This window comes from Rhizobium sp. SL42 (genome assembly GCF_021729845.1).
Classification (GTDB): domain Bacteria; phylum Pseudomonadota; class Alphaproteobacteria; order Rhizobiales; family Rhizobiaceae; genus Allorhizobium.
The window spans coordinates 2,417,107-2,474,777 of sequence record NZ_CP063397.1 but is presented as its reverse complement, the minus strand read 5'-3'; the positions used below and the strand labels follow the sequence as shown (position 1 = coordinate 2,474,777).

The following is a 57,671-nucleotide window of genomic DNA, read 5'->3' as shown; positions in this document are numbered from 1 at the left end:
TGATCGCGAGCCAGGCACCGAGGGCAAGCACCGCGGACTGAAGCGCCAACCGGAAGATCTTCGACGTAGTGGAAAAGCTGCTGGTCGCATCGCCCGTGCGCTGCTGTTGCATCAGATACTCCGCATTCGCCTTTCGCCAGCGGGCGGTATAGGCGCCGCGCATACCCATGGACTGCAAGGCCTCGGCATTGCGCCGCCCAGCCTCGAGAAACTCTGCCCGGGCCGCTGAAAACTGCGCAATGCGCCGCATTGGATCACGCAAGAGAAACTCGCTGGTGATCGTGAGCACAATCAGGACCGCCGCGCCGGCAATCGCGAGCCAGCCCAGAAGCGGATGGAAGAGGAAGAGGATGCCGACATAAAGCGGCAGCCAGGGTATGTCGCAGATGGCAATAGGACCCGGCCCGCCCATGAACTGCCGGATCTGTTCAAGATCCCGGATCGGCTGCGAGACGGCCTCCTTGCGCGACATCCTGAGCGGCAGAACCATCACGGAGCGGAAGGTCGCGTCGCCGAGATCCTCCTCGATCCGCTGCCCGACGCGCGTCAGGATCCGGGATCGCAGAAGTTCAAGAATGCCGAGGACAGGTAAAGCCCCACCGCCAGCAGTGAAAGCGCCACCAGAGTTGGCACGCTCCGGCTCGTCAGCACCCGGTCATAGACCTGCATCATGAACAAGGGTCCGGTCAGCATCAGCACATTTGTTACAGCGCTCACCGCCGCGACCGTAAGCAACGTCGACTGCACTTGCTTGAGAGCAGCGGCGACCAACGGCCGCCGCTGTAAGATGTTGGAATTGCTGCTCGTCATTCAGATCATGCCACGAACCGGAAATCGTCCTGATGCAGCGATGTAACCTCGACATACTTCAGAGTGATGCTGTTGTGAGGATCAAAGCTGATCACCGTATCGCTGCCGACTTGTGAGGCAGAAGCAAGAACTGCCTCAAAGTCGGTGAATAGCCCGTCAGCGAACTCGATCACGTCGTCCGACGAAACTCCGGCCTGGAAATCAGTTACAGCATCAACGCCGAAATCCGGTCGGAAAACGATCGTGTCATTGCCGGAACCAGTGCCTATGATATCGTTGCCCAGGCCACCATCGATCACATCATCGCCGTCGGCACCGAAGATGACATCCGCACCGGTCTCTCCGTCAATGACATCGGCACTGCTGAAGCCTTCGATCACGTCGTCGCCTTCTGTAGAGATTGCGTTGAGAACATGCGCCTTAATGTCGCTCGTCGACCAGATCACGCCATCAGCAAACAAGATGGTGTCGATACCAGCTTGGTCGCCCTCTGCAAAAGCCCCCACAATAACGATGGATCCACCGTCATTCACGCTGATGTCGCTTTCTGGAATCTGAAGCCGGAGATCCGCACCAAGACGCTCCACACCTACCTCGGTAGAGTTGACATCTTGGAGGATCAATTGATCGGCCGCCCCTGCTGCAGAATCCTCGATGATTCGGTCGTTTCCGTCCCCTCTCAGGTAGACATAGGTGTCGTCACCGACGGAGCCCCTGAGCTCATCGTCGCCACCCCCACCCTCAATGATGTCGTTTCCATCACCACTGGTCAGCACATTATTCACTGTGTTGCCGGTTAGAATAGCAGCAGCGGAACCATTGTACGTCAACCGCTCAATTCCGGTCATCCCGGCGATAGAGTAACTGGCGACCGATGTAAGTATAGTGTCAAGCCCGTATGATTCAGCCTCGTTGACGATCACACCCTGATCTCCGATCAGGTATGTGTCATCTCCCGCTCCGCCGACCAGCATGTGACCAGCAGTTGCCGAAGCGAGAATATCATCGAACGCGGTCCCGACCACCCGCTCGATACTGGTCAGGCTGTCGCCAAAAGCATGACCTCCCGAGTGGCTGTTCTCCGTTAGGTTGACGCTCACACCCTCTGTCGAGTTTGAATAGTCAATTGTATCGAGGCCAGAACCACCGTTAAAAGTGTTACCGCTCGAATTGCCGACGAACGTGTCGTCGAAGGCGGAACCGAGATAACCCTCGATGCTGTCGAAGACGTCTCCGGCTGCATCCCCAAGGTGGGTGCCCGAGTGCAGGTTGACGGTCACGGCGCTAGTGGCGTTGGCATAGCTTGCCGTATCGAGACCGCTTCCACCAATCAGAATGTCGGCGCCCGCGCCGCCAACCAGTCGGTCGTTCCCTCCACCGCCGATGATTGTGTTGTTGCCCACATTGCCAGTCAACACGGCATTGGCCGTGCCGTTATAAGTCAGTTTCTCAACATTGCTGAAGCCCGCCATGGAGTAATTCGCAACTGAGGTGCGAATTTCGTCAGTCCCGCCGCCGGCAGATTCGACAATCGACACCCCGCTGCCGCCGATCACATAGATGTCGTCACCTGCTCCACCCGTCAGAACATGACCGGAGGTTGAGGACGCCAACGTGTCGCCAAAGGAAGTGCCGATCACCCGCTCAACACTGATGAGATTGTCACCTTCGGCAAAGCCGCCTGAGTGGATGTTGGTGGTGAGATCGATTGCGACGGACGACGACGACAGGGAATAATTCGCTGTGTCGCTGCCGGCAGTGCCATTGATCAGATCTGCCCCTGCCGAAAGCAAAAACGTATCATTGTGGTTGGAGCCGATGAACGCCTCGATGCCGTCGAACACATCACCCGCCGCATCACCGGTGTGGATGCCGGTAACCAGATTGATTGTCACGGCTGCTGCGGCAGTCGTGTAGCTCGCGGCGTCGGAACCGGCTCCGCCGACGAGTTGGTCGGCGCCTGCTCCACCGATCAACACGTCGTTGCCGCTGCTGCCAGTCAGGAAGTTGGCTCCGATATTGCCTGTCAGGCTCGCGTCCGCGGTCCCCGTATACTGCAGGCGTTCTATGGCGGTATTGCTCCCAATCGAATATGTCGAGAGCGTTGTCCGGATCTCGTCGTCGCCTTGTCCAGCAAGTTCTTCCACAACCACGTCGGCATGATTGATCAGATAGGTGTCATTCCCCGCCCCGCCTTTCAGGTGATTGCCGGCGGCGCCGCTGACAAAGGAATCGTCCAGCGCCGTGCCGATCACCTTCTCCACGCTGATGATGGTGTCGCCCTCTGCATCTCCACCCGAACCCAGCCCGCCGCTGAGATAAATTGAAATCGCCGCCGAAGACCCGGAATAATCTGCCGTATCAAAACCGTCGCCGCCGTCTAGGCTGTCCGCTCCGGCTCCTCCCACAAGAACGTCGTTGCCAGCGCCGCCCATCAGGCTGTCCTGGAAAGCGCCACCCGCAAGCAGGTTGTTCCCGGAATTTCCGGTAATCGCGAACGAACCGGCCCCCGTGAATACCACGTTCTCGATATGGTCTTGCAGCGTGTAGGCAGAGAGCGACACTCGAACGGTGTCGACACCCTCGTCGAGTTCCTCATCGATGACCACGTTTTCAACGTCCACCACGTAGATATCGTCGCCTGTACCGCCGCGAAGAACCATGCCTGTAGCCGCGATAAAACTGTCCGCGAAGCTGGAGCCCTCGATGATCTCGATTCCATTGAAGCTGTCGCCTTCAGCGTCGCCGCCCGAATGCACGTTCGAGATGAGGTTGATGTTCACGCCTGCTGCGGACGTGCCATAGGAAAGCGTGTCGATACCTGTGCCACCAGCGATGACGTCAGCGCCGACTCCTCCATCGATCCAGTCGTCGCCTGCATTCCCGTTGATGATATCGGCACCCACCAGGCCGGAAATCCGGTTTGAACCTGCGTCTCCGCTCAAGCTGTCGTTGAACGAGGAACCGACGAGGTTCTCGATACTGTTGAGGATATCGCCCTGGGCATGTCCCCCGATGGCCGTGGCTGCCAAAAGATCCACATTTACAGCCGCGTTCGAATTGAAATAGCTCGATGTGTCCGATCCGTCGCCACCATAGATCATGTCGGCACCGCCGCCGCCGATAAAGGTATCGTTGCCTTGGTATCCATAAAGCGTGTCGGCACCGTTCTGTGAGGTGATCACATTGGACAAACTGTTTCCGTTGCCCTGAAAATTCGTCCCCCCGGTATAGGTCAGGTTCTCAAGGTTGGCGCCGAGCGTGTAAGTCGTGAGTGTCGTCCTGACCTCATCCGTTCCAGCGCTAAGCGCCTCCGTTATGGTCACGCCGGCACCACCGATGACATAGATGTCGTCTCCGAGGCCACCAGCAAGCGTGTGTCCCGAAACCGACGTGGAAAGCGTGTCATCAAATGAGGAGCCAATGATCCGTTCGAGATCGATGAAACGATCGCCTTGAGCATCGCCGCCGGTCCCCGTGGTCGTCACCCCGGCAGCACCGAGGCTGACTGTCACGGCCGCCGTAGACGTCGAGTAGTCGACAGTGTCGACACCGCTATCACCGTCGAACAAGACCACTTCAGCACCGCTGACGAAGGTATCCGCCGCCGTTGATCCGATGTAGCCTTCTATCGACACAAAGGTATCGTTGACCGCCTCGCCCGTATGCACACCGGTCTTGAGGTTGACCGTGACTGCGGCAGAACCGGCATAGCTTGCGTAGTCGAAGCCCGCCCCGCCATCAAGGGCATCGGCTCCGATGCCGCCGATGAGGATGTCGTCCCCCGCTCCGCCGATCAATTGATCGTCGCCCGCTCCCCCAGACATGGTCTGGTTCCCGCCGCCGCCATTGATCACGTTGTTGGCACCATTGCCGGTGAGGCTGGCTGTCGTCCCCCCGGTATAGGACAGGTTCTCAAGGTTGGCGCCGAGCGTGTAAGTCGTGAGTGTCGTCCTGACCTCATCCGTTCCAGCGCTAAGCGCCTCCGTTATGGTCACGCCGGCACCACCGATGACATAGATGTCGTCTCCGAGGCCACCAGCAAGCGTGTGTCCCGAAACCGACGTGGAAAGCGTGTCATCAAATGAGGAGCCAATGATCCGTTCGAGATCGATGAAACGATCGCCTTGAGCATCGCCGCCGGTCCCCGTGGTCGTCACCCCGGCAGCACCGAGGCTGACTGTCACGGCCGCCGTAGACGTCGAGTAGTCGACAGTGTCGACACCGCTATCACCGTCGAACAAGACCACTTCAGCACCGCTGACGAAGGTATCCGCCGCCGTTGATCCGATGTAGCCTTCTATCGACACAAAGGTATCGTTGACCGCCTCGCCCGTATGCACACCGGTCTTGAGGTTGACCGTGACTGCGGCAGAACCGGCATAGCTTGCGTAGTCGAAGCCCGCCCCGCCATCAAGGGCATCGGCTCCGATGCCGCCGATGAGGATGTCGTCCCCCGCTCCGCCGATCAATTGATCGTCGCCCGCTCCCCCAGACATGGTCTGGTTCCCGCCGCCGCCATTGATCACGTTGTTGGCACCATTGCCGGTGAGGCTGGCTGTCGTCCCCCCGGTATAGGACAGGTTCTCAAGGTTGGCGCCGAGCGTGTAAGTCGTGAGTGTCGTCCTGACCTCATCCGTTCCAGCGCTAAGCGCCTCCGTTATGGTCACGCCGGCACCACCGATGACATAGATGTCGTCTCCGAGGCCACCAGCAAGCGTGTGTCCCGAAACCGACGTGGAAAGCGTGTCATCAAATGAGGAGCCAATGATCCGTTCGAGATCGATGAAACGATCGCCTTGAGCATCGCCGCCGGTCCCCGTGGTCGTCACCCCGGCAGCACCGAGGCTGACTGTCACGGCCGCCGTAGACGTCGAGTAGTCGACAGTGTCGACACCGCTATCACCGTCGAACAAGACCACTTCAGCACCGCTGACGAAGGTATCCGCCGCCGTTGATCCGATGTAGCCTTCTATCGACACAAAGGTATCGTTGACCGCCTCGCCCGTATGCACACCGGTCTTGAGGTTGACCGTGACTGCGGCAGAACCGGCATAGCTTGCGTAGTCGAAGCCCGCCCCGCCATCAAGGGCATCGGCTCCGATGCCGCCGATGAGGATGTCGTCCCCCGCTCCGCCGATCAATTGATCGTCGCCCGCTCCCCCAGACATGGTCTGGTTCCCGCCGCCGCCATTGATCACGTTGTTGGCACCATTGCCGGTGAGGCTGGCTGTCGTCCCCCCGGTATAGGACAGGTTCTCAAGGTTGGCGCCGAGCGTGTAAGTCGTGAGTGTCGTCCTGACCTCATCCGTTCCAGCGCTAAGCGCCTCCGTTATGGTCACGCCGGCACCACCGATGACATAGATGTCGTCTCCGAGGCCACCAGCAAGCGTGTGTCCCGAAACCGACGTGGAAAGCGTGTCATCAAATGAGGAGCCAATGATCCGTTCGAGATCGATGAAACGATCGCCTTGAGCATCGCCGCCGGTCCCCGTGGTCGTCACCCCGGCAGCACCGAGGCTGACTGTCACGGCCGCCGTAGACGTCGAGTAGTCGACAGTGTCGACACCGCTATCACCGTCGAACAAGACCACTTCAGCACCGCTGACGAAGGTATCGGCTTGGTTAGATCCGATGAAACCTTCAATTGAAATGAAGGTATCATTGACGGCGTCGCCGGTATGAACCCCGGTCTTCAGGTTGATCGTAACTGCGGCAGAACCGTTGTAGCCTGCGTAATCGAGGCCGGCACCGCCATCAAGAAGATCGGCCCCTGCGCCGCCCGTAAGTACGTCATCGCCGACACCTGCGCGCAGCTCATCATCCCCAGCCCCTCCAAGAAGGTTCTGGTTTCCGACCCCACTCACGATGACGTTGTTTCCGCTGTTCCCTGTCAGGGTAACATTTCCCGTGCCGACATGGGTGAGGTTTTCGAGGTTGGCGCCGAGCGTATAAGATGCAAGCACCCGAACCTCGTCCATACCGGCATCCTCTCCCTCGACGATTGCAACATTCGTTGAGCCGTTGACGATGTAAGTATCGTCACCGCGTCCCCCCTCTAATGTATGCCCAGTGACTGAAGACGATAGCGTATCATCGAAATCGGAACCAATAACGCGCTCTACATCAAGATACTGATCGCCCTCGGCATCACCGCCAGCGCCGGTTGTAGTATGGCCCTCGAAGTCGAGCGTAACAGCGACGGCAGAAACGGAACTGGAGTAGTCGACTGTATCCACTCCCTGGCCACCATCGAAGAACATGGCCTCATCGCCGCTGACTAAGGTGTCTGCGCGAAACGAGCCGATGATGCCTTCAATTGAAATCAGGGTGTCACCGAGAGCTGCACCGGTATGAACGCCGCTCTTTAAATTTATGGTAATGGCATAAGCACCGTCATAGTTTACTCGGTCGGCCCCCTCGCCTCCGTCGAGAATATCAGCACCGTTTCCGCCGATCAGAATGTCGTCACCCGCGCCGGCAATAAGATGGTCGTCGCCACCTCCCCCGTTGAGCGTATCGTTGCCGGCAAGGCCGTAGAGTTCGTCCAGGTCGGAGGTTCCGGTGAGGTTGTCATTGCCCGAGGTGCCAGTGAAAACGGCCATAGGCCCTATTCCTTTTTTTGAGATGCGCTGGTGAATTACAAAATGACTGTAACTTGTAGTTCGGGTGACTTACCCGGGCAGTGATTTCGTTTGACGAGTGCAAAGCCCCCAGGTGCTATGCTGGGTTTATCGCACTTGCGTCCGCAGACACCGCTCGCCTCCGCTAACGATCGATTTTGCTGAATATCAGCTTGCCCTTTGGATGCGCAAATCTCAACTATAAAAGTAACCATTGAGTATTTAGCAACTTTAGATTGCCCTAAAACTACATCTGTTTTCATTCCCGCTGTAAATACTTCGAAGCGGAGCGCGAATCGCCTCAGTGTTGGTACGAGTTCGTCGGGATCGAAGCCCTCGGGGGGATTGGCATAGATACGCACGAGCGCACCGAAGATCGAAGCACCGTGTGTGAGTGGTTCACCCTTACATGCCTCAGCCATGCAGGTCAGAGCAGCCGAAACGACTGCGTCACCATGTCTGCGAAGCGCGGTGGCAAGCCGAACGCACGCTTGCGGCGCCACAGGAATGGTCAACACTGCGGCTCAAGCGCGACGAACAGGACATTCTGGCCGACGCTGCTCATGTTCTCAGATTTTGCGACAACGAGGGAGAGACTAAAACGCCGATCAAGTCGGAGCAGTTTCTCATTCCCCGCCGTCACGACGACCGTGCCGACGACCTTTGGACGGTCTGGAACGTGGTGCAGGAAAACGCGATCAAGGGTGGATTACGTGGCGCCGGCCGCGACGGTCTCGGCAGGCCGCGCCGCGTCAAGTCGCGCGCCGTGAATGGCTTCGATCAGGATATCAAGCTCAACAAGGCGCTATGGCTACTCGGCGAGCGAATGGCTGCCCTGAAATCCTGAGCAGGATCGCAAGAGCGTCGCCGTGTCTGGCGGCGCGCTCCCATGTCATCGATGGCGATGGTAATCGAAAAGGCTGCGGAAGACTGCCTGTCTCGCGCCGTGTCGAACGGCGAAAAACAGGCGCAAGGGGTTGCCCTGGCACCATTCCCTTGGCACTCCCCTTCCCTCCTCCGGCAGCGGCTGCGCAATGCGCGGGCGCAGTCGGTCCCGCTTCTCCTTCGGGCCACGATGTTGAAGCTCCTGCGGCTGCCCTTCGTCCGCGCCTTTCGCGACGAGAACTCCCGAAATCCCGGTCTTCGGCCGGCGCTATGCTGATTTCTCCAATGAAAGAACACAAGGAAAAAACGGCTTGTTTTCGTAGCTTTCCCTGGGTTCGGTTCTACTTTGAGCGGCGTTTCGGCCGGTCGGCAAAATCTTCCCCGTTCGAAGGACAGCGTGTACCGTCCTTCGGTCTTGAACCATTCTCCAATCCGTGCCCCTGATGCCGTTTCCTTTCCGGCTTCGGTCACATAGTGGCGTTCGGTTCCCGGTTTCCCATTCTCCGATAAGAGCTCAGCCCAGACCTGCCGGGCTAGCTAAGAAATCATCGGGACAGCCGGGATATCGTTGCCGACGCACCCTCATCACTATTGACGCCGCGCCGCTCGTAAGGGCGCTGGTCACGCAGGATCTGGAAGGTGATCGTCAAAAGCTTGCGCGCGATCGCGACGCGCGCCTTGTTGGTTCCATTCAACTTCAGATGTTCATTTGTCGCACGAAGCTGCAACTCGGAAGCGACTGCCGGTGCAACGGCCTCAACGAAGGCCCAGCGCAGCCACTTGTTGCCCTGCTTGATAATCTTCCCATGAAAGGTCTTGCCACCGCTCGAATAGGTCGAGGGAACAAGCCCGGCATAGGCGGCTAGCTTCTTCGGATTCCGGAAGCGGTCGATGTCGTCAATCTCGGCATCGATCAGCCGGGCGAAGAATTCCCCGATGCCAGGGATGGTCTTCAACAGCTTTACATTGCCGTTGGTCTTCGTCATCGCCTTGATCGTGGCTTCGGCCTGCTTGATCCTCTCGTAAATATCCTGTTTCATGGCAAAGCCGCGCCTTTTGAAGGGTTGAACCTGCGAAGCTCTTTCTTTCTAAAAGCCGCGCCTGAACCCTTGGCCAGCGCCGAGCGTCCAATAAAAAGCCCGCGTGCGCGGGCGGATTGGATGATCGACCGTAAGAACGGGGCTCCAAAGCCTCACCGCCCAAGGGCGGGGCGTTCCGACAACACGGGAGGCGAGACCAGCGTAGCGGCTCGCCGAATGGAGTGGGCCGGAGGAACTGAGGCTATTGGGACAAGCCCCGGTCGTCGGTGTAAGCTGGATAAAAAGGGTTCCGCGCGCGGGCTCCGTGCGCAGAAAAAATGGCGGCTGAGCATCAGACGCCGCCGCACTCCTGCCAGGGATCGTCACCCGCATGGGCCGAAACCGCAAACGGGTTCGGTGGAGGCCGCGCCCCCAGCACGGGCGGAATAGAGCCCGGCGCAGCCACCGGACGCGGGCAGCATTAACTGTTAACCATCAGGGATAGCCGCCCATCCCGCCGTTACACCGAGCACCGCTCTGGGAAATCCTTAATGAATGTAGATTTCGTGCGCAATGTATGCCGCGATGACAATGAATGATACCGCAGCCACGATCATGCCGGCGACAAGGTTGGAAATCGTGATGGTCGCCGGTTTTGTCGACCACGGAACCGGAATACAGATGAATACCGGGCGAGACATGTCAAATCCTTTCGGCTGGTTTGAACGCTGCCAAGGTAACTGATTAATTTTGAACGAGAAATTGGATATTTTGGAGGGACAGAATACTAGAGCCGCGGCTTCGAACGGGAAGTTCGTACAGAATGTATCAAGTTCCTGATTCAACAAATTGCATAATAGATTGTCGAACCCGGTGCGTGTAAGTTCTTCAAATGCCGCCACCGCAACGTAAAGGTGAGACATGAATGGACTCGGGCCTTCCGAGCAAGAGCATCGCGAGACAGAGCGTTCGTCCATTGCTCTTGCCATCGCGTCCGCTCAACTCACCGCCGAGATAGCGAGAACTTACCGCGTGGTGTTCGAGGAAGTCGTCCGTCCCGTTTTCGCCAACGAAATGAGATCGGATATCAAATTCAAAGGTGCTTACAACAGATTACGCACTCGAACGTCGCAAGATTGCTTGACGGTTATCTGGAAGGAATCGGAATTCGTTCCTAGAGACGTGCTTGACTCCATGGGCCTCACGAAACATTTCACCAAATCTCCCCTGACGAAGAATGGCTTGGGAACGCTTTACTGCCGTCAGGCTGGCCTGTCCGATCCAGACGAGGTGAAGGCGATGCAAACCAATATTAACCGCATTTGTGATTCCGCCGCGCTTTTTGGTCTGATCGCATTCAGCAACAAGAATGGAAACCGGCGACCGCTTTCCGGCACCTCACGCCTGCATGACGTGATGATGAAAGTTCATATCGAAAATGTTCGGCTCATCGAATCCGTCGCGAGCGAGCGTCGCACCCCTCTGAGGGAGGCAGCAAAATGACGATCAAGAGAACGCGTAGATTTTATCACAGAAAACTGATTGCGTACTCTAGTGATGACCACTACGACGCCGACATTTTCCCGTCTCTTTTCTCCGAGGGGCGGCTGCCAGACGCGCAAATGTGGCGAGCGCTCTGCGATGAGGTTTTCAAAACAGACGTGTCAACCCATTCCACGCCGGACGCTGGCAGTGATCGGCATTTCCAGCTGATAGAGGGTGGATTGAGCCATTCTGCGTCGTTCGGTACAGCGACTGTTGTTCGCCAATCCGAGGGATTTGAGGAAAGCCGTCCTCTCGGTCCTCAGACATCATCTGGCAGTGCAGCTCCACGACTAGTCATATTGCCTCCGGCCATTCGTTCTGGTCTCGCCAAGACGAATTTGATGATCACTTCCTTGATTGAGGATATTACGATTGAACTATGCGCCTTAACAGGCGTTGTCGTCGTCGCACCGTACACCGCCAAGATGATTGCCACCAAACCCGAGGTTCGTGCCACTTTCCTGGAGAACCACTCCATCGCATATGTTTTGGATTCGAGGATTGTTCAAACGGACGGCGATTTGGCGCTGTTCACGCAGTTGATCTTCAGAGAGAAAAGCGAAATTCTTTGGGCCGCAACTTACAGCCTTAATCAGCACGATCTTCCCGATCGTAAGCGGTTGATTTCGCGGCGAATAGTGCAGTCGATTGCGAAAGGAATCGAACACAGTCAGTCCATAAGTCCCAATTTGGACATCAGTGCTGACGCCTATAACCATTACCTCCTTGCTAAGCGCTGGCTTAATGGTTCCTCGTTGCCTGATGTAAGGAGGGCTCGAAAGGCGGCAAGAGCGGCTTTGTCGACAGATCCTCATTTTGCTCCAGCGTTGTGTTTGCTGGCTCGGACATTTCACAAGGAGTGGTTGCTAACCGCAGGTGGTGACATCGAACTCCTGAAGTTAGCCGAGTCCACCGCATCGAAGGCGCTCGCACTGGGAAACAATCTGTCAGGTGGGTATAGGGAGCTTGGAATCGCGCAAATGCTTCGCGGCGCCTTTGACGACGGTCTACATGCATTTGAACTCGCAGAGGACAATGGTCCCCACTACGCTGACGTTATCGCCGATCATGCAGCGGCGTTGGTCCAATTGTCGCAGCCGACGATCGCGCTCGAAAAGATGGAAAAAGCATTCAATTTAAATCCTCTGAGCCCGGACTCTTACATGCTGACCGCAGCCGAGGCCAATTTTGCCTTAAGACGATTTGACAGCGCGCTAGCTTGCATCGACGGGATGTCCTACCCGGCGCGAGCAGATAGGCTCGCCGCTGCAAGCTGGGCCTTTTTGGATCGCCGTGATCGCGCGGACATTTTTGTCAATCGAGCCCGAAGGACCGAGCCCGGCGTTGATGTTAATTATTGGCCTTCTGCGGTGGAGCATAAAGAGCGATGGCACCGCGAACTGTTCGTCGAGGGATTTCGTAGAGCTGGCCTCTGACTATCAGCTGTCCCAAAAGGCGAGTCGTGTTTTGGTTGGCGGCGATGCCATCTAAACCTTCTTGTCACGTTTGGTTAGGTCGATTCCGATCACGGTAATGTCGTCGATTCCCGGATAGTGCGGCGACAGGTCAACCCATTTCTGTTGAAGAGCCGCGATCAAACCGTCGAAGTCTACGCGGCCAAGCCCGCCGGGAAGGTCCCAATTTGCCTGCTTGCCCCTTTGAACCAAGACAAAAATGCCCCGGTTTGATCTGTTGTCTTGTTGATTTCCACTGAGAGCTGACCCGGCGTTGGAGTGAACCCCTCGGGCTGGACCACGAGGCGCTTCAAACTAAGCCGCCTGCTGGGCGAGTTGGGTTTCAAATTCTGCTGGCGACATGTAGCCAAGGGCCGAGTGCAACCGTTTGGCATTGTAGACTTCTTCGATGAACCTGGGCAATCGCTCGGCGACGTCCGCGAAGGTTTCGTAGCCGGCAGGATAGATGTCTTCTACTTTCAGGGTCTTCATAAAGCTCTCTGCCTGCGCATTATGGTACGGGTTACCGACGGCGCTCATGGAACCCTGCAGGCCGGCGGCATCGAGCGCTCGTCGAAAGGTCTCACTTGCGTATTGGCATCCGCGGTCCGTGTGGTGAATGCAGCCAGGCGGAGGCTTTCTGTTCTCGATGGCCGAATGTAGTGCGGCCAGCGCCAGCGGCGTATCCAGTCGTTTCGACAGGCCATAGCCGACGACTTTCCGGCTGCAAGCGTCGAGAATGACGGCAAGATAGCAGAAGCCGACGGCGATGCGGATGTTAAGTGAAGTCTGCCACCCAGACCATATCGGGTCGCGCCGGGATCACGTTGCGATAGAGGTTTGGGTAGATCGGCGAACCGTGGTTGCTATCCGTCGTGCGAACATACCGCTTGCGAGGCTTGATCCCGAGGCCATTGGCACGCATGACGCGGGCGACCCGCTTGTGATTGACGAGGTGGCCTCTTCGCTGAAGCTCATGCGTGACGCGTCGGTATCCATAGCAAGGCAGCTCGTCCTGGATGTCCTCGATGATTGCAACGAGCTCGCTGTCGCCGAGATTCAAAGCCTTTGTCGTCGATCGGTAATAGTAAGTGCTCCTCGGGAGATCGGTCACTTTACACCCCCGTCGGATAGAACAGGCCGGGGACCGGTGATGATGGAGGACTTCCCGCTGTCGCCGGCGATCGGCTGACGCGGAGTTTTTTTAACCAGGTCCAGCTCCATTGTGAGCTGGCCGACCTTACGTTCCAGCGCCGCAATGTGGGCCTCGTATTCAGCAATAACGCTGGCCTCAGCCTCCTCGTCGTTCAGTTCGCCGCGATCGAACTGCGTCAGCCATAGCTGGATGAGGTTAGCCGAAACGCCGTACGTGCGCTGTGCGTCCCGCCGTCCGATGACGCCGTTCCGAATATCCTGGCAAAGCTGCAATTTGAACGGCGTCGAATGCCGTCGATATGGACCTCGGGACTTCATGAGCCTTCTCCGATTGAGGCCCGCAGAGTGTATCAGTTTTTCCAGGTCTCGTGGTCCAGCCCGAGGGGTTCACTCCACGTTTCCACCGAGAATTGACCCGCCTTTAGGTATCGTTCGTGTTGTTGGTCGGGGTCAAGTTCCTGCGTTTCTCCTTTGCTGTTTTGGGATGATGAGCCGAGCTGTTCTTGAAGCGGAAGCTGTCGTTTCCGGTTTCGAGGATGTGGCAGTGGTGGGTGAGCCTGTCGAGCAGCGCGGTGGTCATCTTTGCGTCGCCGAAGACGCTTGCCCATTCACTGAAGCTGAGGTTGGTGGTGATGATGACGCTGGTGCGCTCATAAAGTCTGCTGAGCAGATGGAAGAGTAGCGCCCCGCCTGAAGCGCTGAATGGCAGGTATCCCAGCTCGTCGAGAATGACGAGATCGGAGTGAACGAGCCGATTGGCAATCTGTCCCGACTTGCCTTGCGCCTTCTCTTGCTCGAGCGCGTTGACCAGTTCGACCGTCGAGAAGAACCTCACTCGCTTGTGGTGATGCTCAATGGCCTGAACGCCGAGCGCGGTGGCAATGTGCGTCTTGCCCGTGCCAGGTCCGCCGACCAGGACGATGTTGTTGGCATCATCGAGGAAGTCGCAGCGATGGAGTTGCTGCACGAGCGCCTCGTTGATCTCGCTGCTGGTAAAGTCGAAGCCGTTCAGGTCACGGTAGGCTGGAAAGCGTGCTGTCTTGAGCTGATAGGCCGTTGATCGAACCTCGCGCTCCGCCGTCTCTGCCTTGAGAAGCTGCGACAGGATCGGAAGGGCAGCCTCGAATGCGGGTGATCCCTGCTCGGTAAGCTCTCCGACTGCCTGAGCCATGCCATGCATCTTCAACTGCCGCAGCATGATGACGATCGCGCCGCTTGCTGGATTATGACGCATGGCGAGCCTCCGTCTTTCTCAAGGTGTCGTATCGTTCAACATTGGCCTTGGGTTCATTGGTGAGCGTCAGTGCCTGAGGGGCATCGAGGGTCGGCGGCGTGAAGGATTTGCCGTCAACGAGCCGATGCAGCAGGTTCAGCACATGCGTCTTGGTCGGAACGCCAGACTTCAGCGCCATGTCGACGGCAGACAGCACTGCCCGTTCGTCGTGCTGAAGCACGAGGGCCAGGATATCGACCATCTCTCGATCACCACCGGGCTTCTTGAGCAGGTATTGCTGTAAGGTCCGGAATGCATCGGGAAGCTCGATGAACGGTGCGCCGTTACGAAGAGCACCGGGCTTACGCTGCACCACCGCCAGATAGTGACGCCAGTCGTAGATGGTCTGACCCGGCCGATCATGGGACCGATCGATGACGCGGCGGTGCTCGCAGACGATCTGGCCTTCTGCGGCGACCACGACACGATCCGGATAGACCCGGAGGCTCACCGGTCGATTGGCGAAGGATGCCGGAACGCTGTAGCGATTGCGCTCCAGATGCACGAGGCAGGTGGGCGTGACCCGCTTCGTATATTCGACGAACCCGTCGAACGGCCTCGAGAGCGCCATGAGAGCTGGGACTTCCTCGGCCCAGATATCGGCAATAGTGCCACGCAACTGACCGTGGGGTGTCTTAGCCCAGAACTCCTTGCAACGCTCCTCAAGCCAATCGTTTAGGGCCTCCAGTGATGGAAAGCGCGGGATCGGTTGAAAGAAGCGATGACGCGCATCCTGCACGTTCTTCTCGACCTGTCCCTTCTCCCACCCGGAAGCCGGATTGCAGAACTCGGGCTCGAACACATAATGGCTGGCCATCGCCATGAAGCGGACGTTGACGTCGCGCTCCTTGCCACGACCGACCTTGTCGATCGCCGTGCGCATGTTGTCGTAGATGCCGCGACCAGGAATGCCACCGAAGACACGGAAGGCATGGTTATGAGCATCGAACAGCATCTCATGCGTCTGCAGGAGGTATGCCCGGACAATGAAGGCCCTGGAGTAACTCAGCTTCGTGTGGGCGATCTGCAGCTTGGTGCGCTCATTGCCGATGATCGCCCAATCTTCCGACCAGTCGAACTGGAAGGCCTCGCCTGGTTCGAACGCCAGGGGCACAAATGTCCCGCGGCCCGTCGTCTGCAATTCCCTCTGACGATCATCGCGCCATTCCCGCGCAAATGCCGCCACACGATTGTAGGACCCCTCATAGCCGAGGCTGACAAGATCAGCGTGGAGCTGCTTCATCGTCCGCTTCTGCTTGCGGCTCTTCTTCGACTCCGTCTTCAGCCAGGCCGATAGCCGATCTGCGAACGGATCAAGTTTGCTCGGCCTCTCCGGCACGTTGAACTTCGGCTCCACGCCGCCGGCTCGCAGATATTTGCGGATGGTGTTCCGGGATAAGCCGGTCCTGCGGCAAATCTCCCGGATCGATAGATGCTCTCGAAAATGCCAGCGTCGGATTACGCTTAGTAACGCCATGTCGATCACTCCAGAGCCCCCGCTGAAAACATGCGAGGGACGGTTGAAACATGGGTCAATTCTCAATGGAAATATCTGGCTGCGCCGGGTCAGCTCTCAGTGGAAATCAACAAACGGGTCCTTGTGCAACTCGTTCTTCACCAGCGCCGCCAACCCGTCATGGCCCTTGCGGAAATCCACGGGCTTGGTCGCCACCATGATCCGTACGCGGTTCGACGGAAAGATCATGTCGCTGCCGCCAAGGCGCGAGCGATGGCAGCGATCCGGCTTGCAGATGCGCCTTCCTCCAGACGAATGGTGACAGGACCTACGACAATCTCGGCGCGAGAAGCGACCTTGACGGCCAGCGGCTCCGGCGCTGGAGTATCGACAACGATGGCCGCAAACTCGACCGCGTCTTCCGGCTCTGGCAGCACCAGCTTGCCCTGCCGAGCCAACGTCCGCCACGATGACAGGTGGTTGGCCTTCAGCCCGTAGCGTTCGGCCACTTCATTCACAGTTGCGCCTGGTCGCAAGCTCTCCGACACGATCCGTGCCTCGACCTCATCAGGCCATTGGCGATGCGCCTCACGCCTGCTTCGTCGCGTTGTGAGAACCTCCAACGTACTCTCCATGGAGAAACTCCTTGTCGCTCTTCCATGGAATGTCGATCACAGATCAGGCAGGGGCTGCCAATGTGGTGGCAGAACATCGGTTACCAAGGTGAGGAGACAACAGCGCTTACACCGATCTGCCCCTCTGGCGAAGAGAGGGGGGAAACCGTCCAGACCAAAAGTGTCCGGGGTGGTGCGGGCGCAGGCGAATGCCGAGCCACGGCCCGGATGCTTTTGCCCGAAGGGCTTGGTCTTGACGGAGGACGGGGCTGCAAGCCCCCAAACAGACAGCAGAAAGATGGCAGGGCTCAGAATGAGCCGTGCTCAGCAAACGAGCCGCAAAAGCGGCCCGTGAAACGCAAGGGATGGAAGCCGAATGGCCGAGACTATGGGCTCGGTTCACGACAGCCCGGTCCGCCGGATGCGTTTCGTTACCGGAAGCACACCATTCTGGGCAGTTTATCCCACCTTATGTCATGGTAGACCCGACGCAACTCATCTCTACCTTTGAAACGATTCGAACCAGAGGCGAGCTTCATCGAGAGCATAAGCTCTTGCTGCAGCTATGCTTTTTGCGCGCAGCGCTCACTCTTCAGTCATCGCCCGTGCAAGCTGGTCCGATAGTGGCTTCAACAGAAAAGACATAGCGGTCCGATCGCCTGTCTTGACGAAGACCTCGACCGGCATGCCCGACAGCAGGGTTAGGTTTCCAAGCTTGGCCATCTCCTTGGTCGGGATCCTAGCCCGGATCGAATACCAAGCTTCACCTGTCTGCGGATTGCTGACCAGATCCGCCGCCACCGTTTCCACCTCGGCAACGAGTTCGGGGGTTGTCCGCTGGTTGAACGACGAAAAACGTAAAACTGCATTTTGTCCGGGATATACCTGATCAATATCGGCCGGCTGGATACGAGCTTCTACGACAAGAGTGTCATTGACCGGCACGATCATCATGACCGTCTCTCCGGGGCCGACAACCCCACCGATGGTATGCAGCGCCAACTCATGCACCACCCCGGCTTGAGGAGAGCGGATCTCCACCCGTTTAAGCTCGTCTTTGGCCGTAATCTGCTGCTCTTCGAGTTCCGCCAGCTTGTTGTCGACATCCCTCAGCTCGGTGACGATCTCCGTCTGGCGATCCTGATCCAGTTGGAGGATCTGCAATTCCGTCTCTGTGATGCGCATGCCAGCACGGGCAATCTCGGCGATCACCTGTCCTCGCTCGCCGTCGAGTTGTGCCTTTAACCGCTCCAGTTCCGCGAGCCGGTTAAACTGAATCAGCTGCTGGCCGCTCAGGCTTCGCACACGCACGAGCTCTTGCTCGACCCACGAAAGTTCCTGCTTTTTGGCCGCAAGCCGTACCTGCAACCCTTCCGTCTCCTGGCCGATTTGGTTGATGCGCTGCCTCAGCTGACTTTGCTGGCTTTTGAGCGTTTCGCGCCTCGCTGCAAAGAGGGCTTCCTCGGCACGAACATTAATCACTGCGTCATCGCCCGAATTGGTCCAGGCCTCATTCGGGGCCATCGCGTCGAGCCCGTCTCGCTCCGCCACCAGCCTGAACCGCCGCGCCGTCAGTTGGTCAATTTGCTTGGTGACGATGGCAAGATTGGCGCGCGTGATCGTGTCATCCATTCGGACCAGCAGGTCACCGACCTCGACGCGCTTTCCGTTGCGGACGAAAATCTCACCGACGATGCCGCCGGCCTGATGCTGGATCTTTTTCACGTTGCCATCCACCACCAAGACGCCGTGACCGATTACGGCGCCGGAGAGCTTTGCTGTTGCTGCCCAGCCGCCGAAGCCAATGACGAGGATCAAAATCGTGCCGAAGGCCAGGACTGAGTAGTTGCGGATCGACCTTGCAATCGGTGTCACAGTTTCTCTGCTGGTCATTTCTCCGCCACCGCCCGCATCGTTGTTTTCCGCAAGACCTCGTCCCGCGGCCCGAATGTGACCATCGCGCCTTGCGCCACGACCAGAACCTGATCGACCGCTGCCAGCGCACTCGGTCGATGCGCGATCACAATCACGATCGAGCCAGCCTCCCTGAGTGCCAGCATGGCATTTGTCAGCGCTGTCTCGCCCTCCGCATCGAGGCTGGCATTGGGCTCGTCCAGCACGATGAGGAACGGTTTGCCGAAGAGCGCTCGCGCAAGACCAACCCTCTGCCGCTGGCCAGCCGAAAGGATCGCGCCACTCACGCCAATCCGAGTGTCATAGCCGTCCGGCATTGACAGGATCAACTCGTGAACTCCGGCAAGCTTGGCTGCCTCGATAATTTGGTCTGGCCGCGCATTTGAGGAGAAACGGGATATATTTTCGGCAATCGTCCCGTCGAACAGCTCGACGCCCTGTGGCAAGTATCCAATGCAGGGCCCGAGGGCCTCTGGATCCCATTGATCGAGTTCGGCTCCGTCCAGACGCACGCTGCCTCTTGCAGGCGACCAGATGCCGACCAGCGCCCGCGCAAGCGAGGATTTGCCCGAGCCGCTCGGCCCGATGATACCGACACCCTGCCCCGCGCTCACACTGAAGCTGATGTCGCGGATGATTGGCGTATTTGCGCCAGGTGACACCACGGTCAGTCCGGCGACACTGAAGGACGTCTCCGGTTTGGGTAGCGCCATGCGCGGAACATCTTCCCGGAACTGCTCCAACAGCTTGTACAGACGGTCGCGCGCCTGCCTCGCATTCACGAAACCACGCCACTGGCCGATGGCTTGTTCGATCGGGGCCAAAGCCCGTGCGGTCAGTATTGAGGATGCGATCATCGCGCCCGGAGAGGCCATCTGGTTGATCGCGAGCCAAGCGCCGAGCGCAAGAACGGCGGATTGAAGCGCCAGCCGGAAGATCTTCGACGTAGTCGAGAAGCTACTGGTCGCATCGCCTGTCCGTTGCTGTTCGGTCAGATACTCCGCATTCGCTTCACGCCAGCGGGCGGTGTAGGCCCCCCGCATGCCCATCGCCTGCAGCGCCTCGGCATTGCGCCGTCCTGCTTCCAGGAATTCCGCCCGAGCTGCCGAAAACTGAGCGATACGCCGCATCGGATCGCGCAAAAGGATCTCACTTGCAGTTGTAAGCGTGATCAGGAACACCGCTCCGGCAATGGCGAGCCAGCCCAGAAGCGGATGGAAGAGGAAGAGTATCCCAACGTAAAGCGGCAACCAGGGCATGTCGCAGATGGCAACCGGCCCCGGCCCGCCCATGAATTGCCGGATCTGTTCCAGGTCCCGGATCGGCTGCGAGACGGCCTCCTTACGCGACATCCTGAGCGGCAGAACCATCACCGCTCGGAACGTCGCGTCACCGAGATCCTCCTCGATCCGCTGCCCAACGCGCGTCAGGATCCGGGAGCGCAGGAGCTCCAGCACGCCAAGAAACAGGTATAGACCGACCGCCAGCAGCGAAAGTGCCACCAATGTTGGCACGCTCCGGCTCGCTAGCACCCGATCATAGACCTGCATCATGAACAGTGGACCAGTTAGCATGAGCACATTGGTCACTGCGCTGATGGCCGCGATCGTCATGAAAGTCGATCGCACTTGCCGAAGAGCAGCGGCGACGAGAGGACGCCGCTGCTCAGTGTTCACAGAATTTATCGCCATTCACATCAAGCCACAAACCGGAAGTCGTCCTGGTGTAGCGATGTCAGGGCCACATTTTTCAGGGTGATGGTGTTCGCGGCATCATAGGTAATCAGTGTGTCACTGCCGACCTGAGCAGCGGCAGCCAGAACCGCTTCGAAATCGGCAAAGAGGCTATTGTCGAATTCGAAGACATCCACCGATCCCGCTCCCACTTGGAAGTCGGTGATCGTGTCTATCCCGAAGTTGGGCTTGAAAACGATGATGTCATTGCCGGCCCCCGTCGTAATTGTGTCATTGCCAAGGCCAGCCAATATGGTGTCAGCCCCAGATGTGCCGATGATTGTATCGTTTCCATCGGTGCCAGCAATGAAATCAACATTCGAAATCATGGTGTTTCGATCCCAAGTGGTTCCATCCGAGAATACGACCTTGTCGACACCCTCCCCGCGATTGTCGATGAGGCTAGACTTCAGGAGCACGGACCCCGCATCGCCAGCTCCAGGGCTACTTTCGGCAACGACTATCGTCACATCGTTACCGTTACGAAACAGGGTCACACCAGACGGATTGATGTCGCTGAACACCAGCCTGTCGTTATCGCCATTCCAGCTCTGTTCCGTGATCGTGTCATTGCCATCGCCACGCGCATAGACGAAGGTGTCGTTGCCTTCACCGCCATTCATCACATCGTCGCCGGCTCCGCCAGTGATGGTCTCATTGGCGTTGAAACCAACGATCGTGTCACTGCCCGCAGTCTGGCGCGTTTCGATCGCTTTCGCGCGGATCGTCGCGGCGTTCCAGGTGGTGCCATCCGCAAAGACGATACCATCCACACCCTGACCACGGTTGTCGGCGAGCGTGCCGACCAACTTGATCGACCCACCGTCACCAGCACCCGGGCTACTTTCAGCGATCGAAATCGTCAGATCCGTACCGGTATAGGAAAGGCTGACCTCAGACGGGTTGATGTCGCTGAACACCAGCCTGTCGTTATCGCCATTCCAGCTCTGTTCCGTGATCGTGTCATTGCCGTCACCACGCGCATAGACGAAGGTGTCGTTGCCTTCACCGCCATTCATCACATCGTCGCCGGCTCCGCCGGTGATGGTCTCATTGGCGTTGAAACCAACGATCGTGTCACTGCCCGCAGTCTGGCGCGTTTCGATCGCTTTCGCGCGGATCGTCGCGGCGTTCCAGGTGGTGCCATCCGCAAAGACGATACCATCCACACCCTGACCACGGTTGTCGGCGAGCGTGCCGACCAACTTGATCGACCCACCGTCACCAGCACCCGGGCTACTTTCAGCGATCGAAATCGTCAGATCCGTACCGGTATAGGAAAGGCTGACCTCAGACGGGTTGATGTCGCTGAACACCAGCCTGTCGTTATCGCCATTCCAGCTCTGTTCCGTGATCGTGTCATTGCCGTCACCACGCGCATAGACGAAGGTGTCGTTGCCTTCACCGCCATTCATCACATCGTCGCCGGCTCCGCCGGTGATGGTCTCATTGGCGTTGAAACCAACGATCGTGTCACTGCCCGCAGTCTGGCGCGTTTCGATCGCTTTCGCGCGGATCGTCGCGGCGTTCCAGGTGGTGCCATCCGCAAAGACGATACCATCCACACCCTGACCACGGTTGTCGGCGAGCGTGCCGACCAACTTGATCGACCCACCGTCACCAGCACCCGGGCTACTTTCAGCGATCGAAATCGTCAGATCCGTACCGGTATAGGAAAGGCTGACCTCAGACGGGTTGATGTCGCTGAACACCAGCCTGTCGTTATCGCCATTCCAGCTCTGTTCCGTGATCGTGTCATTGCCGTCACCACGCGCATAGACGAAGGTGTCGTTGCCTTCACCGCCATTCATCACATCGTCGCCGGCTCCGCCGGTGATGGTCTCATTGGCGTTGAAACCAACGATCGTGTCACTGCCCGCAGTCTGGCGCGTTTCGATCGCTTTCGCGCGGATCGTCGCGGCGTTCCAGGTGGTGCCATCCGCAAAGACGATACCATCCACACCCTGACCACGGTTGTCGGCGAGCGTGCCGACCAACTTGATCGACCCACCGTCACCAGCACCCGGGCTGCTTTCAGCGATCGAAATCGTCAGATCCGTACCGGTATAGGAAAGGCTGACCTCAGACGGGTTGATGTCGCTGAACACCAGCCTGTCGTTATCGCCATTCCAGCTCTGTTCCGTGATCGTGTCATTGCCGTCACCACGCGCATAGACGAAGGTGTCGTTGCCTTCACCGCCATTCATCACATCGTCGCCGGCTCCGCCGGTGATGGTCTCATTGGCGTTGAAACCAACGATCGTGTCACTGCCCGCAGTCTGGCGCGTTTCGATCGCTTTCGCGCGGATCGTCGCGGCGTTCCAGGTGGTGCCATCCGCAAAGACGATACCATCCACACCCTGACCACGGTTGTCGGCGAGCGTGCCGACCAACTTGATCGACCCACCGTCACCAGCACCCGGGCTGCTTTCAGCGATCGAAATCGTCAGATCCGTACCGGTATAGGAAAGGCTGACCTCAGACGGGTTGATGTCGCTGAACACCAGCCTGTCGTTATCGCCATTCCAGCTCTGTTCCGTGATCGTGTCATTGCCGTCACCACGCGCATAGACGAAGGTGTCGTTGCCTTCACCGCCATTCATCACATCGTCGCCGGCTCCGCCGTCAATGATGTCGGCAGAACTCGTTCCCATCAATGTATCGTGACCTGCCGTACCGACGGACACCGGCACTGAAGCTTCGGCGATCTGAGCACGGCTCCAGATAGTTCCGTCAGAGAAGTGTATCTGCTCGATCCCCCAATTCGCGGTGGTCGAATAGAGCTGTTCATCAAGAGTTATGACGTGGCCTGTGCTGATGACCATGATCTTTACGTGGGTTCCGGAACGACTGAAGGTGACATCTCCCACATTGAGATCGATCAGCTTCACAACATCAATGTCAGTGGTGGAACCGGACTCGTCATCGATAAAATCGCTGCCATCCCCGGAAGCGTAGACGTAGGTGTCGCTGCCCGCGCCGCTATTGAACCGATCATCACCGAGGCCGCCGACGAACACATCGTCGCCGCTGGTTCCCGCGATGGTGTCATTGCCACTGGTGCCGTAGACGACGGCCTTGCCCTGCAGGTATATGTCAAGACTCCAGTCGTTTCCACCCAGAACCGTGCCATCAGCAAAGGTAATGCGCTCGATCCCGCCAGCCTGGTTGAACTGGTTCTTTAGAGTAATCGTCTCGCTGTTCTGCAAGATGCGGATAACAACGTCGTTCATGTTGCTGCTCGGACGCTCAAACCTGATATCCGAGAGGTTCAAGTCCGCGAGCGCCAGTGTGTCAACGTCGGTGCCCGACGTCACCTCCGTGATGACGTCATTGCCGTCTCCCAGTCGATATACGTAAGTATCACTGCCAGCCAGCCCGTTGAGGCTATCGTTTCCAAGGCCAGCTCGAATTTCCGCATCGGACACAGACGTGCCATTGATGACATCGTTGCCGTCAGAGCCGCCGACAAATGCAATGTTCGCAATCAAATCTGCACGTGTCCAGATGGTTCCGTCCGCGAAGACGATCTGCTCAACTCCAACGGCGTTAGAGCCCGACAAACCCTGGCTGATTACTATGGACCCAGCCTCGTTAGGAACGTCTGCAGAGAAGATGAGTCTTACGTCATCGCCGTTTCGGCTAAGCACAAGCTCGTCTGAATTGATGTCTGTCAGCAACAATTTGTCATTACTTCCCCAAAGTATACCAGTTTCGTCAATGACGTCATGGCCACCTCCGCGACTGTAGCGATAGGTATCGTTCCCAGCAAACCCGAGGAAGGTTTCATTGGCAGCCGTGCTCGTCAGCAACCGTTCACGCAAGTCCTGAGGTGTCCAAACCGTCCCATCGTCAAACACAATCTGCTCAACGCCAACGTCGTTGTTATTGTGGAGGCCACTGATGATCTTGATCGAGCCCCCGTCCCCTGCGCCGACGACGCTGTCCGCAAACTCCAAGGTAACGTCATTGCCATTGCGGAGAAGAGTCACAGCCTCAACAGCAACTCCGGAAACGCGGATCACGTCAGCGTTGCCCCAGAGTATCCCCGTTTCTTCCACCACGTCGTGACCATCGCCACGATCGTAGACATAGGTGTCATTGCCGCCACCGCCGACGAGACGATCGTTGCCCCCCAAGCCTCTAAGCAGGTTGGAGACCCCCGTTCCATTAATTGTATCATCCTGCTCGGTGCCCGCGCCGTCGATCAATTGTGCTAACAGGGAAGCAGGTGTCCAAACAACGCCGTCCGAGAACAGGATCTTCTCTATACCTGCGTCATGAGCATTGTTGATCGCACTTCGAATCAGAATGGATCCCGCATCTCCCGCACCGGAGGCACTTTCCGCGATATTCAGCGTTACATCGCTACCATTCCGAGACAGGCTGACCGCGGTCGAAGCAACGTCGACCATTATCAATGTGTCATTATTGCCTCGCAAGATGCCGGTTTCGTCAATAACATCGTGTCCGCCACCACGGGCGTATCTGTAGGTGTCACTGCCCGCAAAACCGACGAATGTTTCGTTTGCCGATGTGCTTGTGAGTATCCGATCTCGCAGAGTTTCGGGTGTCCAAACTGTGCCATCGTCGAAAAGGATCTGTTCGACTCCGGCATCGTTGTGATTGTGCAGCCCACTAACAATCTTCACTGATCCGTGGTCACCTGCGCCGGTCGCTGATTCTGCAATCACCAGTGTCACATCGTTTCCATCGCGAATGACAGAAACTGCGTGTGGATCGATACCCTTGAGCAGCAGGCGGTCGGACGTTCCCCACAGAATGCCTGTATCAGCGATGATATCGTGACCGTCACCGCGCTCATACTCATACGTGTCGTTAAATTTGGTCGATACGAGAGTTTCATTTGCGGCCGAACTTGCGTGCGTGGTGATTGCAGCAAACACATCATCCTGCGTCAGCACTGTGCCGTCCGCAAATCTGAATTCCTCGATCCTGAACCAGGTGTACGAAAACTGATCAACGATCCTAAGCTCATCAATGCCATTGGAATGGCTAATGACAAGGACATTGTCATCGTTGCTGAAACTCAGGTCAGAGAGCGCAATTCCGGAGCCGAACTGGACTACGTCAAACTGGTCATGCCCGACATACCCCTTTCCATCGATGATGGTATCTTTCCCATACCCAATGTCGAATATGTAAGTGTCGCTACCCTGAGAACCGATCAGAACATCGTCGCCTTCACGCCCGTCCAGTATCTCACCATATTGGGAACCGGTGATCTCATCTGAGCCGGAAGTTCCAATCAGCGGGAGAGTGATTGGCGCAAAGTCTTCAAAAGTGAGAACGGTCCCATCAGAGAATTCGAACAAGTCGACCGCCACCCAGGGATCTGTACCGATCGGTGGCCGGTCAAATTGGTTCTGCAGGGTGATCGTCTCCTGGGTATCGTTGATCGTGAAGATCAGATCATACGATGTTCGGGATACTGTAAGATCGGAAAGCACCAGGTCTTTGAAGATCAACCTGTCTTGATTTGGGGCGAGGACGCTCACGCCCAAGGCTTCGATGATCCTATCATGCCCGTATCCACGTCCGAATAGATACGTATCGCTGTCTCCCCCACCTTCAAGAATATCGTTGCCTGCTCCACCATCGAGAGTGTCGGCGATCGAGAAGCCGTAGATGTGATCATCGCCTTCTGTAGCCTGAGCAGCCAACACGATCTCAGCGACGTCCTGATGCGTTAGGATCCTTCCAGAGCCATCAGAGAACACAAACTCCTCGATACGGTCGAAGAAAATTGCGCCAAATACACCCGTTTCGACATACGCGTACTGGTCCTTTAGGATCAGGCTGTCCTCGGCTCCGCGCACAGTGATAAGGACGGAATCGCTTCCTTCGACCTTAGAAAAGTCGAGATCGGCGAGGGAGATGTCGGACCTGAAGAACACCTTGTCCGAGGTTCCGGAAAGGAAATTCGTCATATTATCTTCTATAACGTCGTGCCCGTAACCACGTCCGAACACGTAGGTGTCGGACTCGTTTCCACCCGAAAGGAAGTCATTTCCCTTGCCGGCATCCAGAACGTCCTCGCGATTCATGCCGTAGAGCTGGTCGTCTCCGTCTGTGGAGTAGGCCCGGAGTACCAAGTTCGCCAGTTGGTCATGCGATAGGCTGGAGCCGTTATCGAAAGTGATCAGTTCGATGCGGTTTTGATACCAAGTGCCGTAGATACCAGTGTATGTCGCGCTGAACTGTCCGAGAATCTTCACTTCATCCGCGGGCGAATCTTTGAAACGGATCGAAAGATCATTCGACGCGCCATCACGGACAAAGATCAGGTCGTCAAGCCGGATGCCATCGAGAAACTGCAACATGTCCTGATCGTTGCGAAATGCATTGTTCTCAAGGTCATCGATGACGTCTTTTCCATCTCCGCGTCCTATGCGGTAAATGTCTGTGTCACCGGCGCCCTGCAGAACATCGTCTCCGCCACCGCCCTGTAGAACATCCACATCGGCTGTGCCAACGATGGTGGTCGATGCATCATCGATCTTCGAAACCTGCTCCGCGATGTCGACCTTGTTCCACAAGGTACCGTCAGCGAAGATGATCTGGTTCACTCCGTAGTCAAAAGAGGCGTCGGAGATGGTCGCGCCCGGCCAGCGCCCTTCAAATTGATTCGTAATGCGGATCGAGGAGCCGGTAACTTTGTCAGTCAGGATGAGATCAATGCCATCTCTCGTGGCTTCAACATCTTCCACATTGTGGCCAGAAAAGCGGATCGTATCGACATCGGAACCAAGTGCGCCATCATTGTCATAGATCGTGACGGCGCCGAAGTTGCGACCGATCACGTAACTGTCGGCGCCCGCCCCGCCCGATGCCAAGGTCTCGCCTCCATCGATGATGAAGAGGTCAATGTCAGAGGTCCCAGTCAGCTCGCCCGCGCCGGACACGATAATGTCCTGTGGCACACCGAAAGCCTGCGCGAACTGCTCAATGGTAACGCCACCAGCAGCCTGCTCCACCGAATGCAGCATATTCTGGACCAGGAACGAATAGCTCACCTGCTTGGCAGAACTGCCTCTTGAATAGTCGGCCAGGAACACATCGAAGAAGGGCTTCCATCCCTGCAATTGAGCAAACGCATTGCCCCCAGTTTCAGCGTCATTCAATACGCTATCGAATACGTCCGACAGCTGATGTCCATCTGCGCTCCGGAACTGGTCTTTCGCGGCGTCATAGACGATGCTGTCAAAGTGATGCGACAGCGGGCCGCTTTGAACGGCAAGCCTGACCGCAAAGAGATTGAGCGTCCCTTCCATTTTGGACAGAAACTCATTGACCGCGCTGTAACCACCGCTGGCCGAATCCGGCTTCACAAAGAAGGGCTGGAGAGACTCTCCGATTAGACGCTCATAGAAGGCGAAGTCCTCAGCCGCGATACCACTGAAGCCGAAACCAGTAGGCAGGCTGTGGTCCGCCGCGCTATTGAGCGCACTCGACCAGGATGAACTGCCCTGATAATAGATCCGGACATAGCCGTCCTGTGACGCATACTGCAGATATCCAACCGTCTTTCCGCTCGCGTCGACTGTCGACCCGGTTGTCACACTGACCGCACCATCTTCAGCCAGCGAGCCGATCAATGCAGAAAGATCCGTCCGCTCGTCGATCCCTGCGCCATATGACCCGCCTAAGGAAACAATCACCCCCGAAGCGAAGGCAAACCGAGCGGCTGGGCTAGTTTCGTTCGCAAAGGTCCCAAAAGCTTGGCCGGACCGGGAGAAACCCCAGACGTAATCTACGACCTTGCCGGATGCGTCCTTGACGACAACCAGGTCTTCATAGGCATTCTGGGATACGACCCCCGTTGTCACCTGCCCATTGACCTTAACGGGGGATCCTTCCGCCCAGGCGCGCAGGATCGGCTTGATCTCGTCACGCAGGGTCGCAAGGTCGTTCGAAGACAGACTGTCCAGTGTCGTGCGGACCGTGGTCTCGCTCGCAGGTCGCAGGCTCATGGCTTCATGCAGAGAGACGAGCGTTCCATAGCCCTTGAGGTTCGCCAGATCGAGAACTGAACTCGAGATCGCAATCGGTTGACCGACATAGGTCGTATTCTGGTTTTCAACCTTGAACGAGACATCCGCCACAGTCCTCACGGTCCCGTCGGAAAGTGTGTAGCTTGAGACGCGATCGATCGTATTGCCTGCCACTACCTGACCGCTGGCGCCCTGGCCTTGCCCAGGGATGGCGATAGACGCGATCCCCCATTCGCTCACCGACTTGAGTTCTCCGAGATCGGTAGCATGGTTCTCGTTGCGATCCTGCCAGACCATCAGCCTGTCGAAACGGTCATTCGCATCGACATCACCGTCACCGTCGAAATCCGCGAGCCCGTTATCGCTTGCGTCGATCACGCCGTCCGCGTTTCCATCGAGAGCCGATAGAGCTCCAAATCCAGTCACGCCACCACCGCCGAACATTTCGGCGGCACTGTTGATCTTTCCATCACCATTGATGTCGCGGACAAGGATACCGTCGTCCTTGCCGACGAAGCCGGTCGCCTCCGCATAAAGATCATTATCGGTGTCGAAGCGCGCCTTGGAGTGATCGAGCGAAGTGAGCTCGACCCCATCGCCATCCAGGTCCAGAACCAGCGGATCGGTATTGCCGAAACTGGCTTCACCCGTAATGGTCTTCATGTAGTAGCCAAGAAGCTCGAACAGCCCGGCACCGACAAACGACACGGTGCCCTTCTCGTCACCTGTCAGGTCGAGTAACCTCGAAGACGTGATCGTGTATTCGATGAGGCTGATATTACCCGCACCCGTAGCCCAGCTGGTTCCCGCGCCATAAGTCGCAGCCCAGTTCAGCACGTACATTTCGGCGGCCTTACTCTGCGGCACGCCATTCTCATCGATATAGGTGACCCGCCAGAAGGCATTGGAAATGACCAGTTCCCCGGAATCGTTCAGACCGTAGGAAGTTCCGTAAGCGCCCCATGCTCGGGCATCCTCGGACACTGAGTTCCGCATGCCGCCGTAAAGCGTGATGACGCCAGCCAGCGTGATCCGGTCATCATCGCTGAGGTCGGTGATCGCTACGCCGTCTGACAACCAGATCTTGTCGTCACCCGCACCCGTTTCGATGATCGACCCGAACTCTGCGTTGATCAGTACGTCGTCGTGATCCGTGAGCTTGATCCTGTCTGCCCCAACGATCTGAAGTGCATCATTGTGACCAAGCGCGCCCTTGGCCGCATAGTCCGCGACGGTCAACAGTTCGTCGCCCCAGCCGGCCCACTGGAACACACCTTCAAGTGAACTGACCTGCTGCCGATCGGATGTGACACCGTTGAGATAATTGATGCCATGCGTCAGGCCGGAGTAATCGGCTACATCGACCTTGGTGGTAAATGCATCGGGCGCAAGCACCTCGCCATCAGGCAATTCGCTTTCGATACGACTCGACTTCCCCATATCGATCAGAATGGCTGCTTTAAGCGCTGCATCAGTGACAAGGATTTCATCTGGCCGATCCGAGAGCTCAACCTTCTCGATTCCGATCAGATGGTCCGTACCTGCCTTGCCGCTTCCGAGGTCGGCAACGGTCAACTTGATGGCTTCGGAGCCCCCGAGAGTTGTCGTTTCAACGTTGGTTACGCGCAGGCCTTGCTGCTGTAGATGGTTCTCGTCTTGAGGCGTTTCGGGATCGTCTACCGCAAGATTATCCACGGTATAGCGGACGACATCCGTCTCATTGCCATTTAGAAGCCACTGAAGGAAATTGGTAAGAAGGCCGGTGTATTGGCTGCTACCGATATAGACGTCGTCCTCGTTCTGACGCCCGTCCGTTTCGCTGCGTTCCGTAACGGAGTCGACAAACAGGTCCGAACCGTCTCCTCCCAGGAGAAGGTCGCGCCCCAGCCGCCCGTAGATCACGTCGCCGCCGTCAGACCCCGCAATCATGTTATTCTGACTGCTGCCATGGATGATGTCTGCAGCATCACCGGCGACATAGAGGCCGGTATGAGTTGCGTCATAACCGGAAGCACCTTCCGGCAGGGTCAGATTAATCGGGCCCTGCGCCAGATTGAACTCAACCGAGCCGATGGCCTTCGTCACAGAGAACGTGGCACCCTCGACACCGTACAGTATCTCCATCGCTTCTCGAATCGTGTTCGCATTGAGATCGGAGCTGGCCTGATCAAGCAGGTCTTCCACGAGCGTCCCGAGCCCGAGGATCTCGATGTCAGGGGCGCCGGCTGCAACTCCCAACTTCCACAGATCCTGGTTGACGGAAAGCTTCAGGACGACCGCAGAAGACGCGGTGTGGGTCAACTTGCCGTCGACGTCGCTGAGGGCGATCACCCCTTCCAGTGGATCGAAGGGCTGATCCTCGCCCTGATAGGCGCGATAGTTGATCCCCCTGCTCGCCATCAAGCCGGCGAATTGCACGACGGCTTGCAAGAGGCCTGCCATCGAATCCTCAAGCGCTTCCGAAACCTTGTCGGCCGATACGAGGCTGCCGAGTTCATCTGCATCACCGAACAAAGCTCGGATGGCTGTATTCCCGAATACATAACCGTAATCCGCGTCTGCTTCATGCGAGCCACTATCGAGAGCCGAGTAGGCAATTGCGGACATCAACTTCGCGTATGCATCATATCGGCCTGTTGGCCCAGCCCCCAGAAAACCGCCAGCGGCCGCTACGTCGTTGCTAAGAATTGCGTCCCATACCAATGTCCCGACAGTTCGCCATTCAGCATGTGGAGGAGGAGCGTCTGTACCCTTACCGTCCGCATACATAAGGATGGCCAACATGGATTGGCTGTGAAGGATGTTCACTGGATCCCTAAAGAAGCCGGCAGAGCTTGAGATGTACTCTACGTCAGTGCTTTGCAGCACTCGATTTGCTGCGAGAAACTCTCCAAAAACAGCGTAGGCGTGAAGCTTTTCCCCGATCTCGGGCGCAGTTGGAGCCAGCCCGTTGTAAAAAATGCTGCCGAGGAGGCCTCCCCCAAGAGAGCCAAGATAAGCATGATAGGCGGACAACTCGAACGCCATGTTATCAAAAATGTAACCCTGCTGGCCATAGATCGACGCAATAAAGCCAGCCAATCCGCCACCAGAAGAATGGCCGGTAACGATCACATTGGCTGCCGAAGGATCGGACTGCTGAGTTCCACTAACAGACTGGAAAAACTCTGCCGCCAAAACGGCTTGAGTCGTAAGTGGATCACCTAGACCGGTAAGATAGGCATTCCAAATTTCTCCTCCGATACTTGGGTTGTCGTCCCAAGGCGTATTCAACAAGACGTCCGTGCCCCGATAGGAGATGACCGTTACACCATTCCAGTCATAGGCGACAGCATAGAAGCCGGCGGCAACGCCCTCGGAGCCCGCCTGTAAATCGCTTTGACTAGACAGCGTAGCAAACCCGATACGCTCCCCTTCACCCCCCAAACCGGCTATGCCTTCATTATACCCTCGGTTGTACGAGTCCATGGCAAGGATGGCCATGAAGAGATCTTGAGTCATAGTCATCTGCTCTTCTCCGTGTCGAAGGCCCCCGAGGCCAATGAGTTGGCAAAAGGATTGTTTGTTTTGATCGTGCCGAAACGCTGTCCATCGAAACGTTTGCTGTAGTAGGCGTGTAGCCAAGGCAAAAGTGACTTTACCCTCCCCTCAGTCACCGGCTCATCGGTGATCCACATAGTGATGGAATGGAGCAGGTAGCCGGCGCCGAATGCGGCCGAGAGATCGCTGGGATTAACGCGGCGCACTGAAGCCGGGTCGTTGATGTCTTCAAAGGTAACCAGCAGCGGATAGTGCTTACGCGGCACGTCGCGGGACTGGCCGGTGCTCGCCACCATCTGGTCGAGATAGGGAAACATCTCTTTCTTCAGCATTGCCTTTCCCTCCAGTTCTGGGAAAAAGGCGGTATAGGCCGTCCATTCGGTATAGCCCTGCAGCAGCGCGAAGAGATAGCGGCCCTCGCCAAGGTCGACGGCTACAGCCTCGCCAGAGACGCCGCCGCGCTGCATGCCGGCAGCATCGCCAACACCCGTCCATTTCGGCGGAAACTCGATCCGCGCCGATGTGACCGAACTGCCGGACTTAAGCCCCTCGGGCGTCATGACCGACACCGTCAGCTTCTGATGCCATTGCCATTCCGGCAAATCGAAGAGCAGATCGCAACCGGAAAGGCCCATGGCCAGCACCGCCATAATTAGAATTCGCATCGGGTCACCCAAAGCGCCAGGTCAGTTAATGGTCGGAGACGAATTCACTTCAGAGCTTTGTGCACCCGCAGAGACAAGCTGCTTCAGCACCTCACGATCCACCAGCTGCGCAACTAGCGGATGAATGCTGACCTGCTCACTCTTCGCGACATGATTGAAACTCTTCAGCACCATCGTTGCCATTTCCCGCGTCGGCGCGATCACATCAAGCAGCCAGACCTTCTCACCGCTCTTCCACTCCGACGGCTTCAGGCGGACCGGGAAGACTCCCGCCTTGATCTGCTCCTTGAGTTTGGCTTCAACCTCTTCCGAGACACTGGCCCAGATCGCAATCGCTGCAGGCGCCAGGGCCGACTTGGGATCCGAATCACTGGAAGGCTTAGGGGATGCGATGGCAATGCAGTCACGGGCTAGCGGATCAATGACCAGATGGGCCAGATCAGCAAGGGACTGATGTCGGTAGCGAGGCACCGAACTCATGGCGAGCACAACCTGACCAAAAGAGGAATGGATCGCAGTCTTGATCCCGGCGATCTTTTCCAACGCTTCAGATGAAATCTCCGTCTTTGCGACCGGCTCGCCAGGTACGTCGGACATAATCACTCCCTGAAAAATCGCAGATAAAAGGCTGGCGCGAACAAAGCCGCCAGTGCAACCACAACGAGGATGATCAAGGGGGCTTCCGCTGTCAAGCTATCGCCAATCCTCGGCCGAACGAACTGTGACATCCGCCATGGCAGTAGGCGTGTTGGATCCTTTCCCCGCGCTGGGCCATTGCGAACACTAGGACCGCGACGTCAATAATGACCTACCATAAGCGGTCCGGTTCAGACGGCCAGTGCGAGTGCGATCACCCGTTCATCGCTCAACACCAAATAGATCGGCCAAGAGCCGCAATCCCCGCGTTTTAATCAAGCCGTCCCCAAAACGAAAAGCCTGCCGCGGGAGGAGGAGGTGCGGCAGTCTTACCGAAAAGAACCGAAGAACGGGTTGGGAAGAGGAGTGCCGCTGCTGCGACAGACGCGCCCTGGGTGGAGGAGTGGGCTGAGGCTTTGGACGGTGCAAGCGCATGCCCGCCTCGCCTCTATGGGAGGGCTAAAGTGCGCCGGAGCGCAACGTGTCGATAGTACTTCGGTTCATCACCACAATATGTCGTCACCATCGATATATCCTCGGGACATGTCGTCCAAACGAGGATTGATCGACACGAGACTTCGCCCTAATCTGCAATACAACAGCCTTCCGCCTCTACCTCCAAAGGCTGACATGGTGACCAAGACCATCCTGAAAGCCTGCATCGCCGCCAGGGCATCGGCCGCGGAGCTCCGGGTGCGGGACAGCTCATTCCCAATCAGTCGGTCCTCATAAACTCCAGCGCTCCCAAATTCACGAAGATCGGGTGCATCCAGATATAGCTGTCCTACCATCGAGGCTCCGTGCATCTGGAAAACACTCTCGGCCGGATCAATCCCCATCATTGTATCCGTCGTCATGCCTGCCGTCCTTCCCTTCGAGTAGATTGAACGCAACCATCTTCAAGCAAGAACTGTCGACTGGGCAGGGCGGCAAGCACTCTGCCTCTCTTCATATGTGTCGCCCCTGGCATTCCCAACGTTAAAGTAAGCCGCTACCTCTGGTTGATCTGAAGGAAAAATTCTCCTTCTCCGAGGTGAAGCAGGGAGGGGGATTGCAATGACTTTCAGGCGCTTGGCCTTAGCCGTAGCTACAGCCGCTATTCTCTCCGGCTGCCAGCTGCGCGGCGAGCGGGACGGTTGAGATTTATTGGACAGTGCATGCGTGCCTATGCCCCGGCCTGCGAGCGCGCGGTTCTGCCATGCGCAGGTGGCGTCTCAGGGAGCAAGGGGAAAGACCCCTTGGCGTCCCCCACGATTGGCAAGGCTTAGCCGCAGCCGACCAGGGCAAAGCGAGCGAAGCTCTCCTTGTGTTCATTGGAGAGTGCGGGATCATGACCTGGGAAGAACTCTGAGCCAGTCGTGTAGAGAAGAACGCAAAATAATTCTACACCCACGGGGATTCGCCCGCCGCAAAGTTCAAGTATTCTTACGCCGTTGCCCCCTGTTTCCGCCGCACGATCTGCGATCAAATGCGCGACGGACCGACATGGCACGATGGACTACGCTGGAGGTCGCTGACATGCCCGCGAATTCGCATTCAAATCCGCCGGTCGCCGGCCCAGTCTTTGCCCGGAGCGGAATGGTCCGCTCATGGGCGAGGATCGTGTTGTGGCAAAGCGGAAAGGGACAGCGGCAAACAGCGTGCGGGTCGTTCTCGCACCCGATGACGACATGCCGGTCTACGACCCGTCAAAGCCCGATCCTCGCATCAGAGAACTTGTCCGCTTGCTGGCGCGACAGGCAGCCCATAAATTCGTCGAAGCCGAACAGGAGCGTGCCACCCGCGAACGCCTCCTCAAATAGGGAGGCCATCTCATGAAGGTTGCTCTTTACGCCCGCTATTCCTCCGACAATCAGCGTGATGCCTCGATCGAGGACCAGCTTCGCATTTGCCGCACACGGGCTGAGCGTGAAGGCTGGACAGTCGTCGACAGTTATACGGATCGCGCCATCTCAGGCGCCTCTCTGATCCGGCCCGGTATTCAGGAACTGATAGCGGATGGGTTAAAGCGACGCTTCGACGTCATCCTGACGGAATCCCTCGATCGCCTTTCGCGCGACCAAGAGGATATTGCCGGTCTCTACAAGCGTATGCGCTTTGCCGGCGTCAGCATCGTTACGCTCTCCGAAGGTGAAGTCAGCGAATTGCATATCGGTCTCAAGGGCACGATGGGCGCGCTTTATCTCAAAGACCTTGCCGACAAGACGCGGCGTGGACTGCGCGGCCGTGTCGAAGAAGGCAAATCCGGCGGAGGCCTCTGCTATGGATACGACGTCGTGCGGAACGTCGACGCATCCGGGGAAACCAGCCGCGGCGAGCGCACCATCAACGAAGCGGAAGCCAATATCATCAGGCGCATATTCACGGAATATCTGGCGGGAAAATCCTCCCGCACGATCGCCATGGTGCTGAACAGCGAAGGTGTACCAGGGCCGCAAGGCAGCGAATGGGGGCCGTCGACCATCCACGGCAATCCGAAGCGCGGAACCGGCATTCTGAACAATGAGCTCTATATCGGGAAACTGGTCTGGAACCGCCTGCGTTACCTGAAGGACCCAGATACGGGCAAGCGTGTTTCCCGTCCCAATCCGGAAGCGGATTGGGTTATTCAGACGTGCCGGATCTGCGCATCGTCGATCAGAACCTGTGGGATGCTGTGAAGACGCGGCAGGACCAGATGACGCTGGAGCCCGGAACAAAGCTGGGCGACAACCGCATTCTGAACGAGCGCCGCCGGCCAAAACACCTGTTCACAGGTCTCATCAAATGCGGCTGCTGCGGTGGCGGTTACTCGATGATCTCGAAGGACATGCTCGGCTGCACCAACGCCCGGACCAAGGGGACTTGCGACAATCGGCTGAACATCCGCCGCGATACACTTGAACAATCCGTTCTGAACGGGCTCGACAAGCATCTGATGGAGCCGGACCTCTACAAGGAATTCTGCGAGGAGTTCACGCGCGAAGTGAACAAGGCGCGGATGGAGGCGCGTGCCTCCCTTGATTCATCAGCCGCAGAGATCAAGCGGATCGATCGCGAACTTGACACGCTTCTCGACCTTATTCTGAAGGGTGGCGCTGCCGACAGGATCAACGCAAAGATGGTGGCGCTCGAAGCCCGCAAGAAGGATCTGGCTGGCTTCCTGGACGGCGCGAAAGAACCGCCTCCCCTGCTCCATCCCAATCTGGCAAAATATTATCATGAGGAGATCGCGGCACTCCACGAACAGCTTGGCAACGAGAAGACGCGGGCACAGGCCGCCGACACACTCCGCACGCTGGTCAGCCGTATCGATCTCGTGTCCAATGGTGCGGAGCTGGTGATCGTGCTGCGCGGCGACTTTGCCGCCATACTCACCTTCGCCTCGGGCAAGAAGAAGCCCGAGTTTCTCAACGAGCGGGCAATCCTGGAAGATTTGATGGGCCGCGCGGATCAATCCGTTGCTCAAAAACGCAAAAAGCCCCGTGATGGGGCTTTATTGGGATCGCAGGAATGGTTGGTTGCGGGGGCTCGCTTCAACGACTGGCATAAAAGGGCTGTTCTGCGGCCCTCCGGCTTCTGCATTGGCAAGCCCGAGAATGCCAAACCGCTCGCCGCGTAGCTCGGCATGAACCTCACCGCGCTTGGTGCCGGAGGTGAGTACGATCTCGCCGATCAGCGAGCGCAGCGCCTCCGCCGCCTGCCGTCCGCCGTCTGGATCGTTCAGCGCTTCGGTCAAACGCTCGACGCGCAGTTTGTAGAGATTGGCGACGTTCGGGTGAATGTCGGGAATGTCGTCGGGAGCCTGTGAAAGGCGGGCGGTGATATCCGCCTTCTGCCGTTCAAGATCATCCATGCGCGCCTTCATCGACGGCTGGTACATGCCGTCTTCGATGGCGGAGATAATCCCGGCAATTGCCTTTTCGATCTTCGCGAGGCTTTTCCGGTCGATTGCCGCCTGCGCACGCCTATCATGGTTCAGCCGGTTCATTTCCTCGGCATAGGCCTTCACCGCCTCGGCCACCGCTTGCGACGATACCAGCTTGTCCTTGATGCCGGAAAGAACCCGCCTCTCGATCTTCTCACGGATGATAGACCGGCCATTGTCGCAAGTGCCGCGCCTGTGGTGATTGAGGCAGGCATAGCGGCCGGGCGTGATGATCCCGAACTTGCCGCCGCAGCATCCGCAGGTGAGAAGGCCGGTCAGGAGAGACACGGGCCTAACGGTCAGATGCAGCCGCTTCATCCGCCCTTCGAGCGTGTTGGCCGGGTTCGGGCCGAAGATTGCCGAGATCTGCTTTTGGCGGTTTCGGACTGCCTGCCAGAGATCGTCTTCGATCAGTCTCAGATGCGGCACTTCCGTCCTGATCCACTAGCTTTCCGGGTTGGGACGCGAGACACGCTTGCCGGTCGATGGGTCCTTGATGAACCGCTGGCGGTTCCAGACGAGAACGCCGGTATAAAGCTCGTTGTTGAGAATGCCGGTGCCGCGCGTGACATGGCCGCGAATGCTGGTGTCACCCCATGCCCGTCCGAGCGGGCCGGGAATGCCTTCGCTGTTCAGATCCGTTGCAATCGCCTTGGGGCTCTTGCCGCTGGCGAACTCCCGGAAGATGCGGCGGATGATCTCGGCTTCTTCGGCAACAATCTCTCTGTCGCCCCGGATCGGCTCGCCGTTGCGATCGAACTGTTTGAGGACACGATAGCCGTAGCAAAGCCCGCCGCCTGCCTTTCCCTTCTCCACCCTGCCCCGCAGGCCACGATGGGTCTTCATCGCAAGGTCTTTGAGGAACAGCGCATTCATCGTGCCCTTGAGGCCGACATGAAGTTCGGAGATTTCTCCCTCGGCCAGGGTGACAATGGTAACGCCTGCGAACTTCAGGTGCTTGTAGAGCGTGGCGACATCGGCCTGATCGCGGCTGATGCGATCCAGTGCCTCGGCAATGACCACCGTGAACAGGCCGCGCTGTGCATCTCTGACAACCTGCTGGATGCCATGGCGAAGTATGGTGCTGGAACCGGATATCGCCGCATCCTGATAGCTGCCTACCACTTCCCAGCCTTCGCGTCGTGCATGTTCGTCGCAAAGGCGGAACTGGTCGACAATCGAGGCTTCCCGCTGATTGTCGGATGAGTATCTGGCATAAAGGGCAACACGGGTCATCGGCATGTTTCCTTCTCTAAGATCGGTTCATGCATACGGCGGCCGCATGGTCCCTGGTGGACATTGCGGGTGCTGCCTTCAGCGCCCGCACCCCGCCTTTCCTGCTTCGCGGCCAACCGCCGGGGCGAAGACGCTCGGTCAAGGCTGGCGCGGCACGCGCCACCGCAAAGCGGCTTTGGCCTTGAGGGAGTGGCTTCGACCTGGCCCACTCCCCGCAGACAAGCAAAGGAGGGTCTCGCGTCGACCGGAATCGTATGCGGAAGTAGCGCCGTGGCGCAAGTCGTTTCAGGCCTGTTACCGACAACGAAATCGACACTATTCCGCCTCGGGTTCATCTCTGCCCGCACGGTTTTCGCCATTGTCGTTGGCGGCCACCCGTGCCGCATGGTCTGCCCGCGCCATCTGTCGTCCGATCAGCCGGGCGATGTCGATGACGACCCGCTCGAGGTGTTCACCTGCGGCGCGGCGCGGTTCTTCGGCACCACCGTCCGCGCTGCGGCAGGGCGCGCATTATCGTTTGCGGCCCCCTGCCCTCTCTCTTCTCCGTCCATGTTCGACCTGCCTTTCCCGGATGGAAAGACCATGTAAGAACCAGAGACAGTACGAGGAAAAGCAGGAATTTACCGCCTATCGTAGGCTGTCGGAAAGCGTCGAAGGAACCGCGAAAATCTTCGCCTGCTACGTCTTCGACTTCGGTGAACCTGCCAGACCGAGAAACACGAGAACCGCCTGATTGAGCCGAACCATATCCTCTTCGTCCAGCCGCCCAACCTTATGCCGACTTGGTTTTAGGAACGGTAGTGATCTTCTCGACCGCAATGTCGCCAGTCACGTCGGCTACGAGCGATCTTCTGCGCTATGCGAGACAAATGTCGCTACGAACAGCTATTGGAAATGCCCGACTTGGGGTCGGAGTTAGCTGTCCACATTAAAGTCCTCCATACCGCGTTCGCGGCCTCGATCAACAGAACATAGGTAGGAAGCTTCGACCCAATTCAGAAGAACTTTAGCCGCTACGCTATCTTCCGAAAGCTGGTAACGATCCCCGTATTCGGCCATGTCAAGACGGATAGCCAGCCAGTTTTGCATCACCAATTGTTCAATCCCACCGCGATCTCTAGGCCAGCATCGCCGTATGCTAGCGTTTGAGCAGCGATCATCTGGGGCGATGTCGCGGCAGTAGCATCGAGAAAATTACCCACGATCGGTAGCCTCTTGAAGTCAAAAATATCCAAGGAAAGAACCCCCATTGCTTTGGTGATTTCACCTTCGACTATGTCCTTGATCATTTGACCTACGATGTATTTGACGACCATCTCCGCCACCAGTCCCTCCCAACTGGAGATATAGCGATCGATAAACGTGTCTATGAAGCATTGCCAACCGCCGAATGAAAGGTCGCCGAGACCGCCCACGAAGACAAGCTTTCCTTCCGGCGAAACGTAGACTCTTGCAGTCAGCGTAAAATCGAAATCTTCGTGAAAGGCGTCCATGTCGCCGAGTTTGTAGCTGAAACAGCCAATATCTATATAGGCGAGCGCGTCGAATTTCGTCCGCCCTTCAAACCTGATATTGACCGACGCCTCTGTTGTATCGATTCCCGCCGAACCAGAAACTCCTTCGAGGATCCAAGCTCCCGACATGTACCACTTAATGGGGCCCGCCCGGTCCGAGTAGTGAACCCCCAGCATGGCGCCGAGATTTTTCCCAATGCGGTAGTCGAAGGTCTTAGAGAGCAGCGGTCTAGAAAGCCAAAGAGCGAAGAACGGTGAATTTCCCTGCACGTACTCCTTCGCAGCGGCGGGCTTGAAATGCGTCGGGAGCAAGTTTTTGCCGACCACCTTGATGTTATCCAGTTCAACCTTGCCATCAACGACCTGCACCGAATTTTCTAGGGCTTGCAAGTCGCCTTTTGGAATGTACGCCGACGAATATGGCAACGGGCAGTCGGGCGCCAACAATCTGGCTTGCTCACTGCCGACGATCAGCACGTAGACGGAACTACCAAGATATGCATCGCTGACTTCCCAAACGCCGCGAACTTCACCGATCAGTTGTACGTTTGGCACAACACCCTTGCGCGCATCTCCGACGATTTTGACGTCTGAGAACACCGTCCCGACGATTGCCGCTTTATACTCAGGAAAGGAGTGAGTGATCCAATCGAGGATTTCGGGAGCGACCGTTTCGGGTACTACGTCAACCGAGTGCGTTCCCCGGCGGGCCCCTATAAAAAAGCTCTTCGCGTCCTGTAGCTGTGCCTCTTTTTCCTCTGGAGTGGTATCCCCAGGATTTTCGAGTTCATCAGGGGTGATTTCGAGCTGACCAAGCTCATCTTCAAATACGCCTATTCCGTAGTCGACCGATCTCCCATTTGAAGTCAGACGGAATAAAATCCGCATGCCCGAAGAAGGATCTTCTCCATCTTCCATCTCCTGCCGTGTCAAGACGAAGACCGGCACCTGAAATTCAAAAGGCGATATCCTATATTCGTCCCAATTGTGAATTGCAGGATCTTCAGCAGTAAGCTGCACGCCAGACATATCAGCAAATAGCAAATATCTGTCGTCGTCCGTTGACTCCAAGAACACTAAAGATTTGGAGAAATATTTGAAATCAGAAGCAAATTTTCTAGCGACCGCAGCATATAAGTCTTCACCACGGAAAGTGAAAGCAGCGTCGAAGTCCTGAACTCCCATGACCACCCCTCCAAAAACCCTGAACGCAATTATTCTGAAGGTCTTTTATGACGCCAAGTCAATAGGAAACACAACTTTACCGCTATTTTAAGTTCCACTCTGGGAAGAGATATCCCTAGGCGGAAAAGACATGCACGCCCACCAGTTCGGCACGACATTGTGCGATAGCAACCTGCGAAACAGGTCCCCGAAAATGGGCACGGGCCTGAACCCTGATCAGAAAACACCCAATCTGTCACCGAGCACAGCTTTGGCGCGTGTCTTCCGCCTGCGGTTATCGCATCACCTATATCCGGCGCCGTCCGATTCTGCGGATCTGGCGCCAACAGCCCCTATTCCAGAATCCACCCCTTCTACACCACAGTTATGGCCGAAGCTAACGGCTGCTTTCAGAGCGCGGTAATGCAGGCTCCGCGACCCAAGTGGTGAAGGCGGAAAAGCGGTCATTTGCAGTGTGACCGAAAGCCTGTGCCCATCAAATACCCCGAAGGTCTGCTGCCCAGACTGACTAAGTCCATCATCGCAGCGCGAATTTGCGGTCATGGAAATTCATCGCCTGGACCGTCTTCTCCCATAGCAAGAACAGCATGCAGCTTCGCGGCAGCACCGGCAACCGAGTGAGCCGGTTGGGAAAACAGGTCATTCAATCGTTCCGCCATCGCTGCCAATGCTTCTTCCTCAGCCTGCTTAGCGCGGCTGTATCCCGTCCGATCGTCAATTGCGTCCCAAGCCGCTTGCCGCTAAGCCAGAAGCGCCCGAGAAAAACAAGAATCGCCTGATTGAGACGCACGATATCCTCGTCGCCCAGCCACCCGACCCTTGTCCCAACCTTGGATTTCGGAACGGTCGTGATCTTATCCACCATCAACCGGCACGGCGAGTGCAGGCCATTGCGCTCGTTCGGCTCAACAGGCAGGCGGAACAGCGGCGCGTCGGTAACGTCCGTGGTGAAGGCGCAGATGGTGGCGGAATCCGTGGCATCGAATGCCTCGTCCTTTAAAGACGATGTTCGTAGGCGTGGTGTTTTCACAATAGGGTCCGAACTTGAACCCCGGCGCTACAGAACAAAACGCAAAAGTCGGACTTTCTTTCATGCCCTCTGGCAGCATCGAGTCCGTCATTCTTGGACCAAACTTACCTCACTCCAGTGCAATCACGCGGTTGATTTGCCGTGAAATATTTCAGACGCTCCTCAAAGACGTTCTCGTCTGGCGCCAACCTTATGGCCTCTCGTTCGAGGGACGCCGCTTTCGTGAAATCTCCTGCATAGGCTGCGATACAAGCTGCCGTGTCGAGATTGCCTGCACTACGCTCGATCAAAATGAGGGTGTCTCCGTAGCCAAGCGCTTCGATTTTCAATTTTTCGCGACCGGGAAAATCTCGTGTGGCGACGATCCATACGAAGTTGTTGAAGGCAACCGGATGAGCCTGAGCGAGTTGGATGGCAAGGCGATAATCCGATAGAGCTCGCAAGGTCTCATTCCGCCGGTCCCAATCCTGAGCACGGATGGTGGTAAGGTAAGCAAGCGTTTCATCCCGGCTCATTGAGCGTCCCTGATAAGTCGGGGTATCGGTCGGAGCAGAGCACTGCGTTCGGCCATTCGTATCCCAATCGACAGATTCGCCATCAGATAGGTTCCAACGCACAAAATTGTGCCCGGCGCCACTTCCAAGCCTCATTTCTACAAGCGCTGCATTGAGACCGATGTTCTCTGCAACCGTTAGCAAGATCAGCGAACTCGTATCGCAGTCGATCGAAAATAGTGGATCTTCGTGCTCTCCGTTTTGGGGGAAAAGTGCGCTGGCGAGCGTGTCCGTTGGTATCTTCAGCGAAAATCCTTTTTCCGCCAGAACATCGCCGGTGATCCGACTGATCATAAGCACGTTGTCACGCAACGCCGCATCGTCTACCGACGATGGCTGTCCTGTTGATTTCCACTGAGAGCTGACCCGGCGCAGCCCCATATTTCCGTTGAGAATTGACCCATGTTTCAACCGTCCCTCGCATTTTTTCAGCGGGGGCTCTGGAGTGATCGACATGGCGTTTCTGAGCGTGATCCGACGCTGGCATTTTCGAGAGCATCTATCGATCCGGGAGATTTGCCGCAGGACCGGCCTATCCCGGAATACCATCCGCAAATACCTGCGTGCCGGCGGCGTGGAGCCAACGTTCAAGGTGCCGGAGAGACCGAGCAAGCTTGATCCGTTTGCGGATCGGTTGTCGGCCTGGCTGAAGACGGAATCGAAGAAGGGCCGCAAGCAGAAGCGGACGATAAAGCAGCTACATGCTGACTTGATGAGCCTCGGCTACGAGGGCTCCTACAACCGGGTGGCAGCATTTGCTCGAGAATGGCGTGATGACCGGCAGAGAGAACTGCAGACGACGGGCCGCGGGACATATGTGCCCCTAGCGTTCGACCCCGGCGAAGCCTTCCAGTTCGATTGGTCGGAAGATTGGGCGATCATCGGCAATGAGCGCACAAAACTGCAGGTGGCGCATACGAAGCTGAGCTACAGCCGCGCCTTCATCGTCCGGGCCTATCTCCTGCAGACGCACGAGATGCTGTTTGATGCCCACAATCATGCATTCCGCGTGTTCGGAGGCATCCCCGGCCGTGGCATCTACGACAACATGCGCACCGCGATCGACAAGGTCGGCCGTGGCAAAGAGCGTGACGTCAACGTCCGCTTCCAGGCGATGGCCAGTCATTACCTGTTCGAACCCGAGTTCTGCAATCCGGCGTCCGGCTGGGAGAAGGGGCAGGTCGAGAAGAATGTTCAGGATGCGCGTCATCGCTTCTTCCAACCGATCCCGCGCTTTCCATCGCTGGACGCTCTGAACGACTGGCTCGAGCAGCGTTGCAAGGAGTTCTGGGCCAAGACACCACATGGTCAGATGCGTGGCACCATCGCCGACATCTGGGCCGAGGAGGCTCCAGCTCTCATGCCCGTTTCCAGGCCGTTCGACGGGTTTGTTGAATACACGAAGCGGGTCACACCAACCTGCCTCGTGCATCTGGAGCGCAACCGCTACAGCGTTCCGGCATCCTTTGCCAATCGACCGGTAAGCCTTCGCGTCTACCCGGATCGTGTCGTGGTCGCGGCGGAAGGCCAGATCGTCTGCGAGCACCGCCGCGTCATCGATCGGTCCCATGATCGGCCGGGTCAGACCATCTACGACTGGCGGCATTATCTGGCGGTGGTGCAGCGAAAGCCAGGTGCTCTTCGCAACGGTGCTCCATTCGTCGAGCTTCCCGAAGCATTCCGGACCTTGCAACAATATCTGCTCAAGAAGCCAGGTGGCGACCGCGAGATGGTCGATATTCTGGCGCTTGTTCTCCAGCACGACGAACAGGCAGTGCTCTCGGCCGTCGACATGGCGCTAAAGTCCGGTGTTCCGACGAAGACGCATGTCCTGAACCTGCTGCATCGCCTCGTCGACGGCAAAACCTTCACGCCGCCGACCCTCGACGCACCTCAGGCCCTGACGCTCACCAACGAGCCCAAGGCCAATGTCGAACGATACGATACCTTGAGAAAGACGGAGGCTCGCCATGCGTCATAACCCGGCAAGCGGCGCGATTGTCATCATGCTGCGGCAACTGAAGATGCACGGAATGGCCCAAGCCGTCGGTGATCTGACCGAACAGGGATCGTCGGCGTTCGAGGCTGCCATTCCAATTTTGTCCCAGCTTCTCAAGGCGGAAACAGCCGAACGAGAGGTCCGATCGACCGCATATCAACTCAAGACGGCACGCTTCCCGGCCTATCGTGATCTGAACGGCTTCGACTTCACCAGCAGCGAGATCAACGAGGCGCTCGTGCAGCAACTCCATGGCTGCGACTTCCTCGACGACGCCAACAACATCGTCCTGGTCGGCGGTCCCGGCACGGGCAAGACGCACATTGCTACGGCGATCGGTGTCCAAGCCATCGAGCACCACCATAAGCGGGTCCGGTTCTTCTCGACGGTCGAGCTGGTCAACGCGCTGGAACAGGAAAAGGCGCAAGGACGCTCCGGCCAGATCGCCAACCGCCTCGTCCACTCCGATCTCGTCATCCTTGATGAGCTTGGGTACTTGCCGTTCAGCGCGTCAGGCGGTGCGATGCTGTTCCATCTGCTGAGCAAGCTCTACGAGCGAACCAGCGTCATCATCACGACGAACCTCAGCTTCAGCGAATGGGCCAGCGTCTTCGGTGATGCCAAGATGACCACGGCATTGCTCGATCGGCTTACCCATCATTGCCACATCCTTGAAACCGGAAACGACAGCTTCCGCTTCAAGAACAGCTCGGCGCATGAGCCCAAAACAACGAAGGAGAAACGCAGGGCCTTGACCACTACGACCAGCACAAACGATACCTAAAGGCGGGTCACTTCTCGGTGGAAACGCCGGGTCAGCTCTCAGTGGAAATCAACAGTCCGACAAGACAGCCCGAAACTGCGGCCACGGGAGTTCATCGCAAGGACCGTCTTCCTCTGCCATCGCAAGGACGGCATTGAGTTTTGCCGCAGCTCCGGCGACAGATCTGGCGGGTAGCGCGAACAGGTCATTCAATCGTTCGCCCCGCAACACAGACGCTTTCTCCTCCGCCTGCTTGGCGCGGCTGTATCCCATCCGGTCGTCCAGTTCGTCCCAAGCGGCTTGCTGCTCAGCGAGCGTTGCCTTCGCCTGCATCTTTGCTTCGGCGTTTTCCGACGCATCGCCAAATCGGCGGTCAATTTCCTCCATGGTGAAAGCCGCCACCACGCATTCCTGATCCGGCAAGGCGATGTCAACATGGGGAAATCCCACCGCCGCGATCAGAGCGGTTTCAAGCCGCTGCTGCTTTCGGCAGAACCTTTCGAACTGCTCATGGGCCGCCCACCACTCCTGCCACAACAACAATGCTGGATCGCCACCGTCAGGCTGGTCGTCTTCGGAATAAAGTTCCGCATCCACATCCCCAACCTGTGCCGCCAGCCACGCCGCAGACGTGGAAAGCAATCTGCGTCGCGTGACGACAGGCAAAGTTCTGCTATTGTCGGAATCAGCCATGATCCGAGTTCCCGATAACTTGGTTATGGTCAGATCAGGTGGATGTTACAGCATCTGCCTGATCGCATACGACAAAGCATCACATACAAAATGATAGAGATCAATCAGAAAGTTTGCCTTGGATAGCAGTGTATTGACGATGGAACAGTGCCGCGCCGCGCGAGCAATGTTGGGGTGGAGTCAAACGACGCTTGCAGAGGCGGCGAATGTCTCGCGGCAAACCATTGCTGATTTCGAACGTGGCGCACACATGCCCATTGCGAACAATCTCGCCAGCATAACCGCTGCGTTTGAACAGGCTGGCATAACCCTCATTCATGCAGAAGGCGGGGCTGTGGGCGTTCTTTTCAAAAAGGCTAAGTAGGCAAGCCACCCTGTAGCCGATCCGTGTCACAACCCCAGCCCGCGCTTCCTCGCGAAACTCCAGTCAACTCCACCGCCGTCTCTCACCACGCCACTGATATGCTGGCCGATCCGCTGGTCGAGCGCAGGTTGCCACGGCACAAGCTGGAAGCCGATGCCATCATCGAGCATGGCGAACCGTCCGCTGGCGAGGTTGACGCCACCCCTCAGTGATCCGCTGACATATTCCCCCGGCTGGCTAGGCGTGTAGGGCAGACCGCGTTCCGCCGCCAACTACCGGCCAACACGGTCGATCTCGGTTCGCTCCAGTCGTTCCAGCACATCCTTCGGCGCTCGGATGCTGCCATTATCGAGACGCACGGCCTGACCCTGGTCGACAAGGCTTTGGCGACGACGGTCCAGCGCCTCGCTGACCTCCAGGCCAAAACCTGCTTGCGTGAGCGGTGTGCGTTCGCGTGAGGCAAGCTCTCGGTCCAGCCATGTTGCACCATCGCTGCCGACCTGTCTGTTGAGGTCGAGCGTGGAGAGTGTTCGGACGGCAAAGTCCTTCGCCCTGTCTCTGGCGTCATAAGCCATGCCGCGTTCAGGGAGATCACCGGGTATCTTCCAGTGGTCGCCGTCGATCCGCTCGACATGACCGGCACGACGCAGTGCTTCGAGGCGACGGACATGGGAACGGATGAAGGCGTCGGGATCGCCGCCAATCTTTTCGATCTTTGCCCTCGCCTGCTCCAGATGATCGCTTGGTCGGTAGATGCCATCATTGTGGGCGGCCAGATCACGAATGTTGATATCGGATGCCCTGGGCTCGGCCTTTTGCGGGATCGGATCGAGGGACACGATGTGGCCGCGCTGGAGATTTTCGAGCCGGTGGATGTCTGATGTCTCGACATAATGGGTATGTCCGTCCACGCCGTCGATGACCAGATGCAGCCGGTCGCTCATCTCATCGCCTGCCAGCCCCTTGGCCAGGACCCTGCCGACCACCGGTTCGGTGATGCCTTTGCCATGGGTGATGTAATCGCGGGCACCACGCTCATCGCTAAGGCCTTGATCCTCCAGCGCCCGGTGCATGGTCTTGATGATATCTCCGCGCTCGCCAAGCGCGCGTAGCGTCTGTTCCGCATCGTCGCGGATCGTCCATCGTCCGGTGTCGGTCTCATCCGCCAAGCCATATCGCTCCAGGTGCTTCGCCCGGTCGATCAGGAGCGATCGGTTGGCCCGGACAGTGTAGCTGTCGGAGGCATCGGGACGAAGGTCGATGATCCCCTGTTTCTGTCTCTCGGCGATCAGCATCCTGTCGAGCCGCGTCAGGCGTTCGACCCCGACCTCATGGCGCAGTTTTGCCGCGACCTCCAACTCGCTCTGCCGGCCCAGTTCCAGCGTCACCAGTGCCTCGGCCCGGTGGCGGACCCCATGGGCGATATAGTCGCCGGCAATGTTGAGGATGCGGCCATCTTCCAGCACCCCCCGGACAATGACATGGGTGTGGGGATGACCGGTATTGTGGTGATCGACAGCGATCCAATCCAGTCGGGTATCCAGATCGCTTTCCATCTGCTTCATGAGATCGCGAGTGAAGGATCGCATGTCAGCCATGTCTGCAGCATCTTCGGGTGCGACGATGAACCGGAACTGATGGCGATCATCGCGGCCGCGCTCGACAAACGCCTTGCCGTCGGCCTCATCCTCGAATGCGGAATAGACCCTGCCCTTCTCCCCATCTTTCGTCACGCCATCCCGCTCCAGATAGCGCAGGTGCGCATCGACCGTCTTTGCCGAAGTCGAACGAAATTTCGAGCCGCGCGATTGCCCACGTTGCGGGACAAGCTTGACCACCCGTGCCTTGACCACGACACGCCGCGAGCGGAAGCGGGTGCCGCTGCTATCGGGCGTCCAGCCGGTACCGTCCTTCCTCACAAACGACGGCGCAAGTTTTGCACCACGGCCTCGGGCATTGAAGCGTCCGCTCCCGTTGCCCGACGCACCCCCAATGCGGTCCGGGTTTCCGCCGGCCTTGCGCACGGCGATCTTCACCTGGGTGATGAACGGTTTGGAGTACAAGCTGGCGCGGGCGCCCCGGCTCTTCGGTCGGCCCGGTTTGATGCGGAAACTGTCGTCGTCACGGTCGGCCATAGCGGCAGGTTCGGCGCCTATTTCCGGCCTGACAAGCAGCATTTTGCCGTCAACGCAGGCGGGCGTAAAAAGACTTGATCCCGCGTAGATTGGCGTAGCGCACCTCGCGGCGGGTGGCCGCTATCCTCTCGGCGCACCAATAAATTCAGTTGGATCTAAAATTCATCACACATCGCGGTATGCGACGCTTTCCCGTTTTCCGACCGGAAAACAATGTGCAGACAATCACTTACGAGTGCAGCTCGGGCGAACAGCGGCTCGCTTTATCTAGCCCTCTTAAAGCGTTTCCTGCCAAATGATTTCCTAACATGTTTTCCTTACAAAAAGCCCGCCGAATTGGCGGGCTGCAGACAGCGCAGACCAGTGTGTAAGAGAAACGGTCGTTTTGCTGACATAACAGTCTCCCGGGTAATAAATTGGAGATCGCATGGTGCCAAAGCAACATCGACTTAGCATTCAGAATGGAAGCTCCAGGCTCAAGCCGTCATTCACGGTGATCGCCGTATGTCAGTTCGATTGCCTTTATCTTGGCAATCAGCGGATTAAGGTCGTAGCCGTTATTCCGTTGATGGCGGTAGCGGGCAACGACCTTGATCAGTCCTTTTTCCCGGAGAGACTTGGTGGCTCTTTGTATGGTGCGCTCATGGACGCTCATCCGTGTCGAGAGGGCCAAGTTTGAAGGATACGGGAAACGACCCGGGTCCCACCAATAGGACATCATGTGAAGGAGAACATTCATCTCGATTGCATCAATACCAAGTCTCCCCTGCGAATAGATCAATTTATTTGGCACGACCGTGAACCCCTGCTCCAGAGCATCCGTCCCCCACTTTACCGCAATTTTACCACCAGGGGCTGGCTTTCGCTTTCGAATGATGCGCTTCAAACTTCTTGGCATGATTCTTGCGCCTCGCGGATACACTACGTTGAGTTCACTGCCTCGGCGAAGCGGAGGCGAAGGGGGGTAAGGACGGTTGGTAAGGGCGGCTAAGGGGGGCCACGCTCCCCTTTTGAGCTCTTACTGTTGGTATGGCTTCACGTTATAGCATTTTGCTTTATGGTGACACATATGTCGGGTCAAATCATAGCTGAACCGACATGCATGTCGGCCTGAGAAACGTGAAAATTCGCTTGGAAAAGCCTACCTTGGACCCGTCGCAAAAAGCGATTTTCTATGGGAAAGGGCCCAACATGGTAAGTTTGTATTTGACGGTAGCTGGAATGCACGTGGCAATGGCGATGGTCTACGTAGCCATCGCCATTGCTTACGGCGGATAAAACAAGGCTCGGCAACGAAGGTGCAACTTCAGAGCCAAGGAAGACTTTAAAGTCCTCACCCTATTAAGTAAAGAACGGCCGCGTTTCGCGGCCGTTTTTCATCGCCGCCGTAGGTGGTAGCTGAACTCGGCCATGAAGCCTCTTTCGCAGATCAGCCGAAACTTGCGATTATTGGTCGCTTGCCGAGGCAGATAAACCATGCGGTTTGCCACCACTTTCCCATGTAATCGCTCAAGCTAACCTGACATGACTTCTCTACAGGATTCGATGTCAAGTTTCCGATCGGTTTCTGTACATTCTGGTATTGCTCGGGAACCGGTCCCCAGTCAAAAGTGAGGGGCGGAGCACAATGCGCTGGCCAAATAGCGCTGTAGAGAGGCTGAGCCACCACCACAGCCAAGAGACCGAAACAACCTCTATCCTACATTGAACGTCGAGGCATTCGATCTACGCCAACGAACTTAGGGCTCTTCATTGCCGTCAGTGGGGAGGAATTCCCTTGGTGAGCCAGAGCTGTTTCGGGCGAAGCCTGTCGCAAAAGTTGACGTTGACCCTCGTGCAACCTAACCTGTTCACCGAGGGGGTATTCATGCGCGTCGGCTACGTTGAGATTCAGAATTTTCGTGGGATCAGCTCACTCGAATGGGCTCCCGAAGCGGGCCTGAACTGCCTTATCGGGCCCAGTGACTCTTGTAAGACGACCATTCTCGACGCGGTCGAGCTTGCGCTTTCCCCGCGCCATACGCTCACATTCGACGACCTCGATTTCTACAATGGCGATCCGGATAAACCGGCGTTGATCACAGTCACCCTCATTGATCTTCCCGCGGAATTCACGTCGGACGGCGCCGGTTACGCGCATTATTTGCGAGGATTCTCGAAAGACAAGAAGGTGACTGACGAGCCACCGGTGGAGGAGAATGGCGTCCCCGCGCTCTCCATCCGCCTCACGATCGACGCGTCGCTCGAGGGCAAGTGGATCCTCTACAATGATCGGGTAGCATCGGGAAGTGAGCCTGAGCGCAGCCTCAGCTACAAGCACCGGCTTCGTGTCGCTCCCGCCCGGCTTGGGGTCTATGCTGACCGGCATCTCAGCTGGGGCCACAATTCGATCCTCACACGGATGACCGAACGTGTCGGGGGTACGAAGGACATCCTAGCGAAGGCGGGCCGCCTCGCACGATCCCATTTCAAGGCGGAAGCCGGAGATCTGTTCAAGACCAGTCTGGAAAATGTCACCAAGATCGCGCGGCTGGTCGGGATGGCCCTTCCTCCGAAATTATCAGTTGGGCTCGATACTGAGAACTTGTCCATCACCAATGGCAGCATATCCATCCACGACGGCGAAATCCCTCTAAGGGTGCTGGGGACGGGGTCCTCCCGCCTGCTCGTAGCCGCTTTGCAGGACGCGGCAAATGAGACCGCTTCGCTCACCATCATCGATGAGGTCGAGTATGGGCTCGAGCCACATCGGATCGTGCGGCTGCTCAAGCATCTGAAATCGGCCGATCGCAAAAGCCCCCAGGTCTTTGTCACCTCACACTCCCCCACTGTGATCCGCGAGCTTAAGGTGGATGATCTTGCCGTCGTTCGCCGCAAAGCGGATGGCAAAGTCATCGTCTGCCCTGCGAGCAAAAAATTTGCATCGCTTAACCCCCAGGCGCCTCCCAGATCGATGCCGGAAGCTTACCTGGCGCCGTCATTGCTCATCTGCGAGGGCAAGACCGAGGTCGGCCTGATCAAGGGGCTGGATGACTTCTGGTTCAACGAAGGCAGGGATAGCATGGCGGTGAAGGGTATCGCGCTGGTCGACGGGGGCGGGATCGATCACGCGCCGGCATTGGCCGGTCACTTTTACTCGCTGGGTTATGACGTGGCGGTCCTAATCGATTCCGATCGGGATCCTGACGACGCTACCATTATCAAGAAGCTCGGGGATAAGGGTGTAAGCGTATTCCGCTGGGATCCACCTTATGCCACGGAAGACCTCATCTTTCAGCGATTGCCGGCCGCAGGGCTTGAAGCTCTGCTGGACTATACCTTGACCCTGCGCTCGGAAGACTCCGTCCTTCACGCCGCCAATGTCGGCCGCGCTCCAGAACAAAAACTCACCACGATCGACGAGCTCCGGCAGAGACTGACGGAGCCCGAAATCCGCTCGGCTTTGGCGGAGCGAGCAAAAGGGAAAATCGATAGCAATACCCGCAAACGCACCGACGCCTGGTACAAGGACATCGATCGAGCTGATTACATCGGTCATCACATTGTCGGCCCGAACCTCACGAATGGTGATGCTGCGCTGAAAACCGCCCTCTCCAATCTCCGGACGTGGATAGATGGGCGTCCCTGAGCGCATTGCCAAAGCCGTAGCGGAAGGTGTCTCCGGATCCGTGGTCGCTCCTGCCGGATACGGCAAGACTGAAACGATTGCGGATATCGTTGCTGGATCCACGGGACGCTTCCTGCTGTTGACACATACCTTGGTTGGGGTCGATGCCCTCAAGGCTCGGCTGAAAAAGAAGGGTGTGCGTCTGGATCGGTTTCTGCTCGATACCATCGCCGCGTGGAGTCTCCGTTACGCGTCGTCCTTTCCCAAGACATCCGGTTTGGCCCCGATCGCCACACCGCAAGGCACCGAGTGGGAGGTCGTCTACAAAGCGGCGGGCAAACTCGTCACGTCGCGGGCGCTTGATACGGTTATCACGTCTTCCTACGCGGGCGTGCTCGTCGATGAATATCAAGACTGCACCAAAGCCCAACACGAGATCATCAAGGGCCTCGCACGCCTCCTACCCGTTTATGTGTTCGGTGACCCACTGCAGGGAATATTCGATTTCGGCAGTGAGACAATTGTAAACTGGGGCGCGGACGTGACCCCGGTGTTCCCCCTGATCGATGAGTTGCAGACGCCATGGCGGTGGAAAACCAACGACGGACTGTCGCAATGGCTGGTCGGGCTGCGCCAGTCTCTCGCCAGTGGCGCCGCAATTGACCTTACAAGGGTCCCCGCTTGTATCCGCGTGCATCATGTCACCGATGCGGAAACCGCCCAGAAGGCTGAGCGCACGGCGTGCGGCGCCTACACGTCAAGCGATACGAACCGTGTCGCCATCATCGGCGCCAAAGGCAGTGAGGAACAGAGAGCGGCTTTGGCCAAACGCACCTATGCCCAGAATGTCGAGGCCATCAGCTGCAAATCCCTGTTCAAAGCCTGTGCCGATATTGAAGGCTCGTCAGGGCCTGCCCGGCTTGCGCACGTCATCCAGCTGTTGCACCGCTGCATGGTTGGCGTGCGCCCGACCGCGTTCCTCAGGCGCATGGGCGAGATCCATAGTGGCTCGAAAAAACCTAAAGCGCTGAAGCCATCGGAAATGGCCGCATTGCGCTGCATGGCGGAAGAGACTTTGGAGCCTGTCCTCCTGCTGATCGAGGAATTCCGCAGAGATTGCCGGCCATTCCGCAACGAGCTCCTGTTTGCCTTACGCGAAAGCCTGAAGCTTCAGCTGCAGGGACATCCAGGCACACTGGTCGACGCCGCGCGCGACGTCCAGGAACGCCGGAGGCACGCCGGCAGGCGACACGGGCATAAGATCGTTACCAGCACGCTGTTGGTCAAAGGGCTCGAATATGAGAATTCCGTCGTCTTCCTAGCAGGATCGATGAAAAAGGAAGACGTGTACGTCGCCCTCACCCGTGCATCTCAACGCATGCAAATCGTTACAGATAATCTGACATTTAAGGCGGTCTAACCTGACACGATTTCCTTAGAGGATTCGATGACAAGGTTTCCGGTCGTCTGACAAACACTTTGGCTAGGGCAGGGACGTCTCAGAGAACAATCAACTCAGCAATGTCGGTGAGTGGGCCGATTGCGATAGCCATCCTTTCGGATCAGAGCCGCACCCGTGCGAGATCCGGGGCAGGCAATGAAGAACATCGGAGCTTTCAGCATCGTGCCGACCGCAGGGCGGGAAAGCGGGAATTCTCGACACGCCAAGGACCGGTTAAACAGGTAGCCGCAGGAGCCTCAGCATAGCGACCCACAGGGAGAGGCGGGACCGACTGCCTCCGGCCGGGCGTTCCGTGTGAATGGCCTACCCGCAGGCTGAAGCCAAGCCTAGTTCCACATGCGGTTGGCGTCGAATTGGATACCAGCGGCTTTCAACTCTTTGACCAGCGATTGCTTCCAACCTTCTGCAGGGTCCATATCCGTATAGACGACGCCGAAGAGGTCGGACGGGATTTCCACGTTTCCCTTACGAAGAAGACACACTCGGCCGCGACCGAGCTTTCCAGCAAAATACCCCAACTCAAAAATCACGTTCTGTCTCGCGCGTTGGTTCTGCCCATCGGAAGAGATGGCCGCTCCCACGTCATCAGGGGTCATGAGAACTACCGCGAAGCCGACTTCCTCCGCGCTCTGCTCATACTTCTCGATGATAGTGCGCCCCTGGTTGGGCTGCTCGCGGAGAATGATGATCTGCAGGTCCAATTTTTCAAGGAAGCGCGCCAGGCTCTGAAGGGCACCCTCATCGTGACCGTGGACAATGAATATCTTGTTGGAGTTTGGCACGATCAGCTGCGGCTTCTTCTGCCCACGGGAGAGGACGAAGGTCTTGTAGTCTCGCACGAAAGGAATGACCACCTGTCCCGTCATGACTTCCAGGGCGGCATTGAGCTTGGGGCTCGATGTGAAGTTATGCCCGAACTCCAGCATGAAGTCAGGGTTATCTGCGAACTTCAGCACGAGCAACAGCATCAATCCAAGCGTTTGCTCCGGATCGTCCGGCCATTCTAGGGCATCGCCCCCCATACCGGCATGATAGTCATGACCGGCAAGATAGGCCTGAAGATCCAACTCGGCTGTAAGCCCGGCATTTGTCGATTCCAGATCCTCGTGCCGCAGCAAGCGGCCCAACACTTTGATGGGTCTTTGAAATGTCTGATAGCTCGCCGACTGCAGATCGAGCACGGCATTGTTAATCTCGTGAAAAAGGTCAGGCACTTTACTCTTCCGTATCGTTCTTAAGGCGGGCAGCAGCCGCTTTCTTGAGTATGGCCTCGCGGTAGGCCTCTTTGGAGGCAGCGATCAACGGCACCACAATCGGATTGGACGCATATTGCCCAACCTTCTCGTCGATCATGTTTTCCATCTGCTGAATCGCGGCCTGGATGCTCGAAGGGTCGTCGGGCGTAAAGGAAACCTTCCCGATTTCGCCATCAATAGCCGCAAGGGCTCGCTGAGCTTCAGCAAGGTTCTTCTGCAGTTTGTCTAACCCTGTGATCTTCACGTCGTAGCCCTCCATTTCCCAACTCGGATTCTAGCGCATATATTAAGGGTGGCAAATAATAGACATCAAACAACTTTTGGATTTGCCGACAAAGTCGTCAATGTGCCGTTTCACCTTGGAGATCAATGAAACGGCCCAGGCTGCGTAGATGGGAGACGGTCTCAAGAAGAAGGTGGCCCCGCTGACCATACCGGTCGCAGATGACCTGGATCTCCTCGGCAATTCGGTCGATGTCCTCTGCAGGTGCATCAATCTCCGCGAAAACATACGTATCGTGGCCCACGGCAGTGATGGGGCAGCCAGTGGCGATTATCTCCTCAATGAAGTCCGGAATCTGGTCTTTACGCATGTTCGGGTGCTCCTTTCACGAAGAACGGGAAAATAGCACCGCCTCTAGGTTGCGCAATACAGTGAATCCTACAAGGCTAGCGGGACACGTGACCCACTGCGTTTGTCGGCGCATGTCGGTGACGTCGGAGGCCAGCGGGTGCATCGGGAAAGACGCGGACTCAGAACCCCAGCGATCGCTGGCTGAAGCGGCCGTGCCCCCGCAGCTCCCCCTTAGCAAGCGGGCGGCACGCGTTCCCGGCGGCGACTGTGGCGGATGTGCATATTGACCTCGCGGCACAAGAGAACGTAATAGGAACATATTCCACCCTCCCCGCCAGCAAAGGCAGACATTCCCATGTAGAATGATCCCCCGAAAGACCCTTGAGCTTCATGTCGGTATTCCGGCTGCGCAGCACCGCATCACGTCGCGGGTTGATGATCTGAGCAAACTCGGCTGGTGTGTCGGCCATTGAAGCTTTCGATGAAGGCATTCTGGATCGGCTTACCCGGCGCGACGTAGTGCCAAAGCTCGGAGACTGACGTGCCGGCCTCGTGCTCCTTCAGTATCCCGATAATCTGTTCGTCTGTGAAACGGTTGCGCTTCATTCTCTGGTCCTCTCAATAGGCCAGAGCTTCCTTCAAAATGGATTAGTTCAGCGGGGCAAGGTCACAAGATATTCTAGGCTTCGTGCACCACCTACCGGCTCGCGGAGTGCCGGTTTGTTGAAACCCCCAAACGCAAAAACCGCCCCCTAGATGGGAGCGGAGAGACTGTTATGCTGGAACTGGTTGCGGGGGCAGGATTTGAACCTGCAGCTCACCAGAGGCATTCCTACATCCCCAGCCCCTTGGTGAAACTCTGCCTGAGCCCATAGTGACGAGACATTTCGGCCCGTTCCGCACGCTCTGCGATGCGCGCGACTTCCTTGATGCGATCCAGCCTAGTCGCAAGCTCCGACCCCAAGCGTACATCCGCCTGTTTCAGACTGCGCAGATCGGCACTACCAAATCGCCGCCCCAGCGCTCTCGCAATCGTCTTCGCCTCATTGAACGCTCGTCTTCCCTCCGATGTACCTGATATTTCCGTAAGGAAATTTAGCCTGTCGGCCTGCGGCAAACTATCCAACTGCCTCAAGATCGCCTCGCTGCGCGCACTCAACCCCGGCACCGCGATTATGTCCTGCTTCTCGCGCTTCCATGTCTCCGACGCGCGCTCCGCCTCCACCCGCCGCTCCCAGGTCTGCCCGGCAGATGCCACGTGGTTACTGAGCGCCTTGGCATAGTGCCGCGCCAACTTCCGCTCCCTGTTTTCTCCCAGCAGCCCGGCGTTGCCCCGCAGATCACCAAACAGCTCCGGCAGCTCCGCCATCGTTTTCGCCAGGGTCGAAGCGCTGACACCCTCGTCCACGATGGCGATGCTCAACCTTGCCGCAACCGCTTTCGGATCCACATAGACATAGCCACCAACCGAACGCACGGCCTCCATGTCCCGCTCGAAGTCCGGCCTCGCCTTCTCCCGTGCAATATCCTCGACACTGCGGGCATAGCTGGAAACGGCCGCCACCAGCGGCTCCACCTTCTCGATCTCCGCCTCACTCTTTCGTTTGGCCTCCTGCCCGGTCCCCGGTGCTTCAGCGCTTGCCGAAGGCTGGAGAACACCCGTCGGGCGAACGCGCGCCGCCACCACGCTGGCGTAAGCCGGCGGATGTTCGCCGGCCCGTCCTGGCGAGAGATCGACGGCAATCTCGCTGCCGATACCGAATTCGTCCGCAAGCCCGCGCCGTTCCGCAAAGGCCCGCGTGTAGTCCAGCGTGGTCTCCTTCGCCCCCGACCTACTCATGCTGGCGGTGAGCACCTTCATGTCCTTCATCTCATCCCGACCGGCATAAAGCCGCACGCTGTCGCGGTGGCGTGTCATCGCCACATAGGTCAGATGGCGGTCCATCGTGCCCGACGCCATGACCAAGGTACGATCGACCGTCGCCCCTTGCGACTTGTGGATCGTCGTCGCGTAGCCATGATCAAAGGCTTGGTAACTATTCACAGGTATGGATA

At 57.5% G+C, this 57,671-nt stretch carries 36 protein-coding genes and 7 pseudogenes (2 of these 43 only partly in view); 12 read left to right on the top strand and 31 right to left on the bottom strand.

Going from position 1 to position 57,671, the window contains the following annotated elements; genetic code table 11:
* The 3 genes in view from IM739_RS11695 to IM739_RS11685 are tightly spaced (at most 17 nt apart) and all read right to left on the bottom strand, a layout consistent with a single transcriptional unit that may run on beyond the window.
* Positions 1-529: the 5' portion of a type I secretion system permease/ATPase gene (locus IM739_RS11695; RefSeq protein ID WP_237371048.1), read on the bottom strand. 905 nt of this gene lie to the left of the window's left edge; the window shows 529 of its 1,434 coding nt (coding positions 1-529); its start codon is at positions 527-529; its stop codon lies off the left edge, out of view.
* Between the two features lie 17 nt (positions 530-546).
* Positions 547-810 carry a hypothetical protein gene (locus tag IM739_RS11690; protein WP_237367923.1) on the bottom strand — a complete coding sequence of 88 codons (264 nt, stop codon included), beginning with the start codon at positions 808-810 and terminating at the stop codon, positions 547-549.
* Between the two features lie 5 nt (positions 811-815).
* A complete protein-coding gene (locus IM739_RS11685) occupies positions 816-7,415 on the bottom strand; it encodes a calcium-binding protein (protein ID WP_237367922.1) in 6,600 nt (2,199 codons plus the stop codon).
* 427 nt (positions 7,416-7,842) lie between these two features.
* On the opposite strand from IM739_RS11685, the gene IM739_RS11680 reads away from it, so the two are divergent.
* Entirely contained in the window at positions 7,843-8,280 is a 438-nt protein-coding gene (locus IM739_RS11680) for a DUF932 domain-containing protein (protein ID WP_237367921.1), read from the top strand.
* 583 nt (positions 8,281-8,863) lie between these two features.
* Here IM739_RS11680 and IM739_RS11675 read toward each other — a convergent pair.
* Together IM739_RS11675 and IM739_RS11670 are read right to left on the bottom strand one after the other, a co-directional pair.
* Positions 8,864-9,349, bottom strand: a pseudogene (locus tag IM739_RS11675) (transposase); the annotation flags it as partial.
* 536 nt (positions 9,350-9,885) lie between these two features.
* The gene (locus IM739_RS11670) at positions 9,886-10,260 is read right to left on the bottom strand and encodes a hypothetical protein (RefSeq protein ID WP_237367920.1); all 375 of its coding nucleotides are present in this window, start codon (positions 10,258-10,260) and stop codon (positions 9,886-9,888) included.
* Between IM739_RS11670 and IM739_RS11665 the strand changes: the two genes are divergently transcribed.
* Both IM739_RS11665 and IM739_RS11660 read left to right on the top strand, forming a co-directional pair.
* On the top strand, positions 10,259-10,840 hold the full coding sequence (locus tag IM739_RS11665) for a hypothetical protein (RefSeq protein ID WP_237367919.1): 582 nt from the start codon (positions 10,259-10,261) through the stop codon (positions 10,838-10,840). The genes IM739_RS11670 and IM739_RS11665 overlap by 2 nt on opposite strands.
* A complete protein-coding gene (locus tag IM739_RS11660) occupies positions 10,837-12,318 on the top strand; it encodes a hypothetical protein (protein ID WP_237367918.1) in 1,482 nt (493 codons plus the stop codon). The genes IM739_RS11665 and IM739_RS11660 overlap by 4 nt, the downstream gene beginning before the upstream one ends.
* Before the next feature lie 333 nt (positions 12,319-12,651).
* On the opposite strand, the gene IM739_RS11655 is transcribed toward IM739_RS11660, so the two are convergent.
* The 12 genes and pseudogenes from IM739_RS11655 to IM739_RS11600 form a co-directional block, all read right to left on the bottom strand.
* A complete protein-coding gene (locus IM739_RS11655) occupies positions 12,652-13,107 on the bottom strand; it encodes an IS3 family transposase (RefSeq protein ID WP_272911341.1) in 456 nt (151 codons plus the stop codon).
* A 7-nt stretch (positions 13,108-13,114) separates the two neighbouring features.
* The gene (locus IM739_RS11650; RefSeq protein WP_237367887.1) at positions 13,115-13,450 is read right to left on the bottom strand and encodes an IS3 family transposase; all 336 of its coding nucleotides are present in this window, start codon (positions 13,448-13,450) and stop codon (positions 13,115-13,117) included.
* Positions 13,447-13,809 (bottom strand): transposase, encoded by a 363-nt coding sequence (locus IM739_RS11645; RefSeq protein WP_237367888.1) that lies wholly within the window; start codon positions 13,807-13,809, stop codon positions 13,447-13,449. Before IM739_RS11645 ends, IM739_RS11650 begins: the two co-directional genes overlap by 4 nt.
* A 103-nt stretch (positions 13,810-13,912) precedes the next feature.
* On the bottom strand, positions 13,913-14,725 hold the full coding sequence (gene istB, locus IM739_RS11640) for an IS21-like element helper ATPase IstB (protein WP_237367917.1): 813 nt from the start codon (positions 14,723-14,725) through the stop codon (positions 13,913-13,915).
* On the bottom strand, positions 14,715-16,241 hold the full coding sequence (gene istA / locus IM739_RS11635) for an IS21 family transposase (RefSeq protein ID WP_237367916.1): 1,527 nt from the start codon (positions 16,239-16,241) through the stop codon (positions 14,715-14,717). Before istA (IM739_RS11635) ends, istB (IM739_RS11640) begins: the two co-directional genes overlap by 11 nt.
* 111 nt (positions 16,242-16,352) lie before the next feature.
* Positions 16,353-16,469: pseudogene (tnpB, locus tag IM739_RS11630) on the bottom strand (IS66 family insertion sequence element accessory protein TnpB); the annotation flags it as partial.
* On the bottom strand, positions 16,466-16,855 hold the full coding sequence (locus tag IM739_RS11625; RefSeq protein WP_237367915.1) for a transposase: 390 nt from the start codon (positions 16,853-16,855) through the stop codon (positions 16,466-16,468). The pseudogene tnpB and the gene IM739_RS11625, both read right to left, overlap by 4 nt.
* Positions 16,856-17,419: 564 nt before the next feature.
* Entirely contained in the window at positions 17,420-18,727 is a 1,308-nt protein-coding gene (locus IM739_RS11620; RefSeq protein WP_237367914.1) for an HlyD family type I secretion periplasmic adaptor subunit, read from the bottom strand.
* Positions 18,724-20,439: a type I secretion system permease/ATPase gene (locus tag IM739_RS11615; protein ID WP_272911306.1), complete on the bottom strand. Its 1,716-nt coding sequence runs from the start codon at positions 20,437-20,439 to the stop codon at positions 18,724-18,726. The genes IM739_RS11620 and IM739_RS11615 overlap by 4 nt, the downstream gene beginning before the upstream one ends.
* Before the next feature lie 5 nt (positions 20,440-20,444).
* On the bottom strand, positions 20,445-32,003 hold the full coding sequence (locus IM739_RS11610; protein ID WP_237367912.1) for a calcium-binding protein: 11,559 nt from the start codon (positions 32,001-32,003) through the stop codon (positions 20,445-20,447).
* Positions 32,000-32,686 (bottom strand): hypothetical protein, encoded by a 687-nt coding sequence (locus IM739_RS11605; RefSeq protein ID WP_237367911.1) that lies wholly within the window; start codon positions 32,684-32,686, stop codon positions 32,000-32,002. Before IM739_RS11605 ends, IM739_RS11610 begins: the two co-directional genes overlap by 4 nt.
* Before the next feature lie 36 nt (positions 32,687-32,722).
* Positions 32,723-33,298: a toxin-activating lysine-acyltransferase gene (locus IM739_RS11600; RefSeq protein ID WP_237367910.1), complete on the bottom strand. Its 576-nt coding sequence runs from the start codon at positions 33,296-33,298 to the stop codon at positions 32,723-32,725.
* A gap of 1,646 nt (positions 33,299-34,944) precedes the next feature.
* Here IM739_RS11600 and IM739_RS11590 point away from each other — a divergent pair.
* The 3 genes and pseudogenes from IM739_RS11590 to IM739_RS24100 form a co-directional block, all read left to right on the top strand.
* Complete coding sequence (locus IM739_RS11590) at positions 34,945-35,139, top strand: hypothetical protein (RefSeq protein ID WP_237367909.1); 195 nt, start codon at positions 34,945-34,947, stop codon at positions 35,137-35,139.
* Positions 35,140-35,151: 12 nt separating this feature from the next.
* A complete protein-coding gene (locus IM739_RS11585) occupies positions 35,152-35,997 on the top strand; it encodes a recombinase family protein (RefSeq protein ID WP_237367908.1) in 846 nt (281 codons plus the stop codon).
* A gap of 17 nt (positions 35,998-36,014) precedes the next feature.
* Positions 36,015-36,182 (top strand): annotated as a pseudogene (locus IM739_RS24100) (hypothetical protein); the annotation flags it as partial.
* Positions 36,183-36,812: 630 nt separating this feature from the next.
* On the opposite strand, the gene IM739_RS11575 reads toward IM739_RS24100, so the two are convergent.
* Both IM739_RS11575 and IM739_RS11570 read right to left on the bottom strand, forming a co-directional pair.
* On the bottom strand, positions 36,813-37,673 hold the full coding sequence (locus IM739_RS11575; RefSeq protein ID WP_237367907.1) for a zinc ribbon domain-containing protein: 861 nt from the start codon (positions 37,671-37,673) through the stop codon (positions 36,813-36,815).
* A gap of 15 nt (positions 37,674-37,688) precedes the next feature.
* Positions 37,689-38,480: a recombinase family protein gene (locus IM739_RS11570; RefSeq protein ID WP_237367906.1), complete on the bottom strand. Its 792-nt coding sequence runs from the start codon at positions 38,478-38,480 to the stop codon at positions 37,689-37,691.
* Positions 38,481-38,750: 270 nt separating this feature from the next.
* Here IM739_RS11570 and IM739_RS11565 point away from each other — a divergent pair, with 270 nt between their 5' ends.
* On the top strand, positions 38,751-39,068 hold the full coding sequence (locus IM739_RS11565) for a hypothetical protein (protein WP_237367905.1): 318 nt from the start codon (positions 38,751-38,753) through the stop codon (positions 39,066-39,068).
* Positions 39,069-39,568: 500 nt separating this feature from the next.
* On the opposite strand, the gene IM739_RS11560 is transcribed toward IM739_RS11565, so the two are convergent.
* The 3 genes and pseudogenes from IM739_RS11560 to IM739_RS11550 all read right to left on the bottom strand — a co-directional run bounded on the left by IM739_RS11560 (position 39,569) and on the right by IM739_RS11550 (position 43,219).
* Positions 39,569-41,179, bottom strand: coding sequence for a hypothetical protein (locus IM739_RS11560; protein ID WP_237367904.1), 1,611 nt, complete (start codon positions 41,177-41,179; stop codon positions 39,569-39,571).
* A gap of 754 nt (positions 41,180-41,933) precedes the next feature.
* Positions 41,934-42,179, bottom strand: a pseudogene (locus tag IM739_RS11555) (type II toxin-antitoxin system PemK/MazF family toxin); the annotation flags it as partial.
* A 134-nt stretch (positions 42,180-42,313) separates the two neighbouring features.
* The gene (locus IM739_RS11550; RefSeq protein WP_237367903.1) at positions 42,314-43,219 is read right to left on the bottom strand and encodes a hypothetical protein; all 906 of its coding nucleotides are present in this window, start codon (positions 43,217-43,219) and stop codon (positions 42,314-42,316) included.
* On the opposite strand from IM739_RS11550, the gene istA (IM739_RS11545) reads away from it, so the two are divergent.
* Together istA (IM739_RS11545) and istB (IM739_RS11540) are read left to right on the top strand one after the other, a co-directional pair.
* Complete coding sequence (istA, locus tag IM739_RS11545; RefSeq protein WP_237367902.1) at positions 43,218-44,744, top strand: IS21 family transposase; 1,527 nt, start codon at positions 43,218-43,220, stop codon at positions 44,742-44,744. The two genes, IM739_RS11550 and istA (IM739_RS11545), sit on opposite strands and share 2 nt — an antisense overlap.
* Complete coding sequence (gene istB / locus IM739_RS11540) at positions 44,734-45,546, top strand: IS21-like element helper ATPase IstB (RefSeq protein WP_237367900.1); 813 nt, start codon at positions 44,734-44,736, stop codon at positions 45,544-45,546. The genes istA (IM739_RS11545) and istB (IM739_RS11540) overlap by 11 nt, the downstream gene beginning before the upstream one ends.
* A gap of 48 nt (positions 45,547-45,594) precedes the next feature.
* Here istB (IM739_RS11540) and IM739_RS11535 read toward each other — a convergent pair whose 3' ends face one another.
* Positions 45,595-46,218 (bottom strand): hypothetical protein, encoded by a 624-nt coding sequence (locus IM739_RS11535; protein ID WP_237367899.1) that lies wholly within the window; start codon positions 46,216-46,218, stop codon positions 45,595-45,597.
* A 139-nt stretch (positions 46,219-46,357) separates the two neighbouring features.
* On the opposite strand from IM739_RS11535, the gene IM739_RS11530 reads away from it, so the two are divergent.
* Positions 46,358-46,582, top strand: a complete 225-nt coding sequence (locus tag IM739_RS11530) for a helix-turn-helix domain-containing protein (RefSeq protein ID WP_237371047.1) — start codon at positions 46,358-46,360, stop codon at positions 46,580-46,582.
* A 26-nt stretch (positions 46,583-46,608) separates the two neighbouring features.
* Here the strand turns inward: IM739_RS11530 and IM739_RS11525 are convergent.
* Together IM739_RS11525 and IM739_RS11520 are read right to left on the bottom strand one after the other, a co-directional pair.
* Positions 46,609-48,717, bottom strand: a pseudogene (locus tag IM739_RS11525) (DUF3363 domain-containing protein).
* A 484-nt stretch (positions 48,718-49,201) separates the two neighbouring features.
* Positions 49,202-49,615, bottom strand: coding sequence for a helix-turn-helix domain-containing protein (locus tag IM739_RS11520; protein ID WP_237367898.1), 414 nt, complete (start codon positions 49,613-49,615; stop codon positions 49,202-49,204).
* 882 nt (positions 49,616-50,497) lie between these two features.
* Here IM739_RS11520 and IM739_RS11515 point away from each other — a divergent pair.
* Complete coding sequence (locus tag IM739_RS11515) at positions 50,498-52,345, top strand: ATP-dependent nuclease (RefSeq protein WP_237371046.1); 1,848 nt, start codon at positions 50,498-50,500, stop codon at positions 52,343-52,345.
* Complete coding sequence (locus IM739_RS11510; RefSeq protein ID WP_237367897.1) at positions 52,332-53,744, top strand: UvrD-helicase domain-containing protein; 1,413 nt, start codon at positions 52,332-52,334, stop codon at positions 53,742-53,744. The genes IM739_RS11515 and IM739_RS11510 overlap by 14 nt, the downstream gene beginning before the upstream one ends.
* 368 nt (positions 53,745-54,112) lie before the next feature.
* Here IM739_RS11510 and IM739_RS11505 read toward each other — a convergent pair whose 3' ends face one another.
* The 6 genes and pseudogenes from IM739_RS11505 to traA form a co-directional block, all read right to left on the bottom strand.
* Positions 54,113-55,000, bottom strand: a complete 888-nt coding sequence (locus IM739_RS11505) for a TIR domain-containing protein (RefSeq protein ID WP_237367896.1) — start codon at positions 54,998-55,000, stop codon at positions 54,113-54,115.
* A gap of 1 nt (position 55,001) precedes the next feature.
* Complete coding sequence (locus IM739_RS11500; RefSeq protein ID WP_237367894.1) at positions 55,002-55,301, bottom strand: hypothetical protein; 300 nt, start codon at positions 55,299-55,301, stop codon at positions 55,002-55,004.
* A gap of 82 nt (positions 55,302-55,383) precedes the next feature.
* Positions 55,384-55,635, bottom strand: coding sequence for a hypothetical protein (locus tag IM739_RS11495; protein WP_237367893.1), 252 nt, complete (start codon positions 55,633-55,635; stop codon positions 55,384-55,386).
* Positions 55,636-56,036: 401 nt separating this feature from the next.
* Positions 56,037-56,132, bottom strand: a pseudogene (locus IM739_RS11490) (hypothetical protein); the annotation flags it as partial.
* 9 nt (positions 56,133-56,141) lie between these two features.
* A pseudogene (locus IM739_RS11485) lies at positions 56,142-56,222 on the bottom strand (transposase); the annotation flags it as partial.
* A gap of 226 nt (positions 56,223-56,448) precedes the next feature.
* On the bottom strand, positions 56,449-57,671 hold the 3' end of the coding sequence (gene traA / locus IM739_RS11480; protein WP_237367892.1) for a Ti-type conjugative transfer relaxase TraA. The gene runs 2,101 nt beyond the window's last position; only the last 1,223 of its 3,324 coding nucleotides appear in the window; the start codon falls outside the window, past its right edge; the stop codon is at positions 56,449-56,451.

Excerpts from the sequence above, each read along its gene's own strand:
- IM739_RS11690 (WP_237367923.1), bottom strand. The coding sequence starts at position 810 with ATGACGAGCAGCAATTCCAACATCTTACAGCGGCGGCCGTTGGTCGCC.
- IM739_RS11685 (WP_237367922.1), bottom strand. The coding sequence starts at position 7,415 with ATGGCCGTTTTCACTGGCACCTCGGGCAATGACAACCTCACCGGAACC.
- IM739_RS11680 (WP_237367921.1), top strand. The coding sequence starts at position 7,843 with ATGCCTCAGCCATGCAGGTCAGAGCAGCCGAAACGACTGCGTCACCAT.
- IM739_RS11665 (WP_237367919.1), top strand. The coding sequence starts at position 10,259 with ATGAATGGACTCGGGCCTTCCGAGCAAGAGCATCGCGAGACAGAGCGT.
- IM739_RS11670 (WP_237367920.1), bottom strand. The coding sequence starts at position 10,260 with ATGTCTCACCTTTACGTTGCGGTGGCGGCATTTGAAGAACTTACACGC.
- IM739_RS11660 (WP_237367918.1), top strand. The coding sequence starts at position 10,837 with ATGACGATCAAGAGAACGCGTAGATTTTATCACAGAAAACTGATTGCG.
- IM739_RS11645 (WP_237367888.1), bottom strand. The coding sequence starts at position 13,809 with ATGAAGTCCCGAGGTCCATATCGACGGCATTCGACGCCGTTCAAATTG.
- istB (WP_237367917.1), bottom strand. The coding sequence starts at position 14,725 with ATGCGTCATAATCCAGCAAGCGGCGCGATCGTCATCATGCTGCGGCAG.
- istA (WP_237367916.1), bottom strand. The coding sequence starts at position 16,241 with ATGGCGTTACTAAGCGTAATCCGACGCTGGCATTTTCGAGAGCATCTA.
- IM739_RS11625 (WP_237367915.1), bottom strand. The coding sequence starts at position 16,855 with ATGGAGAGTACGTTGGAGGTTCTCACAACGCGACGAAGCAGGCGTGAG.
- IM739_RS11620 (WP_237367914.1), bottom strand. The coding sequence starts at position 18,727 with ATGACCAGCAGAGAAACTGTGACACCGATTGCAAGGTCGATCCGCAAC.
- IM739_RS11615 (WP_272911306.1), bottom strand. The coding sequence starts at position 20,439 with ATGGCGATAAATTCTGTGAACACTGAGCAGCGGCGTCCTCTCGTCGCC.
- IM739_RS11610 (WP_237367912.1), bottom strand. The coding sequence starts at position 32,003 with ATGACTATGACTCAAGATCTCTTCATGGCCATCCTTGCCATGGACTCG.
- IM739_RS11605 (WP_237367911.1), bottom strand. The coding sequence starts at position 32,686 with ATGGCGGTGCTGGCCATGGGCCTTTCCGGTTGCGATCTGCTCTTCGAT.
- IM739_RS11600 (WP_237367910.1), bottom strand. The coding sequence starts at position 33,298 with ATGTCCGACGTACCTGGCGAGCCGGTCGCAAAGACGGAGATTTCATCT.
- IM739_RS11585 (WP_237367908.1), top strand. The coding sequence starts at position 35,152 with ATGAAGGTTGCTCTTTACGCCCGCTATTCCTCCGACAATCAGCGTGAT.
- IM739_RS11570 (WP_237367906.1), bottom strand. The coding sequence starts at position 38,480 with ATGACCCGTGTTGCCCTTTATGCCAGATACTCATCCGACAATCAGCGG.
- IM739_RS11560 (WP_237367904.1), bottom strand. The coding sequence starts at position 41,179 with ATGGGAGTTCAGGACTTCGACGCTGCTTTCACTTTCCGTGGTGAAGAC.
- istA (WP_237367902.1), top strand. The coding sequence starts at position 43,218 with ATGGCGTTTCTGAGCGTGATCCGACGCTGGCATTTTCGAGAGCATCTA.
- IM739_RS11550 (WP_237367903.1), bottom strand. The coding sequence starts at position 43,219 with ATGTCGATCACTCCAGAGCCCCCGCTGAAAAAATGCGAGGGACGGTTG.
- istB (WP_237367900.1), top strand. The coding sequence starts at position 44,734 with ATGCGTCATAACCCGGCAAGCGGCGCGATTGTCATCATGCTGCGGCAA.
- IM739_RS11535 (WP_237367899.1), bottom strand. The coding sequence starts at position 46,218 with ATGGCTGATTCCGACAATAGCAGAACTTTGCCTGTCGTCACGCGACGC.
- IM739_RS11530 (WP_237371047.1), top strand. The coding sequence starts at position 46,358 with ATGGAACAGTGCCGCGCCGCGCGAGCAATGTTGGGGTGGAGTCAAACG.
- IM739_RS11520 (WP_237367898.1), bottom strand. The coding sequence starts at position 49,615 with ATGCCAAGAAGTTTGAAGCGCATCATTCGAAAGCGAAAGCCAGCCCCT.
- IM739_RS11510 (WP_237367897.1), top strand. The coding sequence starts at position 52,332 with ATGGGCGTCCCTGAGCGCATTGCCAAAGCCGTAGCGGAAGGTGTCTCC.
- IM739_RS11500 (WP_237367894.1), bottom strand. The coding sequence starts at position 55,301 with ATGGAGGGCTACGACGTGAAGATCACAGGGTTAGACAAACTGCAGAAG.
- IM739_RS11495 (WP_237367893.1), bottom strand. The coding sequence starts at position 55,635 with ATGCGTAAAGACCAGATTCCGGACTTCATTGAGGAGATAATCGCCACT.